The organism is Amycolatopsis ponsaeliensis (assembly GCF_030182635.1).
Lineage (GTDB): Bacteria > Actinomycetota > Actinomycetes > Mycobacteriales > Pseudonocardiaceae > Amycolatopsis > Amycolatopsis ponsaeliensis.
On sequence record NZ_JAPZLD010000043.1, the window covers coordinates 1 to 55,250 of the forward strand.

59 protein-coding genes and 2 pseudogenes (1 of these 61 running past the window's edge) are annotated in these 55,250 nt (G+C 70.1%); 29 read left to right on the forward strand and 32 right to left on the reverse strand.

What is annotated here, in order from left to right; genetic code table 11:
• Positions 1–131: 131 nt before the first annotated feature.
• Positions 132–791: a fasciclin domain-containing protein gene (locus tag QQ657_RS43215; protein ID WP_284748179.1), complete on the reverse strand. Its 660-nt coding sequence runs from the start codon at positions 789–791 to the stop codon at positions 132–134.
• Positions 792–996: 205 nt separating this feature from the next.
• Between QQ657_RS43215 and QQ657_RS43220 the strand changes: the two genes are divergently transcribed.
• Positions 997–1,431, forward strand: a complete 435-nt coding sequence (locus QQ657_RS43220; RefSeq protein WP_284748180.1) for an ATP-binding protein — start codon at positions 997–999, stop codon at positions 1,429–1,431.
• A 261-nt stretch (positions 1,432–1,692) separates the two neighbouring features.
• On the opposite strand, the gene QQ657_RS43225 is transcribed toward QQ657_RS43220, so the two are convergent.
• Both QQ657_RS43225 and QQ657_RS43230 read right to left on the reverse strand, forming a co-directional pair.
• On the reverse strand, positions 1,693–2,364 hold the full coding sequence (locus QQ657_RS43225) for a fasciclin domain-containing protein (protein ID WP_284748181.1): 672 nt from the start codon (positions 2,362–2,364) through the stop codon (positions 1,693–1,695).
• A gap of 19 nt (positions 2,365–2,383) precedes the next feature.
• Positions 2,384–2,566 (reverse strand): hypothetical protein, encoded by a 183-nt coding sequence (locus tag QQ657_RS43230; protein ID WP_284748266.1) that lies wholly within the window; start codon positions 2,564–2,566, stop codon positions 2,384–2,386.
• A gap of 112 nt (positions 2,567–2,678) precedes the next feature.
• On the opposite strand from QQ657_RS43230, the gene sigK reads away from it, so the two are divergent.
• Both sigK and QQ657_RS56850 read left to right on the forward strand, forming a co-directional pair.
• On the forward strand, positions 2,679–3,224 hold the full coding sequence (gene sigK / locus QQ657_RS43235) for an ECF RNA polymerase sigma factor SigK (protein WP_284748182.1): 546 nt from the start codon (positions 2,679–2,681) through the stop codon (positions 3,222–3,224).
• Positions 3,221–3,319: pseudogene (locus tag QQ657_RS56850) on the forward strand (zf-HC2 domain-containing protein); the annotation flags it as partial. The gene sigK and the pseudogene QQ657_RS56850, both read left to right, overlap by 4 nt.
• Before the next feature lie 45 nt (positions 3,320–3,364).
• On the opposite strand, the gene QQ657_RS43240 reads toward QQ657_RS56850, so the two are convergent.
• Both QQ657_RS43240 and QQ657_RS43245 read right to left on the reverse strand, forming a co-directional pair.
• The gene (locus QQ657_RS43240) at positions 3,365–3,673 is read right to left on the reverse strand and encodes a sigma-70 family RNA polymerase sigma factor (RefSeq protein ID WP_284748183.1); all 309 of its coding nucleotides are present in this window, start codon (positions 3,671–3,673) and stop codon (positions 3,365–3,367) included.
• Positions 3,674–3,888: 215 nt separating this feature from the next.
• On the reverse strand, positions 3,889–4,056 hold the full coding sequence (locus tag QQ657_RS43245) for a hypothetical protein (RefSeq protein ID WP_284748184.1): 168 nt from the start codon (positions 4,054–4,056) through the stop codon (positions 3,889–3,891).
• Between the two features lie 92 nt (positions 4,057–4,148).
• On the opposite strand from QQ657_RS43245, the gene QQ657_RS43250 reads away from it, so the two are divergent.
• The 7 genes from QQ657_RS43250 (at position 4,149) to QQ657_RS43280 (ending at position 9,103) form a co-directional block, all read left to right on the forward strand.
• Positions 4,149–4,577 (forward strand): hypothetical protein, encoded by a 429-nt coding sequence (locus tag QQ657_RS43250; protein WP_284748185.1) that lies wholly within the window; start codon positions 4,149–4,151, stop codon positions 4,575–4,577.
• Positions 4,574–4,840: a hypothetical protein gene (locus tag QQ657_RS43255; protein ID WP_284748186.1), complete on the forward strand. Its 267-nt coding sequence runs from the start codon at positions 4,574–4,576 to the stop codon at positions 4,838–4,840. Before QQ657_RS43250 ends, QQ657_RS43255 begins: the two co-directional genes overlap by 4 nt.
• A gap of 162 nt (positions 4,841–5,002) precedes the next feature.
• Positions 5,003–5,326, forward strand: a complete 324-nt coding sequence (locus QQ657_RS43260; protein WP_284748187.1) for a hypothetical protein — start codon at positions 5,003–5,005, stop codon at positions 5,324–5,326.
• A 1,136-nt stretch (positions 5,327–6,462) separates the two neighbouring features.
• Positions 6,463–6,888, forward strand: coding sequence for a MarR family winged helix-turn-helix transcriptional regulator (locus QQ657_RS43265; RefSeq protein WP_284748188.1), 426 nt, complete (start codon positions 6,463–6,465; stop codon positions 6,886–6,888).
• A gap of 97 nt (positions 6,889–6,985) precedes the next feature.
• Positions 6,986–7,876, forward strand: a complete 891-nt coding sequence (locus QQ657_RS43270) for an NmrA/HSCARG family protein (RefSeq protein WP_284748189.1) — start codon at positions 6,986–6,988, stop codon at positions 7,874–7,876.
• A gap of 506 nt (positions 7,877–8,382) precedes the next feature.
• Positions 8,383–8,901: a hypothetical protein gene (locus QQ657_RS43275; RefSeq protein WP_284748190.1), complete on the forward strand. Its 519-nt coding sequence runs from the start codon at positions 8,383–8,385 to the stop codon at positions 8,899–8,901.
• A 13-nt stretch (positions 8,902–8,914) separates the two neighbouring features.
• Positions 8,915–9,103 carry a hypothetical protein gene (locus QQ657_RS43280; RefSeq protein WP_284748191.1) on the forward strand — a complete coding sequence of 63 codons (189 nt, stop codon included), beginning with the start codon at positions 8,915–8,917 and terminating at the stop codon, positions 9,101–9,103.
• 98 nt (positions 9,104–9,201) lie between these two features.
• Here the strand turns inward: QQ657_RS43280 and QQ657_RS43285 are convergent, their stop codons facing one another.
• Both QQ657_RS43285 and QQ657_RS43290 read right to left on the reverse strand, forming a co-directional pair.
• Entirely contained in the window at positions 9,202–9,618 is a 417-nt protein-coding gene (locus QQ657_RS43285; RefSeq protein WP_284748192.1) for a hypothetical protein, read from the reverse strand.
• A 261-nt stretch (positions 9,619–9,879) separates the two neighbouring features.
• Entirely contained in the window at positions 9,880–10,395 is a 516-nt protein-coding gene (locus QQ657_RS43290) for an NUDIX domain-containing protein (RefSeq protein ID WP_284748193.1), read from the reverse strand.
• 219 nt (positions 10,396–10,614) lie between these two features.
• Between QQ657_RS43290 and QQ657_RS43295 the strand changes: the two genes are divergently transcribed.
• Together QQ657_RS43295 and QQ657_RS43300 are read left to right on the forward strand one after the other, a co-directional pair.
• Positions 10,615–14,334, forward strand: a complete 3,720-nt coding sequence (locus QQ657_RS43295; protein WP_284748194.1) for a S8 family peptidase — start codon at positions 10,615–10,617, stop codon at positions 14,332–14,334.
• Between the two features lie 450 nt (positions 14,335–14,784).
• Entirely contained in the window at positions 14,785–15,270 is a 486-nt protein-coding gene (locus tag QQ657_RS43300; RefSeq protein ID WP_284748195.1) for an RICIN domain-containing protein, read from the forward strand.
• A 42-nt stretch (positions 15,271–15,312) separates the two neighbouring features.
• Here the strand turns inward: QQ657_RS43300 and QQ657_RS43305 are convergent, their stop codons facing one another.
• From QQ657_RS43305 to QQ657_RS43345, 9 genes and pseudogenes are all read right to left on the reverse strand, one after another.
• Positions 15,313–15,438, reverse strand: coding sequence for an MFS transporter small subunit (locus QQ657_RS43305; RefSeq protein ID WP_284748196.1), 126 nt, complete (start codon positions 15,436–15,438; stop codon positions 15,313–15,315).
• A gap of 82 nt (positions 15,439–15,520) precedes the next feature.
• Positions 15,521–16,265, reverse strand: a pseudogene (locus tag QQ657_RS43310) (helix-turn-helix domain-containing GNAT family N-acetyltransferase); the annotation flags it as partial.
• 25 nt (positions 16,266–16,290) lie between these two features.
• Complete coding sequence (locus tag QQ657_RS43315; RefSeq protein WP_284748197.1) at positions 16,291–17,091, reverse strand: IclR family transcriptional regulator; 801 nt, start codon at positions 17,089–17,091, stop codon at positions 16,291–16,293.
• Between the two features lie 62 nt (positions 17,092–17,153).
• Positions 17,154–18,065, reverse strand: a complete 912-nt coding sequence (locus QQ657_RS43320; protein ID WP_284748198.1) for a quinone oxidoreductase family protein — start codon at positions 18,063–18,065, stop codon at positions 17,154–17,156.
• Positions 18,066–18,103: 38 nt separating this feature from the next.
• Positions 18,104–18,961 (reverse strand): alpha/beta fold hydrolase, encoded by an 858-nt coding sequence (locus QQ657_RS43325; RefSeq protein WP_284748199.1) that lies wholly within the window; start codon positions 18,959–18,961, stop codon positions 18,104–18,106.
• 106 nt (positions 18,962–19,067) lie between these two features.
• Positions 19,068–19,934 (reverse strand): alpha/beta fold hydrolase, encoded by an 867-nt coding sequence (locus QQ657_RS43330; protein WP_284748200.1) that lies wholly within the window; start codon positions 19,932–19,934, stop codon positions 19,068–19,070.
• Positions 19,931–21,211: a M20 family metallopeptidase gene (locus QQ657_RS43335; protein WP_284748201.1), complete on the reverse strand. Its 1,281-nt coding sequence runs from the start codon at positions 21,209–21,211 to the stop codon at positions 19,931–19,933. Before QQ657_RS43335 ends, QQ657_RS43330 begins: the two co-directional genes overlap by 4 nt.
• On the reverse strand, positions 21,208–22,140 hold the full coding sequence (locus QQ657_RS43340; RefSeq protein ID WP_284748202.1) for a DODA-type extradiol aromatic ring-opening family dioxygenase: 933 nt from the start codon (positions 22,138–22,140) through the stop codon (positions 21,208–21,210). Before QQ657_RS43340 ends, QQ657_RS43335 begins: the two co-directional genes overlap by 4 nt.
• Entirely contained in the window at positions 22,140–23,363 is a 1,224-nt protein-coding gene (locus tag QQ657_RS43345) for an aromatic ring-hydroxylating oxygenase subunit alpha (protein ID WP_284748203.1), read from the reverse strand. Before QQ657_RS43345 ends, QQ657_RS43340 begins: the two co-directional genes overlap by 1 nt.
• Before the next feature lie 219 nt (positions 23,364–23,582).
• On the opposite strand from QQ657_RS43345, the gene QQ657_RS43350 reads away from it, so the two are divergent.
• A complete protein-coding gene (locus QQ657_RS43350; RefSeq protein WP_284748204.1) occupies positions 23,583–24,560 on the forward strand; it encodes an NAD(P)/FAD-dependent oxidoreductase in 978 nt (325 codons plus the stop codon).
• A 16-nt stretch (positions 24,561–24,576) separates the two neighbouring features.
• Complete coding sequence (locus QQ657_RS43355) at positions 24,577–24,912, forward strand: ferredoxin family protein (RefSeq protein WP_284748205.1); 336 nt, start codon at positions 24,577–24,579, stop codon at positions 24,910–24,912.
• Between the two features lie 20 nt (positions 24,913–24,932).
• On the opposite strand, the gene QQ657_RS43360 is transcribed toward QQ657_RS43355, so the two are convergent.
• From QQ657_RS43360 to QQ657_RS43375, 4 genes are all read right to left on the reverse strand, one after another.
• Positions 24,933–25,700, reverse strand: a complete 768-nt coding sequence (locus tag QQ657_RS43360; RefSeq protein WP_284748206.1) for an enoyl-CoA hydratase/isomerase family protein — start codon at positions 25,698–25,700, stop codon at positions 24,933–24,935.
• An 11-nt stretch (positions 25,701–25,711) separates the two neighbouring features.
• Entirely contained in the window at positions 25,712–27,916 is a 2,205-nt protein-coding gene (locus QQ657_RS43365) for a CaiB/BaiF CoA-transferase family protein (RefSeq protein WP_284748207.1), read from the reverse strand.
• A gap of 74 nt (positions 27,917–27,990) precedes the next feature.
• Entirely contained in the window at positions 27,991–29,535 is a 1,545-nt protein-coding gene (locus tag QQ657_RS43370; protein WP_284748208.1) for an AMP-binding protein, read from the reverse strand.
• 62 nt (positions 29,536–29,597) lie between these two features.
• Complete coding sequence (locus QQ657_RS43375; RefSeq protein ID WP_284748209.1) at positions 29,598–30,431, reverse strand: IclR family transcriptional regulator; 834 nt, start codon at positions 30,429–30,431, stop codon at positions 29,598–29,600.
• A gap of 296 nt (positions 30,432–30,727) precedes the next feature.
• Here QQ657_RS43375 and QQ657_RS43380 point away from each other — a divergent pair, with 296 nt between their 5' ends.
• The 8 genes from QQ657_RS43380 (at position 30,728) to QQ657_RS43415 (ending at position 40,343) form a co-directional block, all read left to right on the forward strand.
• A complete protein-coding gene (locus tag QQ657_RS43380) occupies positions 30,728–31,537 on the forward strand; it encodes an alpha/beta fold hydrolase (RefSeq protein ID WP_284748210.1) in 810 nt (269 codons plus the stop codon).
• A 106-nt stretch (positions 31,538–31,643) separates the two neighbouring features.
• Positions 31,644–33,200: an ABC transporter substrate-binding protein gene (locus tag QQ657_RS43385; protein WP_284748211.1), complete on the forward strand. Its 1,557-nt coding sequence runs from the start codon at positions 31,644–31,646 to the stop codon at positions 33,198–33,200.
• The gene (locus tag QQ657_RS43390; RefSeq protein WP_284748212.1) at positions 33,197–34,222 is read left to right on the forward strand and encodes an ABC transporter permease; all 1,026 of its coding nucleotides are present in this window, start codon (positions 33,197–33,199) and stop codon (positions 34,220–34,222) included. The genes QQ657_RS43385 and QQ657_RS43390 overlap by 4 nt, the downstream gene beginning before the upstream one ends.
• Entirely contained in the window at positions 34,209–35,876 is a 1,668-nt protein-coding gene (locus QQ657_RS43395) for a dipeptide/oligopeptide/nickel ABC transporter permease/ATP-binding protein (protein ID WP_284748213.1), read from the forward strand. The genes QQ657_RS43390 and QQ657_RS43395 overlap by 14 nt, the downstream gene beginning before the upstream one ends.
• Positions 35,869–36,708, forward strand: a complete 840-nt coding sequence (locus tag QQ657_RS43400; protein ID WP_284748214.1) for an ABC transporter ATP-binding protein — start codon at positions 35,869–35,871, stop codon at positions 36,706–36,708. Before QQ657_RS43395 ends, QQ657_RS43400 begins: the two co-directional genes overlap by 8 nt.
• Positions 36,705–37,955: a metal-dependent hydrolase family protein gene (locus tag QQ657_RS43405; protein WP_284748215.1), complete on the forward strand. Its 1,251-nt coding sequence runs from the start codon at positions 36,705–36,707 to the stop codon at positions 37,953–37,955. The genes QQ657_RS43400 and QQ657_RS43405 overlap by 4 nt, the downstream gene beginning before the upstream one ends.
• A gap of 76 nt (positions 37,956–38,031) precedes the next feature.
• Complete coding sequence (locus tag QQ657_RS43410; RefSeq protein WP_284748216.1) at positions 38,032–39,348, forward strand: MFS transporter; 1,317 nt, start codon at positions 38,032–38,034, stop codon at positions 39,346–39,348.
• Between the two features lie 32 nt (positions 39,349–39,380).
• Entirely contained in the window at positions 39,381–40,343 is a 963-nt protein-coding gene (locus QQ657_RS43415; RefSeq protein WP_284748217.1) for an LLM class flavin-dependent oxidoreductase, read from the forward strand.
• A 301-nt stretch (positions 40,344–40,644) separates the two neighbouring features.
• Here QQ657_RS43415 and QQ657_RS57015 read toward each other — a convergent pair whose 3' ends face one another.
• The 3 genes from QQ657_RS57015 to QQ657_RS43430 all read right to left on the reverse strand — a co-directional run bounded on the left by QQ657_RS57015 (position 40,645) and on the right by QQ657_RS43430 (position 41,918).
• Complete coding sequence (locus QQ657_RS57015) at positions 40,645–40,953, reverse strand: hypothetical protein (protein ID WP_434056837.1); 309 nt, start codon at positions 40,951–40,953, stop codon at positions 40,645–40,647.
• A 2-nt stretch (positions 40,954–40,955) separates the two neighbouring features.
• Positions 40,956–41,186, reverse strand: coding sequence for a hypothetical protein (locus tag QQ657_RS43425; protein ID WP_284748218.1), 231 nt, complete (start codon positions 41,184–41,186; stop codon positions 40,956–40,958).
• Between the two features lie 300 nt (positions 41,187–41,486).
• Positions 41,487–41,918, reverse strand: coding sequence for an Lrp/AsnC family transcriptional regulator (locus QQ657_RS43430; RefSeq protein ID WP_284748219.1), 432 nt, complete (start codon positions 41,916–41,918; stop codon positions 41,487–41,489).
• Between the two features lie 149 nt (positions 41,919–42,067).
• On the opposite strand from QQ657_RS43430, the gene QQ657_RS43435 reads away from it, so the two are divergent.
• The 6 genes from QQ657_RS43435 (at position 42,068) to QQ657_RS43460 (ending at position 47,879) form a co-directional block, all read left to right on the forward strand.
• Positions 42,068–43,249: a trans-sulfuration enzyme family protein gene (locus tag QQ657_RS43435; protein ID WP_284748220.1), complete on the forward strand. Its 1,182-nt coding sequence runs from the start codon at positions 42,068–42,070 to the stop codon at positions 43,247–43,249.
• Between the two features lie 33 nt (positions 43,250–43,282).
• Positions 43,283–44,578 carry an amidohydrolase family protein gene (locus QQ657_RS43440; RefSeq protein ID WP_284748221.1) on the forward strand — a complete coding sequence of 432 codons (1,296 nt, stop codon included), beginning with the start codon at positions 43,283–43,285 and terminating at the stop codon, positions 44,576–44,578.
• Between the two features lie 29 nt (positions 44,579–44,607).
• Positions 44,608–45,447, forward strand: a complete 840-nt coding sequence (locus QQ657_RS43445; protein ID WP_284748222.1) for a fumarylacetoacetate hydrolase family protein — start codon at positions 44,608–44,610, stop codon at positions 45,445–45,447.
• 129 nt (positions 45,448–45,576) lie between these two features.
• Complete coding sequence (locus QQ657_RS43450) at positions 45,577–46,266, forward strand: MBL fold metallo-hydrolase (protein ID WP_284748223.1); 690 nt, start codon at positions 45,577–45,579, stop codon at positions 46,264–46,266.
• On the forward strand, positions 46,254–46,901 hold the full coding sequence (locus QQ657_RS43455; protein ID WP_284748224.1) for a PhzF family phenazine biosynthesis protein: 648 nt from the start codon (positions 46,254–46,256) through the stop codon (positions 46,899–46,901). The genes QQ657_RS43450 and QQ657_RS43455 overlap by 13 nt, the downstream gene beginning before the upstream one ends.
• A 648-nt stretch (positions 46,902–47,549) precedes the next feature.
• Positions 47,550–47,879 (forward strand): hypothetical protein, encoded by a 330-nt coding sequence (locus QQ657_RS43460; RefSeq protein ID WP_284748225.1) that lies wholly within the window; start codon positions 47,550–47,552, stop codon positions 47,877–47,879.
• 12 nt (positions 47,880–47,891) lie between these two features.
• On the opposite strand, the gene QQ657_RS43465 is transcribed toward QQ657_RS43460, so the two are convergent.
• Complete coding sequence (locus tag QQ657_RS43465; protein ID WP_284748226.1) at positions 47,892–48,131, reverse strand: three-helix bundle dimerization domain-containing protein; 240 nt, start codon at positions 48,129–48,131, stop codon at positions 47,892–47,894.
• Positions 48,132–48,249: 118 nt separating this feature from the next.
• On the reverse strand, positions 48,250–48,678 hold the full coding sequence (locus QQ657_RS43470) for a hypothetical protein (RefSeq protein WP_284748227.1): 429 nt from the start codon (positions 48,676–48,678) through the stop codon (positions 48,250–48,252).
• A 107-nt stretch (positions 48,679–48,785) separates the two neighbouring features.
• Here QQ657_RS43470 and QQ657_RS43475 point away from each other — a divergent pair, with 107 nt between their 5' ends.
• Positions 48,786–49,064 carry a substrate-binding domain-containing protein gene (locus tag QQ657_RS43475; RefSeq protein WP_284748228.1) on the forward strand — a complete coding sequence of 93 codons (279 nt, stop codon included), beginning with the start codon at positions 48,786–48,788 and terminating at the stop codon, positions 49,062–49,064.
• A gap of 23 nt (positions 49,065–49,087) precedes the next feature.
• Here QQ657_RS43475 and QQ657_RS43480 read toward each other — a convergent pair whose 3' ends face one another.
• The 7 genes in view from QQ657_RS43480 to QQ657_RS43510 are tightly spaced (at most 44 nt apart) and all read right to left on the reverse strand, a layout consistent with a single transcriptional unit that may run on beyond the window.
• A complete protein-coding gene (locus QQ657_RS43480) occupies positions 49,088–49,675 on the reverse strand; it encodes a TetR family transcriptional regulator (protein WP_284748229.1) in 588 nt (195 codons plus the stop codon).
• Between the two features lie 36 nt (positions 49,676–49,711).
• Complete coding sequence (locus tag QQ657_RS43485; protein ID WP_284748230.1) at positions 49,712–50,872, reverse strand: pyridoxal phosphate-dependent aminotransferase; 1,161 nt, start codon at positions 50,870–50,872, stop codon at positions 49,712–49,714.
• A 20-nt stretch (positions 50,873–50,892) separates the two neighbouring features.
• Positions 50,893–51,681: an SDR family oxidoreductase gene (locus tag QQ657_RS43490; RefSeq protein ID WP_284748231.1), complete on the reverse strand. Its 789-nt coding sequence runs from the start codon at positions 51,679–51,681 to the stop codon at positions 50,893–50,895.
• Positions 51,682–51,725: 44 nt separating this feature from the next.
• The gene (locus QQ657_RS43495; protein ID WP_284748232.1) at positions 51,726–52,691 is read right to left on the reverse strand and encodes a 5-oxoprolinase subunit C family protein; all 966 of its coding nucleotides are present in this window, start codon (positions 52,689–52,691) and stop codon (positions 51,726–51,728) included.
• Positions 52,688–53,419: a 5-oxoprolinase subunit B family protein gene (locus QQ657_RS43500; protein ID WP_284748233.1), complete on the reverse strand. Its 732-nt coding sequence runs from the start codon at positions 53,417–53,419 to the stop codon at positions 52,688–52,690. Before QQ657_RS43500 ends, QQ657_RS43495 begins: the two co-directional genes overlap by 4 nt.
• A gap of 5 nt (positions 53,420–53,424) precedes the next feature.
• Positions 53,425–54,231, reverse strand: a complete 807-nt coding sequence (locus QQ657_RS43505; RefSeq protein ID WP_284748234.1) for a LamB/YcsF family protein — start codon at positions 54,229–54,231, stop codon at positions 53,425–53,427.
• A 26-nt stretch (positions 54,232–54,257) separates the two neighbouring features.
• A protein-coding gene (locus tag QQ657_RS43510; protein WP_284748235.1) for an MFS transporter crosses the window boundary here: on the reverse strand, positions 54,258–55,250 show its 3' portion. Its footprint extends 345 nt past the window's final position; only the last 993 of its 1,338 coding nucleotides appear in the window; its start codon lies off the right edge, out of view — the gene reads right to left on this strand; its stop codon occupies positions 54,258–54,260.

Sequence of the window (55,250 nt, forward strand, 5' to 3'; positions counted from 1 at the left end):
CAACCACGCCCCCCGCGGGGGGGGGGTTCTCCCCCCGGGGGGCACCGGGCGGGGCCACCCCCGCCCCCCCCGGGCCCCGGGCGGGGGGGGCGGGCCCGCCGGGGGGGGGGCCCGCCACCCACTCTCGTCGATCAGCGGACGCCCGGCGTGAGCACCTGGTCGATGACGAAGACGGTGGCGTTCCCGGTGGGGATGTTGCCGCAGAGGATCTTCGCGCCGTTGACGGTCATGTTCTCGCCGACGCCTTCGATCTTCAGCGGGCCGCCGGTGGCGTCGAGAGTGTCGGCCGTGCCCGCGGTCGCCAGGCCCTTGGCGTCGTAGCGCCGGCCGATGACGTGGTACTGCAGGATCGTCGCCAGCTCGGCGGGCCGGCCCGCCAGTTCGGTGAACTTCGCGTCGCCCAGCGCGGCGAACGCCGAGTCGGCGGGGGCGAACACCGTGATGGCGGGCCGGCTGTCCAGCGTGTCGACCAGGTTCGCCGCCTTCACTGCCGCCACCAGCTTCGTCAGCAGCGGGTTCGTCGACGCGGCCGAGGCGACCGGCAGCGGCCCCATCGAGTCCAGCGACCCCGGTGCCGAGCCCCGCGGCAGCTGGGAACAGGCCGGGCCGAAGACGTCGGCGTCGGTGGTCACCCCGTCGGGAGTGCCGGTCGCACCGGCGATGCTCGGCGCCGGCGCCGCCACCGGCCGGCCCGGACCGGCGGAGGAGACGGTGGCCCCGCTGCCGCACGCGCTCAGCGTGAGCGCGATGACGGCGGCCGGAACGATGTGGGCCGGGCGAACCTCGGGCACGGAAGACTCCTGGGTAAGCGTACGGAAAGTCCATTGTGGATTCGCGATCGGTGCCACGCCGGATGGGCCGGACCGCACCTTCGGCCCGATCGGGTGAACGACGGCCGGGACGTGACCCCACCACGGTGGCAAGGCCGACCAATCCGGGTGAACCGCGGGACCGAACCACGAAACGGGCTGGTGTCGAGGGAAGGCCGGAGCAACGATGGATTTCGACGAGGAGCTGGCGCGGCTCACCCGCAAGCTCGCCGGAGCGGCCGAAGTCCGGGTCGCGTTGGGCGGTCTTCCGGATCTGCGCGAGGTCCGGTCTCAGGTGGCCGAATCGCTGACCTTCGGCGCGTGCCCGGACGACCGGTTCGGCGGAGTCCTCCTCGTGATCGACGAACTGGTCGGCAACGCCTACCGGCACGCCACGGCGGTCCGCGAACTGCACGTCGCCCGCACCGGCGAGAACCTGCTTGTCGAAGTCGGCGATCGCGATCCGGACGTCACGTCGGTGCGCGCCGGCCACCCGGGGTCCGGCCGGTACGGACTCCGGCTGGTGGGCCAGCTGTCCCTCGAGTGGGGCGTGCGGGCCGAAGGTGGCGGCAAAGTGGTCTGGGCGCTGGTGCCGATGCGGATCTTCCCCGCAGCGCCGTGACACACGCCCTCGTCTTCGCGGAAGGACCGGCCGCCGCCACGGCCTTGGAGTGACCGAGCGTGGCGGCGGCCGGCGGGACGCCGCCGCTTGTGGCGTCCCCCGTCGGCGGACCTCCTGTGACCCGCCGACAGACCACGGTCGTTGCCCGCTACCGGAATCCGGTGCGGGCAACGAAGAAAGGCCGCTCCGGCTCCAGGAGGCAAGTGGAGCCGGAGCGGCCGTGCGGTGCTGGGCCGCCCGTCGGCGGCCCGGGAGCCGGTGTTACTTGTTGGTGCCCGGCGTCAGGACCTTGTCGATCACGAAGACGGTGGCGTTCTTGGTGGGGATGTTGCCGCACAGGATCTTCGCGCCGTTGACGGTCATGTTCTCGCCCGAGCCCTCGATCTTCAGCGGGCCGCCGGCGGTGTTCAGCGATTCCAGCGTGCCGGCCGACTCGAGGCCCTTGGCGTCGTAACGCTTGCCGACGACGTGGTACTGCAGGATCGGCGCCAGCTCGGCCGGCTTGCCCGCAAGCTCGGCGAACTTCGCGTCGCCCAGCGCGGCGAACGCCGGGTCGGCCGGCGCGAACACCGTGATGGCCTGCTGGCTGTTGAGGGTGTCGACCAGGTTGGTGGCCTTGACCGCGGCGACCAGCTTGGTCAGCAGCGGGTTGGTCGACGCGGCCGAGGCGACCGGCTGCGGGCCCATCGAGTCGAGCGAGCCGGGCGCGGAACCCTGCGGCAGCTGGCTGCACGCGGGACCGAAGACGTCGGCGTTGGTGGTCACGCCGTCGGCGGAACCGGAGGCCGCGCTCGAGGACGGCGCGGCCATCGACGACGAGGGCGCGGGGGTGCTGGAGCTGCTCGAGGAAGCGGAATCGCTGCTACCGCAGGCAGTGAGGGTGAGCGCGGCGGCCGCGGTCAGACCGATACCGGCAATACGAAGGTTACGCACGAGAATTCACTCCAATTGATTACGCGGCTGAGGTCACCCCGTCGGTGAGAACCTCTTGTTGCCGGTTGTTCGGGGCTCGGCGGGAACCGGATTGGTGGAGCGGGAAGAATTTCTGGGCAGCCGTGAACGTGACGTTGTGCCAGCCGGTCGCGCCGTCGGGCACGGCGCCCGCGCGCATGTCGGTCTGGGTGTAGCCGGACACCAATCCGCGTTCGCGTGCGGACCGAACGACTTGGTGACCAGTCCTTCCCAGGAACTTGTGCGCCAAGTCGTCCGCCACGGGCGCCGGTGCGCCGAGGCTGGAGTTTCGCCGCATGACCCCCGAAGAACTCATCGGTCGTGCCGCGGCAGGGGACGAGCGGGCCTTCGCGCAGCTCTACGACCACCTGGCCGGGCCGATCCACGGAACTGTGCAGGCCGTGCTGCGCGCACCGGCGTTGGCGGAAGAGGTGACCCAGGAGGTGCTGCTGGAGATTTGGCGCAAAGCAGCGCAGTTCGACCCGGAGCGCACGCCGAAAGTGCGGACCTGGGCATTGACGATCGCCCACCGGCGCGCCATCGACCGCGTCCGGTCCGAGCAGGCCGGCCGCGACCGGCAGGACCGCGCCGCTCGGCTCGACGTGCAGCGGCCCTACGACGAGGCTGCCGAGGAAATGCTGTCCACAATGGACGAGGAGCGGGTGCGGCGGGCGCTCGGCGAGCTGACCCCGCTGCAGCGTGAAGCCGTCGAACTGGCTTACTACCACGGGCTGACCTATCGCGAAGTCGCCGAGAAGCTCGCGGTGGCGGAAGGCAGTGTCAAGACTCGCATCCGCGACGGGCTCGTCCGGCTGCGGGCAGCACTGGGAACATATCGATGACTACGCCCGACATCCACACCCTCGTCGGGGCCTACGTCCTCGACGCCGTCGACGACACCGAGCGCACCGCCTTCGAGGCGCACCTCCCGGCGTGCCCGGCCTGTCGTGCTGCCGTCCGGGAGTTCCGTGCGACCGCCGCGCTACTCGGTACCGCGCGCGCCCGCGAACCGGGCAGGCGTTTCGCGCGCACCTGCTCGACCAGCTGGGCCGGACTCCGCAGCTGCCGGCCGAGGCTCACTGCCGTCGGCCTCGCGGTAGCGGGACGCGGTGCGCCAGAGCTCGACCAGCACCCGGCGGGTCAGCTCCTCGGCTTGGCCGCGGTCGGAGACCACGTGTCCGACCACGGGCAGGATCGGACCGGTCAGCTCGTCGGCCAGCCGCTCGAAGGCAGGTCCGTTCCCCCGGGCGGCGAGGGCGATCAGCCGCTCCGGTGCGAGGTTCGGCGACATCCGCGGCGACCGGGCGCGAAAGCGTGCCGGCTCACGGGGATGTGGGGCAGAACCGCTTGGACCACGTCAGACCGCCTTCGGGAGCAATCGTGGTACCTGCGGCCGCAGGAACCCGGAACGTGCTTTCCCCGTAGGCGGGGAAAGCAAACCTCGGCTCACACACAAAGTCGAAGCCTTCGGGTGAACTCGATCGCGAGCACGGAAGCACCGCCCCGTCAGGCGACGCGGGCGCCTGCCGCGGTGGTGAAGCGCAGCTCGACGCGGGTGGACAGCGAGTCCAGGTCGAGGGCCTGGCACAGCCGGGGCACCCCGTCGTCCCGGATGCGCTCGCGGATCTCGGCGGGATCGCCGTCCTGTTCGACCGACACCACCGCGAACAGCACCGGGTGATCGCGCGGGCCGGTCAGGGACGCGGTCGCGGTGCGGACTGACCTGCCGGGTCGACCCGACCGTCGAGGGCAGCTTCAAGCAGGCCGTGCAGGAAACCACCCCGACCGCGGCGAAGCTGCTGGCCCAGGCGTGGTACCACGCCTATCGACCGGATCCCGATCCGACGACGGCCTACCGGGAAGCGGTCCGCGCGGTCGAAGAGGTCGCTTGCCCGCTCGTGCTACCCAATAACCACAAAGCCACGCTCGGTACCGTCATCGCCCACCTGCGCGACGCTGTCGCGAAGTGGGAGACCGTCCTCTTCGGAACTGGCGCCGCGCCGGGCGGCCCGGAACCGGTACAGGAGCTGATGTCGCGGTTGTGGACCGGGCAGGTGTCCCGCCACGGCGGTAGCAAGAACTCCTGCGACCAGGACCAGGCCGAAGCCGAGGCCGCGGTCCACGCAGCCGTTCTGCTCGTGCAGTGGCTCAGCACCGACGTCCTGAGCAGGAAATCCGAAGGGACCGGCACGTGACCGACGATGGCCAGGGCGATGCCGAGCTCGACGCATGGCTGGCGACTGCGGCGGCGAACACCGCGAGCCCCGCTGACGAGTTCACCCCCCGGCGGTGGCTGAAGACGACGCTGGCCGGCTACCGGGACCTGCTCGCCGATCCGGAGCGGCTCGCGGCCGCCGACGCGGAGATGGACGCCGTCGAGGCGGGCGAGAAGGCGCTGGAGAACTGGGTTGCCGCCTGCAGCGGGAAGCACTGCAGGCGGCGGGGCGGCAGCTGCTGATCGCCTCCAGCGCCGGCTTCGACGCCGCTGCTCCGCACTTCGCCGCCCTCTACCGCCATCAGGAACGCACTCAGCTCGCGCAGTCCTGGGACGCCCTCGCCGAGTACGAGGGGCTGCCGACCTACGAGCTCGTCCTCCCCGCGGCCGGAGCGGAGAGCCGTCATGGTTGAGCCCGGCGACATCGCCACCTGGGCGGCCGCGGGCGTTGCCGTCGTGGCTGCCGGCGTCGCCGGGTGGCAGACCCGCGAGGCCCGCAAGTCCCGGATCGCCGCGCAGACCCAGGCGACCGAGGCGGCCAAGTCCCGTGAGGCCGCCGAAACACAGGCCCGCGCGGCCGAAGAGCAGGTTGCACTGATGCGCGCCGATCGCGACGAGCGCGACGCGCCGGAATTCTCCGTGTCAGCGGTCGACGCCTTCACCGACGACACGAACTCCTTCGTGGCCAAGGTCGTGCTGCGCATGGAACGAGGCCGGGCGCTGCGTTAGCTCACCTTCGAGGACATCCGGCACGGACGCGAGCTCGTCTTCTACACCACCATCAAGGACGGCTACATCGGCACCACCATCGACCTCGAGTTGACCTGCCACGAACGCGACGGCGACGAACGCACCTGGCAACGCCACTACGCCTGCACTATCGACCCACGCCCCGAGACGCCCCGCACCTGGCCAACCTGGACGCCACTGCACCCCGACCGCGGCCGATAGGGCTCAGAAAAGCAGGTGAGTGCAGCCGCGGTGCTGGCGGGCGCCGAGCAGGTACTCGCCGGGGTAGTCCGCATGGATCCGGTCCCAGAACGGCCGCGAGCTCGTCTTCTCCGGGGTGATGAACCAGCCGGTAGCCGGGCAGGTCCAAGCGCAGCTGGGCCAGGACCCGGGTACCGATGCCGCGGCGCTGCTCGATGCCCGCCGATGTCGAGGTCGCCGCGGTAGATGCGGTGCACGTACGAGGACGTCGTGGACGTGTCGTCGTGGCGGTGGGGCGGTGCGAGCCGCACGCCGCCCCGAGGTCGACACCGCCGGGATCGACCTCGCGCTGCCGGAACTGCAGTACAACCCGCCTGACGAGCCTGCTCAAGCGCAGTCGCGCCGGGCAGGGCACCGGTCCGAGCACACGCCTGCGGTAACCAGGAGCACTCCGTCGAACCGGCGGACTGGCACCTTTGGCGCTTCCCGCAGCCCTGCCGGCCCGCCGGGATCGGGTTCGCGACGTGACCCGCGACCGTTTTGCCCGTGCACGCGGCCGGGCGCAGCCAGCGGGCAAGCTACGGCGAGGGCGCGGAGGCGAGCATTGCCCGTACCACCTTCCCGCCTGGCCAGCGGTGACAACTGCCCCACATCGGCGGGGGTTTCGACGACGATCTGCAGGACCGTCCAACCGGATCGATGGCCCTTGATCAAGCTCCCCGCGGCGTCGTGGGCCCAGTACTCCAGCCGTAGATCGTTATGGCTAGTAGAGTACTTCTTCTTGGCGTTGGTAGTGGCTGGTGCGGGCTCGGTGTTGGTGGCGGCGGCACCAGATCGACCAGGCAGAAGGCAGATCTCACTGGCAGTTGGGCGGTCGGGCGAGCCGGTCGGCGACGGTAGACTAGGCGTTCGGCACCAGACGAGGGGCGGCGGGCGTGGACTACGGCGACAAGCTCTTCTGGCTCTCGGTCCTGATCCAGCGGAGGTACGCGCAGATCTGCGCCGAGTACGATCTGACCTCCCTGCAGGCCACCCTGCTATGCGCGGTCAAGGACGAGCCGCGGCAGATGGCGTACCTCGCCGCCTCGCTCGGCATGACCAAGAACGCGCTGAGTCAGCTCGTCGATCGCACCGAGCGGCGCGACCTGGTCAGCCGAGCGAGTTCAGAGCAGGACCGGCGGGTCATCATGCTCAGCGTGACGCCCACGGGGAAGGTGCTCGCCGAGGCGGTGTTCGCCGAGACCACCAAGCGCCTGCCCGACGTCGCGGAGAACCTCGACGCCGACGGCCAGCGCGACCTCGAACGCCTAGCCACCGCCATTGTGGACGCGTCTGGCGTCCCAGCGTCCACCTCGTCCTGAAATACCGCGCAGTCCTCCTTGGCACCCCATTGCCTTGCATTGGTTCATGGCATGAACTAGCATGGTTCACGACATGAACCAATGAGAGGTGGGCGACATGGTCACGCGGGAAAACGGCACGATCGCGGTCTTCGGTGCGACGGGGCAGCAGGGCGGGGCGATCGTCGACGCGCTCCTGGCCCGAGGAGCGCGGGTACGGGCCCTCGTCCGCACCCCCGAGTCCGATCGGGCGCAGGCGCTGGTCGCCCGGGGCGTCGAGCTGGTGACCGTCCGGATCGACGACCCGGCGTCAACGGTCGCCGCGCTGGAGGCGGTCGCCGCGTTCTCCTTCATGACCCCGGAGGCGAACAGCCTCGAGGAGGTCGAGGAGGAGGTCCGAGTGGGCACCGCCCTCGTCGATGCGGCGGCCGCGGCGCGCGTGCCGCACGTCGTGTTCAACTCGGTCTTCGGGGCGGATCACGAAACGGGCGTGCCGCACCACGACTCGAAGCACCGGATCGAGGAATACCTGAAGCTTTCCGGCCTAAGGGCCACGATGGTTCGCCCGACCGCCTTCATGGAGGACTTCGCGACCGTGATGGCGCCGAGCCTGGAGGACGGAACGATCGTGCTGAGGCTGCCGCTGGCGGACGACGTCGCCCTGAAGATGATCTCGATCAAGGACATCGGCCAGGTCGCCGCCGCGATCCTGCTCGGCACCGCGGACGTGCCCGGCGGAGCCATCGAGGTCATCGGCGACGAGTCAACGGGCCCCCAGATCGCCGCCGCGTTCGGCGCGCGCGCCGGGCTGCCGTCACGCTACGAAGCCTTGCCGCTGAGCGTTCTCGGCAACGACCTCGACAAGGCGATGTTCCGCCAGTTCGCCAAGGCGTCCGAATACCCGTCAGACCTCGCAGCAGTGAAGGCGATCGAGCCGACCACCTGCGACCTGGCCGAGTGGATCCGCTCCACCGGCTGGACCGCGCCCGCGGACCAGGTCCGTTCCTAGGCGCTGCACGCGGGCCGCCTCGCCTGTCTGCCCACGTTGCTCAAGATGGTCGAACGACCACGGACCCTGTGCAGCAGGTGCGGCGGACCCCGCAGTGCGAGACCTCGTCCCGATGGCTGGTTTCGTGGCCGCAGCGGACGCGTGGAACTCACGCGGGCGCGACCGGGTGGAGCGATGGCAGCAAACCGCTTTGCAAGGCGTTTACCGCTGCTAAAGCCCAGAACCGGTGCCCTTGCGCGAGTTGGTCCGCGTCGCCGGCCGCCGCAGGTGAGCGATCACACAGGGCGACGATAACGCTGGGGCTAAGGTCGTCGAAAGATCACTTGGGGACCGAGAGGGGGATCCGGGTGCGTGGCGTACTGGTGTGTGTCGTCGTGGCCGTGGCGGCGTTGAGTTCGGCCTGCACGTACGAGGACAGCGGTCACGGGGTGATCGTGGCGGCGGGTCCTTCGCCTTCGGCGCCTGCGCCGCCCTCTCCGCCTTTGGTGCCGTCGGCCCCGCGAGAGGTGCCGACGGAGACGCACACGGGCACGGACTACGACGAGTTCGCGACCAGCTGGCCGGCGGACCAGCTGGGTTTCCTCACGTTCGACTGCCCGAAGTGCACGGACAACGTGGCCCTCGACGGCGACGGCGGTGAACATGGCCTGGTCAACGCGATCGGCGCGTACCGGGGCACCACGTGGCTGAACCGGTACCCCGACCAGCCGGTGAGGCGGGTGATGGTCCACGCGAACGGGCCCTGGACGGCGACGATCGCCGACTACCGAAGCGTCCCGGCGGCGGAGAGTGGCAAGCTGTCGACGGGCAAGGGTGACGCGGTGCTTCGCCTGCCGGACGGGGTGACGCACGTCCAGTTCACGGCGAAGACCAGCGGGAACATTGCGCTGTGGGTGGAATCGCCGGCGAGGCGCGACCTGCTGCTCAATCAGATCGGCGACGTTCAGGTGGAGCGCGATGTCCGTGGCCCGGGGTTCCTGAGAGTGGACGGCTACGAGGCGAGCTGGACGCTGACGTCGTCCTGAGCGGAGGCATTCGTTGGTGGATATCAGCTTCCTGACCGAATCCGACCGCGCCCATTGGGAGGTCCTGGCCCGCGGCAAAGACGCGCACTTCGAGGTGGAACGCGCCGATGACGTCTACGAACGAACGTGGCGGCGTCCGCTGGACGACGACCGGATCCGCGGAATCGTCGCCCGTCTGGATGGCGAGATGCCCGTCGGGTAGAGCTCAGCTCCCACGTCGCCGTCAGGGCGGCGATACGCACCGAGGTCACCGTGCCCCACGCCGCTGTTCTCCGGCGATGGACACGATGACCTTTTCTTTCACACCAGGGGATCGGGCAGCGTGAGGCGGAAGTCCGCCGAATCCCCGTTGCCACGGTTGGCGAGTAGGCCGTCGTCGACCGTCATTTCGATCATGCAGTCGATGATGGTCAACGCGGTGAACTGGTCGTACACCAGCGGCGTGACGTCCTCGTCGTCCTCCTCGCCTCGGCCAAGGACGCCAGCAACGTGGGTCCGGAAGAACTCGGGCGGGCTGAAATTCAGGATCACACCGTCTTCGTCGGCAGCGGCAGCCAGCGCCTCCGCGATCGTGCTCTTGACCATCCTGCGGCCCACATCGACCGGGAGCCCGGCCAGGTACTCCTGCGGCGTGACGAACCGAACGCCGGGCCGGGCGTGCTGGGCGGCGTCCCACGGCACGCGCGGCGGCCGCAGATCACGCACGTTGTCGACCATACGAGAACTCCCTCGGAATCGAGTCAAGGCCGACGAGCCGCCGGCCTCGCCGAACAGGCTGCCCCAGCGCGGCGTGCGAACGTCATCCGGGGCGCGGCGCGGACGACGCGGACTCCTCCGGAACACCCGCGCAGCCATCCGGACGATCGTCGATGCGCTACTGGGGCAGAACCGGGCAGCTGTGCCAGGAATCCGCGATCTCGCCACTCGCGTGTACGTCCCGGACTGAGGAGGGCCGGGCGCCCGTTGTTGCGGTGTGCTTCATGGCACCCCGGCTACCTGCCCTGCCGCGAGGCGACGCACGTACGAGCGGATGCGCTCGCGGTCTTCGGGAAACACGCTGTCCCAGACCTCGTCGAGGTGAATCCACTTCGATGGCTGGCCGCTCTCCCCGCCGAGCGGCAGATCACGGTCGATGACGGCGCCGTAAGAAAGGCTCAACGTCGGCGCCCAGTCGGTGCGAAAGGACCGAACAGCGACCGCGGCGGGGGGAGGCAGAAGGTCACCGGCGACGCCTGTCTCCTCGACGAGTTCGCGAGCTGCGGCGGCCCGGGGTGTCTCGCCTCGCTCGAGAGTGCCACCGGGCGGTACCCACCCGCGTACGCGATGCCGAACAAGCAGGACGGGAGTATATGCAGAGTTGGTAACCCAGAGCTCGGCGGAGAGTGGCGCCGTCAGCGTGGGATGGGCACGAAGCCACGCCAGAGCGTCATCGAACTTCTCGCCGGCGCAGCGAGCGTCGGCGGCCGCGGCATCGACGGTCATCTGGTCAATCACTGGCCCACCTTATGCTCGGTTGGCGGGCTCAACCCGGTTGTCGCCGTGGTGGCCGTACAAGCGGCTCACTCGTCGATCAAAGTCACGACGACGGTGTGGTTTGCCAGGACGACGGCGAAAGTCCCGTGCTCACAACGCATTCGCTGCGGGGGCGGACCGCGTCGATCTCCCTGACGGCGGACCTCACGCCGTACCTGGTCGACGCCCGCCGGGACGGCCGTGATCGAGGCCGTGGCCGACCACCAGCACGGCATCGGCCCCCTCGTCCGGTACGCCGACGGCACCTCGTTGCTGCTGACCCGCCCGCTGGGTCCGCTGCGGACCCGCGACGCGCGGGCGGCCGGGCTCGTCGCCAAGCTGGTGACGAAGGCGGTGGTCACCCGGGAGCAGGCGATGCTGAGCGTCCGGCAGCTCTCGGTGTGCGACGGTGGGCGGGTCACGCTGGTCACCGTGGTCCCCCGCACCGCGATCCCGGCGGACGCCGAGCTGCGTTTCCTTGCCGGGTTGCCGTACGCCCGGGCCGCCGGCGCCCGGCAGGACAAGATCCTTGAAGTGGCGGAGCCCGGGGGCGCGCCGTTCGACCTGGCGGTGCCGGAGGCGGTGCTGGAAACCGGTGGCTCGCTGTCCGCGGCCGGCCTACTGATCACGTCGGGCGCGGGCCTGCGGGTGGTCAACTCGGCCGCGGGCCGGCCGGCGGGGGCGCCACGTAACTCGGCGAAAATTTCATGCAACCAAACATCGGATCTTGGCACTGTCTACCGCGAAGGAATCCGACTGGGAGGTTGTATGAGCTGGAGACATCCTGTCGCCGCCGTCCTTGCCGTTGTGCTGGCGACGAGCGGCACCATCACGTGGACCGAGGCCGAAGCCGAGGCCGCCGCATCAGGACCCGTCCTCACCCGGACGATCACGCTCATCACCGGCGACCGGGTGGTGCTCGGCGGGTCACGCGTGGTCTCCGTCCAGCGTGGCGCGGGCCGCTCGAAGATGGCGTTCGAGCAGCACACCGACGTGACCGGGGACGTGTACGTCACGCCGGAGGACGCCCTGCCCGCCGTTCGCTCCGGGCAGCTCGACCCACACTTGTTCGATGTCACCAAACTGATCGAGTACGGCTTCGACGACCAGACTCGCGACGACCTCCCGTTGATCGTCAGCAGCGGCCTGGCCGTGGCACGCGAGAGCGGCCTGCAAGCGGTGCGAGAGCTGAAGAGCCTCGGCGCGACCGCGGTGCGCGCGGTCAAGGGGAGCGGTCTGTGGGCCCGGACCCAGCGGGCCGCCGCGCCGCGAATCTGGCTGGACAGTCCGGTCCAGGGCACCCTGGACAAGAGCGTGCCGCAGATCGGCGCGCCCACCGCGTGGCAGGCCGGGCTGACGGGCAGCGGCGTCAAGGTCGCCGTGCTCGACAGCGGAATCGACACGACGAACCCCGACCTGAGCGATGTGGTTGCCGACGCGAAGGACTTCACCGGTAGCGCCAGCGGCACCACCGACCGATGGGGACACGGCACGCACGTCGCGTCCATCGTCACCGGCCGCGACGCGAAGTACCAAGGTGTCGCCCCGGGTGTCCGGCTGCTCAACGGAAAGGTTCTCGGCGACACCGGCTTCGGTCCGCAGTCGAGCGTCATCGCCGGGATGGAGTGGGCGGCCGCCGACGGCGCCAAGGTGGTGAACCTGAGCCTGGGGACCGGCTTCCCCAGCGATGGCACGGACGCGATGTCGCAGGCGGTCAACCGGATCACCGAGCAGGCCGGCACGTTGTTCGTCACCGCCGCCGGCAACGACAGCTCCCTCGTGAGCAGCCCCGGCGCGGCGACCGACGCGCTGACCGTCGGCGCCGTGGACCGCGACGAGACGCTCGCGCCGTTCTCCAACCACGGTCCCCGCCTCGGCGACGGGGCGATCAAGCCGGACCTCACCGCGCCGGGTGTCGGGATCGCGGCCGCCAAAGCGCACGACAGTGTGCTGGGGGCGAGCGAGCCCTCCGTCGACGAGTACCACATGCGGTTGTCCGGCACCTCGATGGCGGCCCCGCACGTGGCGGGTGCGGCGGCGATCCTCGCCCAGCAGCACCCGGACTGGAAAGCGCCCGAGTTGAAGGCCGCGTTGATGGGGAGCGCCAAGCCGGGCACCGGAATGTCGGTGTTCCAGCAGGGCGCGGGCCGGGTGGACGTGGCGAAGGCCGTCGCACAGCAGGTACTGGCCGGCCCGGCCGGCATCAGCTTGGGGACCGCGCGGTGGCCGCACGACGACGACCAGCCGATGGTCACCACGATGACGTACCGCAACGCGGGCACCGCTCCGGTCACGGTGAACCTCGCGGCCGACGTGCGTGGCCCGGACGGCGCGGCCGCCCCGGCCGGGATGTTCACGGTCACGCCCGGCTCGATGATGATCCCGGCGGGCGGGACCGCGCAAGCGACGGTCACGGCGGACACCAAGGTGACCGGGCCGGACGGCGTCTACCAAGGTGTGGTGCTCGCCGGGGACGTGCGGACCCCGATCGCGGTCACCCGCGAAGCGGAAAGCTACGACGTCAGGCTGAACTTCCTCGACGAAAAGGGGAACCCGACGCAGAACTTCTCCTACGACTTCACCGACATCGACCACCCCCGCGACTTCGGGGGCGGCGGCGATACCGTGACCGCCCGCCTGCCGAAGGGACGGTTCTACTTCCAGTCCACCACGTGGAGCGACGACCGGCGTTACGTGTTCGCCGTCGAGCCGGAACTCGTCGTGAACGGCTCCACCCAGTTGACCGTCGACGCGCGTACCGGTGCTGCCGCTGACGTGCGGTTCGCCGACCGGCCGTCGGCGAAGATCGGCCGGGCCGCCTACGGTTTCGAGCGGGACGCGAACTGGGGACGAATCAGTACGTGGATGTACATCCCCGATTTCACCGACTTCCGTGTCCGCCCGTCGACGACGTCCGCGAGCAGTTTCGACCTCGCCATCGAGGCCCAGGCGGCGGAGCCGGACGGCGAGGGCGGATTCAGCACCAGCAGCTACCTGTACAACGTGCGAAAGCATGTTTCCGGATCAGTTCCCGCAACCCCCGGATTCACCGTGCGGGACAAGGAAACGGCCCGGGTGCGGTCGGAGGAAGCGGTCACGAAACCCGGTTCGACCGGAACTCGGGAAGGAATTGTCACGCGTCCCCTCCCGTACGGTTTGGACGAGTTCTACACCCCGGGCGAGCAGTGGTACCCGCTGTTCTCCGAGGACGGTGTCAACCTGCTGCTGGACGCCGTGCCGAGGAGCTACCGGCTCGGGCGACCGGTGCTGGAACGCTGGAACGCGGCCGTTTTCGGTCCCGCGTTCCCGGCCGGTCCACGGAGCCGGGCCAGCCGGCAAGGGGAAACGATCGCGGTGAACGTGCCGATGTTCGCGGACCAGCACGCCGGCCGGATCGCCGATGGTCCGGCCGCCTCCGCGCACACCACATTGTCCCGGGACGGCAAGGAAATCGGCACTTCGGGGATCGCCGGGCAGGGCACGTTCGTGGTGCCGCCGGACCCCGGCGTGTATGTCCTCCACGCCGACGCGACGCGGGACAACGCCTTGTCGTCGGAGGTTGTCGCGGACTGGACGTTCACATCGGCCACGGTGACCGGTGCAACCCCCGCGGCGCTGCCGTTGTTGGCGGTCAGATACGCGCCGGACGTCGACGCCTGGAACCAGGTCCCCGGGCGGCTTCCGACCTATGTACCGATCACGGTGGACAACAATGCCGGCGGCACGGGAAGGCTGACGGCCTTGAGCGTTTCCTACGACAAAGGCGTAACTTGGCGCGCGGTGCCTTTCACGGACAAGGGCGCACTACTGGTGCACCCTGTCGACGCCAAGACGGTGTCCCTGAAAGCGAGCGCAACCGACCAGGCTGGCAACAAGGTGGATCAGACCATTGTTGACGCTTTCCTGATATCGATCCGATAGCCTGATCGACGCACTTGGTAGTGCTCATGGCCCGAGCGGTGTCGGGCTGACCAAGTTGGAAATCGCACGAAATCTTCGGTCAGTCCGACGCTCGGGGCACCACGGGATACGTCCGCCTTCTTCGATCCGAGCACCCGACGGCCGAGGGCTGCTGTGCTCGCTGCATCATGCGGGCCCGCGCTCCATCCTGGCCTGGCTACGCAAAGGCCCGCCGCAACCCTGATCACCACGCTCGCTGCCGACCAGGCGCGGGCACGCTTCTGCCGCACAGTTGAGGCAGGTCACGGCGACGACCGGCGCAACCCGCTGGCCGGAGCGGAGCAACATCCGCCACAGCAGCGTGACCAACGGGTGAACGCCAGGCGAATTCGATCTTGGCGGCCGCGCTGGGCCGCCCGCCGTGCCTACACTCGCCGAGGCCGGATTCCGTTACAGCACTGGGGGTTTCTCATGATTCGGTTCGCCATGGCCGCGCTCGCCGTCGTCGCCGCGTCCGTCACGGTCGCGGGCACCGCCGAAGCGGCGACCTACTACGACATCCGGAATTACCAGACCAGACAATGCCTGTCGATCGAAGGCGGCGGCAGCACGAGCAACGGCGCCAACGCCATCCAGTGGCTCTGCAACAACGGGCCCGAACAGGCCTGGGGCTGGTCCGGTCACCGGCTGGTCAACTTCAAGAGCGGTAAATGCCTCTCGGTCGCCGGTGGCGGCAGCACGGCCACCGGCGCCGAACTCATCCAGTGGACCTGCGACGGCGGAGCCGAGCAGGACTGGTACTTCACCGGCCGCCACCTGGTCAACGGCAAGAGCGACAAGTTCGCGTCGATCGCGAACGGTGGCAGCTACGAAGAGGGCACGAAGGTGATCCAGTGGTTCGACAACGGCGGTGACGAGCAGTACTGGTTCTTCGAGGCCGTGATCATCGACGCCTGACCCCGGTGGCGCCCGGTGCCCCCGCACCGGGCGCCACCAGGACTATCCGAAGAGCTGCACCAGCTTCAGCAACAGCTGGTACACGCCGTAGGCGAAGGGCAGCACGACCCACGCCCGGGCCGGCACGATCAGCGGGACCCGGTTCGGCTTCGTCGACGGCTCGCTCATCACGGGCAGAAGGCCGCGATGGCCGGGATCGGGCTGCTGGCACCTCGGCGCGGCTTGCCTTTCGAGCCGGCTGAACGCGGCTACCGCGGGGTCGCGCCACACGAGCTGCCCGGCCGGCATGGCCAGCCGCGCGGTGCAGCGCGATAGAGGCTCGGTTCTCGTTGAGAATCGAGGTTTGCTCCGTCCAGTGCCTGGCGGCGTCGGCTTCGGTGACCTGCGTGCGGATGAGGGCCTTGCCGACACCACGACCACGGTGGTCTTCGGAAACGTAGATCGAAGTCTCGGCGACCCCGGAGTAGCACTCCCGAGTGGACACCGGGGCGGCGGTGGCCCAGCCGACGTTCCCCTCGATCTCGGCGACCCAGCGGTGCCCGGGCAGCCACTTTTCGTGCAGCTCGTCACGGCTGGGGACTGCGGTTTCGAACGTTGCGATGCCTTCGGCGTAGGTACGCCGGACGCACCCCAGTCACCTCGGCGAAGAGGCCGCACGGCAACGTCGTCCGGGACATCCTCGCGGCAGCAGGGGTATGACGCGAGAAAGCCCATGACCGCGTCGGCCGCGTGCGGGAGGCCGACGCAGCAGGTTTTGTTGACCGTGACGACGGTGGCGGTGCCTCGTTACCTGCAAGAGCAGGAAGCCGACGTCGGCGAGCTTACGGACGTGATGGGACACGTTGCCCTGACTGATCCCCATGATCTCGGTTAGCTCGCCGATGGTGAGTTCGCGGTGCGCGGTGGCCACGACGTGGAGGACCTTGACCCGCGTCGGTTCGGCCAGGCATGACAAACCACTCCGCGTAGGTAGCGGCCACGACGTCAGGCAGCACCGGCGGCGCGACCGCAGGGTCGTCGTCATGTCCTCAAGTATTGACCGCGGTCGATGGCCGAGGTGGTTCGGTCACCGGACCGCAGGGCGCTGACCGTTCTGGTGATCCGGCGGCCCACCATCGTGAGCAGCCCGGCGTACTTGTCGACGTCGGCGCGGAACAGCGGCGCGGTGACCGACAGCGCGCCAGTCGTCAGGCCGGTCGCGCCCATCAGCGGGATGGCCACGCTCACGAAGCCGACGCGGGTCTGCTCGTATTCGACCGCGTAGCCGTTCGCGCGAGCCCGGGTCAGTTCCCGCAGCAGAAGTCCGGGTGCGTTCACCGTGTGCGGGGTGAACCGCTCGAGCGGGGATGCCAGCACCTCGTCGACCAGCGCGCGGGGGCCGAAGGCGAGCAGGACCTTGCCCGTGGCGGTGCAGTGCATCGGCATCCGGCCGGCCACCCGAGACGGTTTGGTCACCTGGCCGTGGCCGGACACCTTCTCCAGGTACAGGACTTCGCGGCCATCGGGGACGGCGAGGTGGATCGTCTCGTTCGTGGCCTGGTAGAGGTCTTCCATGTACGGGCGGGCGGCGTCACGCAGGATGCGCTGACGGGGGACGCGCTGGCCGATCTCGAACAGGCGGATGCCGAGCCAGTAGTCGCTGCCGCGCCGCTCCAGCACACCCCAGCTCAGCAGTTCCTGCGCGAGGCGGTGCACCGATGCCTTCGCGACGCCGGAGCGCCGGGCCAGCTCGGTGAGGCTCAGGTGCTCGTCGTCGGGACCGAAGGCTTCCAGGATGAGCTGGACCTTGCCGAGGACGCTGTTCGCCGTCATGTCGGGCATGGGACCAGGTTCGGTCAGCGGAACCGGTCCGGCCAACGGACCGGTCCGCTGACCGGACCCGGCTACGGAACGAGCACCGCGCGGCCGCGGACCCGGCCCGCCCGCAGGTCTTCGAGGGCGAGGGCCGCGTCGGCGAACGCGTACTTCTGCACCGCCACCTCGAGCTCGCCCGCGGACAGCCGCTTCACCAGGTCTCCGGCCACCTGACGGGCGCGGCGCTCCTGCCGGATCATGTTGACCGGCAGCAGCGCGACGTCGTCGAGCAGCCAGGACGGCAGGTCGACGCGGACTTCGGTGCCGGTCACGTACCCGATCACCGCCGCGCGCCCGCCCGGCCGGACCCAGCGGGTGCGGGCGACCAGCCCGTCGCCGCCGAGGGTGTCGACCAGCAGGGACGCTGAGCGGTCCGCCGCAAGCCGTTCGACGCCCTCGGTCGAGTCGAGGCAGACGCCGGTCACGCCGTCAGGGACGTCGGTGAGCTGGTCTTCGCGCCCGACGATCCCGGTCACCTTCGCCCCGGCCAGCCGGGCCTGCTGCGCGACCATCGACCCGACCGCGCCGGCGGCGCCGACCACGATCACCTCCTCGTCCTCGGCGAGCCGGGCCACGTCGTGCAGGACCACGAACGCGGTCGTCGCCGGGACGAAGAACGTCGCCGCGATCTCCGGGGACAGGGGGGCGTCCAGGCGGGTCGTGGCCTTGGCCGGGACGCTCACCCGCTCGGTCCAGGTCCCGTCGCGCAGCAGGCCCAGACCGGCGCCGCGCAGCATCACCTGGTCACCCGGTTCGAGGCCGGCGCCCGCGTCGCACTCGACGACGATCCCCGCGCCCTCTACGCCGCCGGCGTAGGGCAGGGGAGGCTTCAGATCGAAGGTGCCGCTCGCGACGGTGGCGTCCAAGTGGGCGACCGCCGCCGCCTGGACGTTGACGAGCACCTCACCCTCCGCCCGCGTCGGTTCGGCGACCTCATCCACGACGGGAGCCGAGCCCCAGCTGTGGAAACGCGCGGCCCTCATGCGGCGGCGGCCTTGCGGAGGAACTCCAGGCTCAGCGGGTTGTAGCGGTCGGCCTGCTCGTGCTGCGGCCAGTGCCCGCACTCCTCGAACAGCTCCAGCTGCGAACCGGGGATGTTCTCGTGCATCCTCGCGGCCTCCGGCACCTCGCCGAACGGGTTCTGCCGCCCCCACACGATCAGCGTCGGCTGCGTGATGCGGGCCAGGTGCTCCGGGCGCAGCAGGTTGCGCTGCCGCCGTTCCATGTTCTGCAGCGAAAGCAGGTTGTCCACATTGGCCACGAACTCGGGCGTGTGGTAGATCGCGTGCCGGACTTCGACCAGCTCTTCGGTGGCGTTCTCCTCGCTCGCCATGAGCAGGCGCAAGCGCTTGCGGGTCAGCTCGACGTCGTCGGTGGCGACGGCGTTCTTCGTGCTGGTACGGATGCGGTCCATGACCTCGGGATTGGCCACGGTCCCGCCGGCGCACAGCAGCTGCAGGCTCAGCACCCGCTCCGGGTGGTCGATCGCGGCGCGCGCCCCGACCCAGCCGCCCAGGGACTCGCCGACGATGTGCGCCGCCTGGATGCCCACGGCGTCGAAGTAGTCCAGCAGGTGCTGGACGTAGTCGGCGATCTCGTACGGCTGGGCGGGCTTGCCGGTGTAGCCGTGGCCGAGCATGTCGATGGCGTGCACGTCGAATTCGCTGTGTGCCAAAATGTTGCGCGCGAACGCCTCCAGGTGCCCGCTAGTGCCGTGCAGGAACACGACGGCTTCGGCGTCCGGGTCGCCGGCGCGCAGCGTGCGGGTGGGGACACCGGCGGCGTCGACGTACTCGACGCGGTGGCCGATCGGGCTCAGTTCGGTCCAGATGCTCATGCTGGTTCCTTGGTGTTGATGCGGAGGACTTGGGTGTTGCTGTGGGCCGCGAGCTTGCGCAGGGCGGCCAGCGTCGCGGCCGTGGCGGTCAGGGCGAGCAGGACCTTCATCCGGGGACTCCTTCCGGGACGAGGGAACGGAAGAACCCGTCGACCACGGCGTGGTAGGCGTGCGGGCGTTCTTCCTGCAGGTGGTGCGAGACGTGGTCCATGACGTGCAGGTTGCCGTTCGGCACCATGCGCGCGAGCATCAGCGGGTAGTCGGGCGTGAGGAACGCGTCCTGCATGCCCCAGATGAACAGCACCGGGGCCTGGATGAGGCCGAGCTCGCCGGTCAGGTCCTGCCAGTCGCCGCGGGGCGAGTCCGACATCGCGGCCAGTTCCCGTTCGCCGGGGTCGAGGCTTTGCTCGTAGCGCAGGTCGAGGGTCTCTTCGGGGAGCTGGTCGCCGTCGTACCACTCGAGGCTGGTGATGAGCCGGCGCATCTTCGCGCGCGTCGGGCCTTCGCCGCCGTAGTAGGCGTCGCGGGCGTTGCGGCCACGGCGGCCGCCCTCGGGCAGCGGGGCGAGGGGCCCGTGGAAGACCGGCATGCTGCCGGTGACGACCAGCGAGCGTACCCGGTCCGGGTACTTCGCCGCGAGGTTGAGGGCGATGGTGCCGCCCCAGGAGTTGCAGACGAAGTCGGCGCGCTCGACGCCCAGGGTGTCGAGCAGGGCGACGGTTTTGGCCGCGTGGTGGTCCCACATCGGTCCGGTGATCGGTGTTTTCGCCGAGCGGCCGTACTGGTGGATGTCGACAAGCAGGCATCGCCGGTCTTCGGCGAACAGCGGCGCGACCGGCCCGAAGTCGCTCCACCCGGTGCAGCCGGGGCCGCCGCCGTGGAGGAACACGGTGTCCGGGCCGTACCCGAGGTCGTGGTAGTGGTAGGTGACGCCGCCGCCGTCGGCGTAGTGGCTCTCGGGTGGTGGGGTCATGCTGCTTCCTTCCCGGTGGTGGACAGGGTCGTGCGGGCGAGCACCTCGCACAGGCGGCGCATCGCGCGGACGTCGACGGTGTTCATGCCGCGGCTGAAGTCGACGTCGAACGCGTCGGAGGTGACCTTCGGCATGCCGACGCGGGCGGTGGGGATGCCGCGGGCGCGCAGGATGTTCGCGTCCGTGGCGCCGCTGTTGTCCGGCACGGGTTCGTGGGGCTTACCGGACGTGTGTTCCCACGCCTCGATCGCGGTGCGCACGATCGGCGCGTCGGGCGCGGTGTGTGTGCCGGGAATGGCCAGCACCATCTCCAGTTCGAGACCGGCGTCGAGCCGGTCCAGGAACGCGGCCAGTTCGCGTTTGACGGACAACGGTTTCGTGCCTGGCGCGGTCCGGACGTCCAGGCGGATCCGGCAGGCTGCCGGGGTGACGGCGAGTATCCGTTCCCAGCCGGCGGCGATCGACCCGATGACGCCCTGGGGTGCTGCGGTGGCCGTGCGGTGGCGGGCCGGGTAGTCGGCGAGCCACTGCTCCAGGCGCGTCACCACGTCGGCGGCGGTGACGATCGGGTTGCGGTAGGGCAATCGGTGGCGGCTGCCGGCGTAGGTGTGGATGCCGGGCACGGTGATCTCGAACCAGCACAGCCCGACCTCGTCATGGGCGACGAAGTCCCCGGGTTTCGCGATCACCGCGTGATCGGTGTGCCAGCCGCGTTCCAGCAGGAATGAACAGCCCACGCCGTGGCCGGTGTTGGCCCGGGCCGGGAAGCCCGGCGCCTCGACGGCGTTGGTGGGCATTCCACCGGCACCGAAGGCCACGACGACGTCCCCGGCCAGTTCGGGCCGGACCGCACCCAGGGCCTCGGCGAGCACGAGGATGCACGCCGCGTGGCCCTTCGGGTTGCTCGCCCCGAGGCCTGAGACGAACGGGCCTTCGTCGCGTGCCTCCGCTCGCATGTCCGGCCGCAGCTCCGGGCCGATCCACGGAACGTCCACTTCGGACTGCCCGGTGGTGAGCGTGTCGATCGGCGCGTAGAGCATCAGGTCCTCGCCGCCGCCACCGCCGCCGGATCCGCGCAGGCGGCCGACGGCGTTGGCCTGGAACTCGTCGAGGTGCTGGGTCTGGGCGGCGAAACCGGCCGCGGACAACCGCGAAGCCAGCGCGCGGGCGAGCGGTGCTTCGCGGCCGGTGGGGCTCGGGATGGCCGTGACCGCGCGCGCGGCTTCCCGCAGCCGGTCTTCGGTGATCCGGTCGAGGATCGCGTCGAGGACCGTCACGGCCGGATCACCGCGACCCCCATCCCAGTCAGCCACTCGGGCATGGGGGAGTAGGCCAGCGCGCGGCCCGGCGCGAAGCCCAGCGCGGCGGCCATGACGAGCCAGGTGCGCAGTTCCTGACCGCCGTTGCCGGCCGCCTTCCCGATCTCCTCGGTGGTCAGGGAGGTGTACTTCGCGAGCTCGCCGCGTTCGAGGTCGGCCAGGAAGGCCTCGTCGAACTCGGGGAACAGCACCGGCCGGGCCGCGGTGATGATCTCGCGGCGGCGGCCGTCGTAGCTTTCCCAGTCGCCGCGGCCGTTGAGCCACGCCTCCACGAGGAACTCTTCGTCTTCGCCTTCGGGAGCACGCCAGTCGTCGGGCCAGGGCAGCTGGTGCGAAAGGCCGCCGGACGCGATCACGACCACCCGCAGGTCTTCGGGCAAGGCGGCGATCGCGGCGGCGAGGTTGCGGCCCAGCTCGGCGCAGCGGCCGGTGCGGGGGAGCGGGGCCGCGAACACGTTGACCACCAACGGAACCACGGGAACCGCGATGCCGTCGAGGAGGTACTGGATCGCGTGGGTCTGGCCGTGGTCGATCTGCAGACGCGCCGAGATCGCCACCTCGGTGCCGCGCTCGACGAGGTCCTCGGCGAGCCGCTGGGCGAACTCCGGCGCGGTCTTCTGCGGCCCGGACGGCGTCTTCGCTTCGCCGGAGCCGAGCACCTCGCCGACGCCGAGGGTGAACGGCGGGATCATGTCCAGCCAGAACCCACGGAAGTGGTTGGACCCCACGATGATCGCTACGTCGGGCTCCGCCGCGGCGATCTCGTCCCGCGCTTCGCGTAGTGCGTCGCGGAACCGCTCGGCGCGGTCGGTGTGCACGACCTTGTCCCAGTGGGTGTTCATCAACGTCGAGTGGGACGCCCCGACGCCGAGCACCACACGCGCCATCAGTCCGCCTCCGGAACCGGGACGGTGACACCCTGGGCGCCGAGCCGGTCGACCCGTTCCTCGCAGGTGTCCTCGGCGAGCTTGCGCCACTTGAGCAGCGAGTCGTCGGGCCGGTAGAGCTTCTCCGGTGGGGCGTCGGTCACCTCGACCATCCACCTGTCCTGCCCGGAGAACTGGCCGTGGAACAGCCACCGGACGAAGCCGAGGTACTTGGCGTAGAACGGCAGTGCCTTCACCCCGCGCTGGAAGCTCGCCAGCACGCCGACGTAGAGGTGGTTGTCGGCGTCGACCGGGACGTAGAACTCGTAGTGGATGAACGTCGGGTAGACGATGCGCAGCACGCCGGGCATGCTCACCGAGGCGAAACCCGGGAACTCCTGCGCCGCGATCACCGGATGTGTTTCACGGTGGGTGCTGGTGTTGCCGACGTTGCCGACGTCCTTCGGCGGCTTCAGCTTGAACCACGCCTGGTTGTCCCACTTGCCGAGGCCGGGGAAGTCGGCAGTCCAGTACTGCTTGTCCTGGACGCGGTAGATCCACCGGCCGCGCTGCACGATCCGCGTCTCGTTCCAGACCGGCATCGCCTTGAACAGCCGCCACAACGCGGTGCGGTGCAGGTACTTCGCGTGCCCCTCGTCGTAGCCGTTCTCGCAGGCGAAGCGCCAGTTGCCTTCGCGGGGCTGGATCCGGGAGCCGACGATCGCCTCGTTGTGCACCAGTTCCTCGGGCAGCTGCTCGTCGATCGGTGGCGCCTCTTCGCTGTCGCCGACGAAGACCCACACCATGCCGAGGCGCTCTTCGACCGCGTAGGTGGGCTGGGTGACCTTGCCGCAGATCGGCGAGGCGGGGCCGTCGGTGATCGCGGCCTTGAGGTCGCCGGTCTTCAGGTCGAACGTCCAGCCGTGGTAGGGGCACGAGATCGTGCCGGGGAACTGCTGGTTGCCCTCCGACAGCGGCACACCGCGGTGCGGGCACCGGTCCTTGAGCGCGTACACCTTGCCGCCGTCGCGCACCAGCACGATCTTCTGGCCCAGCACGGTGATCTGCCGCGGCTTGCCGGTGAACCGCGACGCGTAGCCCACCGGGTACCAGTAGCCGCGGAACCCGGCCGCCGCGGCCTGGTAGTGCGGCCAGCTCGACCAGTCCTGCCGGCCCGGCAGCCGCGCCGGTCGCCGGTTCCGCCGGGCCGGGGTGGTGGCCCTCTCCCCGTTCTGCACGCTCATGACCGCTCCAAGTTCGTTGTGCCGAAGCTGACGGCGAGTCCACCACCGTGACCGCCGCCGGCCAACGCCTCTGGTCCGCTCACCGAACCCGGTCCGAAATCGGGCGTGTGGTCCGCTCAGCGGTCCGCGATCCGCTCGCGCGCTGCGGCACCCGCCTAGGGTCCGAGAGATCTGCGGACGCTGTCCGTCCACTCTCGACACATTCACGGAGGCTGGCCCATGCCCCTCGACACCGACATCCTTTTGGTCGGCGCCGGACCGACCGGGCTCTATGGCGCCTACTGCGCGGGCTTCCGCGGGCTGAGCACCGTCGTGGTCGACGGGCTGCCCCAGCCTGGCGGGCAGATCGCCGCCCTGTACCCGGAAAAGGAGATCCTCGACGTCGCCGGACTGCCGCGGGTGCGCGGCCGCGACTTCGTCTCCGCACTGCTCGACCAGGCTGACCGGTACCGCCCGGAGTACCTGCTGGGCCGTCAGGCCGTGACGCTGACCCGCGACGACGAGGGCTGCCCCGAGGTCACTCTGTCCGATGGACAGGTGATCCGCGCCGGCGCGGTGATCCTCACGGCCGGGATCGGCACGTTCACCCCGCGCAGGCTGCCCGCGGGCGAGGACTTCCTCGGCCGGGGCCTGAGCTACTTCGTCACCGACCCGGACGTGCACACCGGTCAGAACGTGCTCGTCGTGGGCGGTGGCGACAGCGCGGTCGACTGGGCCCTGGCCCTGGAGCCGATCGCGAAGTCCGTCACCCTCGTGCACCGCCGGTCGGCGTTCCGCGCGCACGCGGCGAGCGTCACGGCCGTTACCGAAGGCGGCACGCGGATCGTCACCGACGCGGAAGTCGAAGCGCTCGCCGGAGAAAGCATGCTGCGGCTGGCACACGTCCGCGTGCGCGGCGAAGAGCTGCCGCGAGTGTTCGAAGTGGACGCTGTGATCGCCGCGCTGGGATTCGTGAGCAACCTCGGGCCCGTCGCCGGCTGGGGCCTGCGGCTGCGTGGCCGGTCGATCCTGGTCGACTCGCGGATGCGCACCAGCCTGGACCGGGTCTACGCCGCCGGGGACGTGACCGAGTACGAGGGCAAGGTCCGCCTGATGTCCGTCGGCTTCGGCGAAGTCGCGACGGCGGTGAACAACGCCGCCGTCACGCTCGACCCGGAACTGTCCCTCTTCCCCGGCCACTCGACCGAGAACTCCTGACCCCGGAAGGAAAACCATGGCCTACGTCATCGGCGCCAACTGCATCGACGTCACCGACCGCGCCTGCCTGGACGTCTGCCCCGTCGACTGCATCTACGTCGGCGAGCGCAAGAGCTACATCAACACCAACGAATGCATCGAATGCGGTGCCTGCGAACCAGAGTGCCCGGTGGACGCGATCTTCGTCGACCGCAAGGCCCGCGGAGACGAGAGCAAGGCGGTGTTCGTCACCGACTCGATCGCGTTCTTCGAACAGCCCCTCCCGGGCCGGGACGCACCGCTGGGGGACCCCGGCGGCGCGGGCACGGTCGGCGACCTCGGCGTGGACACCCCTATGGTCGCGCAGTACTGAGGAAAGGGCGGCGCCGCCCTTCAGCGTCCGGTGAACTCCGGTGGACGCTTGTCCAGAAAGGCCTGCAGCCCCTCGGCGGCGTCCGAGGTGCGGGTCAGCTCCAGGACGCCCTTCTCCTCGCGCAGCAGCGCTTCCTCGATCGGCAGGCCGTGGCCCTCGTCGACGATCCGCTTGAGCAGGCCGATCGCCGCGGTCGGCTTGGCGGCGAGCAGGTGGGCCTCTTCGGCGACCGCGGCGTCGAAGAGGCCGGACTCGGCCACGCGGTCCACCAGCCCGAACTCCAGGGCCTGATGCGCGGTGAGCCGGGTGCCCTCGATCATCAGCCGCTTGGCGCGGTGCGGCCCGACGAGCCGGGGAAGGCGCTGACTGCCGCCCGCCCCGGGGAACAGGCCGAGGGCGATCTCGGGAAAGCCGAAGCTCGCCGCGGCCGAGAGGATTCGCAGGTCGCAGGCGAGCGATAGCTCCGCACCGCCGCCCAGCGCGTGTCCGTTCATGGCGGCGATCACCGGTTTCGGAGCCCGCTCGAGGAGACGCTGCACGTCGATCCAGCCGCGCATCTTCGCCTGGTTGGCGTCGGACAGGTCTCGCATGACGTTGATGTCGGCGCCGGCGATGAAGAACTTCCCGGTGCCGGTGATGACGATGCAGCGCACCGCGGGGTCCTCGGCCAGCGGCGGCAGCACCTCGAGGAACTCCGCGATCACACCCGGGTCCACGGCATTAGCGGGGGGCCGGTCGATCCGGATCGTCGCGACTCCGGCGTCCCGGGTGGTGGTCAGGACCGGCATACGGGTTCCTCTCATTCGGTGATCCCAGCGGCACGCAGGGCCGCCAAGCGGTCGTCGTCGATGTCCAAGAGCTCGCGAAGGACGGCTTCGGTGTGCTCGCCCAGCAGGGGAGCGGGAGAGGTGAGCGCGCCCGGGGTCGCCGTCAGGCGCGCGACGATGCCCTCGTGCAGCACGTCGCCCGCGATCGGATGGGTGAGCTTCTGGTAGAAGCCGCGTTCGGTCAGGTGCTCGTCTTCGACGATGTCCCGGCCGGTGGCGACGACGGCGGCCGCCACCCTGGCGGCCTGGAGCCGTGCGGCGACTTCGGTGGCGTCCTGTCCGCGTGTCCAGCCGGCGAGGGCGGCGTCGATCTCGTCTTCGGCCGCTCGACGGTCGCGGTATTCGGGCAGGCCCGCCAGGTCACGCAGCGCCGCCCACTGCGCCTCGTCCTGGGCGGTGATGGCGACCCACCGGTCCTCTCCGGCGGCGGGGTAGACGCCGTGCGGCACCGCGTGCCGCGACCGGTTCGGGTGCGCGGCGGTGCGAGGATCGTCGTCCCCATCATCGAGGACTGCCGGACCCATCGTGGCTGCCATCGCCTCCAGCTGGGACAGATCGACGTGCCCGCCGTACCCGCGGACGAGCAGGTCCAGCGCGCCCAGCACCGCCGCGTTGGCGGCGACCATATCTCCCAGGCCGAACACCAGGCCCTGCGGTGGCTCGCCCGGATCGGCCGTCTCAGCGGACAGGCCGGACATCGCGGCGAGCGTGTCGGCGAAGGTGACAGCCTTGCGCCACGGCCCGGTATGCCCGACGCCGGACATCGACACCAGAATCGCGCGCGGGTTGATCTCGCGCAGTGATGCGTAGTCCAGGCCCCACTTCGCCAGCACGCCGGGACTGAAGTTCTCGACGATGACGTCGCAGCGCGCGGCCAGCTCCCGCAGCACGGCCTGCCCCTCCGGCGTGCGGAGATTGAGGGCGACGCTGCGCTTGCCGCGGTTGAAGTTGAGGAAGTAGCCCGAGTCGTCCGGGCCGGCGTCCGGCCGCAGCCGCATGGACGGCGAGAACCGGGTCGGGTCGTGCCGGTGCCGCGACTCGACCTTGACGACGTCGGCGCCGTGCTCAGCGAGGATCTTGGTCGCGTACGGCCCGGCCAGCACCCAGGTCAGGTCCAGCACCCGGACGCCGTCGAGCGGGCCTCGGCCCATCGCGGCCCGTGGGCGTGGCTCGCTGGTCCATGTGCCTTCCACGAGCGGGGAGAGCGTCACAGGCCGGGGCAGTCCGGGCGCGTCCCAGGGGAAGCCGGCGTTCTCGGTGCCGTCGACCGAGACGAAGAACCGCCGGTCTCGTAGCTGGGGATTGTCGGTCAGCTCCGCCGGCGGTGTCACTTCGGCCCACGGCAGAGCGCGGCTGCGCCCCTGCTCGGCGACCTCTCGCGCGGTGCGCTTCGCTACGAACCGGGCGATCACCTCGTCGACGTGCGGGCGCTCCGCCCAGCGCACCACCTGGTCGGCGAACCGCTCCTCCAGCAGGTCGCCCGCGTCCCCTTCCCCTTCCTCGGCCAGCCAGGTCTGCAGGCCGGTCCACATGCGTTCGCTCCCGGAGTAGCCGCCAGCGACGTACCCGTTGGCGGCCTCGAAGATCCGGTGCGCGACGTGCTCGTAGACGCCGCCGTTGCGGACCGGGAACCGGCCGGCGTGGATCCACGAGATCGCGCCGGTTTCCAGTGTCGCGGCGACCGCTTCCTGGGCCGAGACGTCGATCAGCTGCCCGCCGCCGGCGAGGACGCCCAGCAGGGCCGCGATCGCGCCGTGCGCCCCGGCGAGCTGGCAGGCCTGCTCCCGTGGCGGGGGTTTGGGCTGCTCACCGGGTTTTCCGCCGAGCCAGGTCATCCCGCCGGCGGAGGCGAGCACGAGGTCGCCGCCGACCCAGCCACGGCGCGGGCCGGTGAGCCCGAACGGTGTCACGACCACGTGGACGGCGTGCGGCCAGCGCGAGGTGCCGTCGGCGTGCAAGCCTCGCAGCTTCGCGACCGGACCACTCTCCAGGACGACGTCCGTTTCCCCGGCGAGTGCGTCGAGGTCAGCCGCCGCGGCAAGCTTCTTCCCGGCGTGCCAATGGGTCCGCTCATGCCCGGTCAGGTCGTCATCGACGCGGACGACGTCGGCGCCGAGCCCGACCAGCAGCCGCGCGCCTTGCCTGGCCAGTTCGTCGGTGAGGTCGAGTACGCGCAACGCTGTCCTCCAGGTGGCACGGGAAAGGTCTTCCGACCGTAGGGAGCGGCGGCGTCCCGGCGGTCGCCCGCGGTTCACTGGGCGGACCGGGCTTCGGCGTCCCAGGTGGACTCGTCCGGGGTAGTCGGCAGCAGGGACTTGACGACCTTGCCGCTGCCGTTGCGCGGCAGCTCGCGGGTGATGCGCACGTACCGCGGCTGGGCATGCCGGGGCAGCCGGGTCCGGCACCAGTCCCGCACCGCCGGCCCGTCGAGCGCGTGGTCGGCGGTGGCGAGCACGACGAGGAGCTCCTGTTCGGTGAGGTCGGACTCGACCCCGACCGCGGCGGCGTCGACCACGCCGGGCAGGGCGCGCAGCACCTGCTCGACGTCCCAGGTCGCAATGTTCTCCCCGCGCCGCCGGACGACGTCCCCGCGCCGCCCGGCGAAGGTCAGGTAGCCGTCGGCGTCGAGTCGGCCGCGGTCGCCGGTGCGGAACCAGCCGTCCCGCAGCACCGCGGCGGTGGCGCCGGGGTCGCCGGCGTAGCCGCGGAACCGCATGTCCGGCAGCCTGGCCCGGGCGGTGATCTGCCCGGTACGTCCCGATGGCAAAGCCTGTCCGGTCTCGTCGAGGATCGCGACCTCGTATTCGGGGACCACCCGGCCGGCCGTGCCCGGCCGCCAGTCGTCCGGGGTGTTGGCGGCGACGTCACCGAGTTCGGTGCTCGCGTAGGCCTCGAGGGCCCGCACGCCGAAGCGGTCGAGGAACCGGGCCGCCAGTTCGGTGGGTGCCGGTGCGCCGTAGGCCAGGCGGACGGCGTGGTCGTGGTCGTCGCCCGGTCGGCGATCCAGGATGGCCAGCATGGCGCCCATGAAATTGAACGCCGTGATCCCCTCGGCGCGGCAGATGTCCCAGAACCGGGACGCCGAGAAACGGCGGTGGGCGACCAGCCGTGCGCCGGTGAGCAGCGCGGGCAGCAGAGCGGTGTGCCGGACGTTGACGTGGTGCAACGGGAAGACGTTGAGCAGCACGTCGCCGGGTCCGTACCCCATCGTCGCCGCCACCCGGCGCGCGTGGCGAAGGGCCGTGAAGTGCGGCAGCTCGGCCGCCTTGGCCCGGCCGGTGGTGCCCGACGTCGACAGCACGACGAGCAGGTCCCCGGCCGCGGGCAGGTGCTCCCGCACCGCGGCCGGCGGCAGCTCGTCCAGGAACGGATGACCGGCTGGGCCGGGGTCGTCCTCGAGGACCAGCACGACCCGCTCCACCCGGTTCAGCATGGCGTGCAGGGCAGGGTTTCCTGCCAGCGCGGACGTGCCCGCGACCAGCACCGTGGAACCGGTGGACCGCCGGATCGACTCGGCGCCCGAGATCGCGACGTCGAGCGCCAGCGGCACCTCCACCGCGCCTTGCCGGGCGAGCCCGAAGAGCAGGTTCACGGCCGCGCGTCCCGGCCGCACGCAGGTCAGCACGCGAGTGCCGGGCGGGACACGGAGCCGGGCGGCGAGTGCGCGCGAGCCCTCGTCGACGTCACCGATCCGCAGGCGCGTGCCGTCGTCGAAGCGGACGAGTTCGCGGTCCGGATCCTGTCGTGACCGGCTGTTCAGGAGATCGACCGGAGTGCTTGCCAGATCTTCGCTCACCCGGGTGATCGTCGGGCCCGGTTCGAACCCCGCCCAAGTGGCCGGACCGCTCAGCGGACCGGTCAGCCGGCCGCGCGTTTCACCGGGGCCGGCGCGATGGTGAAGGGCTCGTTGCGCACCACGGAGGCGGTCAACAGCGCGCGGTCGAGCGCCCGCTCGATGGTGGCTGCGGCCGAGCGCAGCTCGGGCAGCAGGCGTCGGGGCGCGAGGTGGGCGACCGGCGCGGTCGTCGACACCGCTGCGTGGACCGTGCCGTCGGCGCCGGTCACGGGCACGGCGAGGCTGCCGACGCCGGGCATCGTCTCTTCGATCTCCAGGGCGAACCCCTTCGCCCGGACCACCGTCAGCTGCTTGCGCAGGTCGTCCACCGAGGACACCGTGCGGGAGGTCAGGTGGGTCAGTCCGGCCGCGCGGAAACGGGCCAGGTGCTCGTCGAGATCGGGGGCGGCGGCCAGCAGGACCTTGCCCGTCGCCGTGCCCGGCGCGGGCAGCCGTCCGCCGATGCGCGAGTGTGAGTGGATGTTGGCTTCGCCCGCGACCTTTTCCAGGAACAGCACGTGTGCGCCGTCGAGCACGGCCAGGTGGATCGTGGCGCGGGTGGCGGCGAACAGGTCGGTCAGTGCCGGCCGGGCGACCGCGCGCAGCACCGCGGTGGCCGGGACCCGCTGGCCGAGCTCGAACAACCGCAACCCGAGCTGGTAGCAGTCGCCGCGGCGCTCCAGCAGCCCCCACTCGACGAGCTCCTGCGCCAGGCGGTAGGCGGACGCCTTCGGCACTCCGGACCGGCGGCTCAGGTCGGTGAGCCCCAGCTGGTAGGCGCCGGATTCGAAGGCGCCGAGCAAGAGCTGGGCCTTGCCGAGGACAGAGCTCGGACGACCCGCGTCGTCTGGTGACATGGCGCCTCCTCCGCGGCCCGGCAACAAGCCGTGATTATCACCATCCGGCAAGATCCAAGTCCAGCGGACGTCACCGTCCGTTACGAGCGTGTTTCCGACGGCAGCCGTCGTGGAACGATCCGGCGGCCCGGTCCGGTGGGCGGACCGCGGAGGTAGGTCGACCGGCCGTGACGGCGTTCACTCCCGGGACCGTCTCGCGGCGTCGCGAGCACGATCGAAGGTAACTCTCGGTGGAGGTCGATGGTGGCGAAAACGATTCCGGCCAGGGCTGCCGTCGTCCGAATCGGACAGACCGCATGACCACTGTCGAGTACGGCTACGTCACGGTCCCCGGCGGCCAGGTGCACTACGCGGAGCAGGGGAGCGGACCGGCCGTTCTCCTGCTCCACCAGACCCCGCGCTCGCTCGACGAGTACCGGGAACTGCAGCCACTCCTGGCCACCGGCCACCGGGTGATCGCGCTCGACATGCCGGGATTCGGCAACAGCGCAGCGCTACCCGCTCCCCAGCGCATCGAGGACTACGCCCAGGGCACCCTTGCGGCGTTGGATGCACTCGGGGTGGGCCGCACAGCGGTGCTCGGTCACCACACCGGCGGTGTGGTAGCGGTCGAGCTGGCCGCCGCGGCGCCCGACCGGATCACGGCCGTGGTGCTGTCCTCCACACCGTGGACCGACGCGGGTTACCGGGCGTCGCATGTGGATGGTCCCGGAGTGGACGGTGCCGTCCGGGAACCCGGCGGCGGCCACCTGCTCGCGTGGTGGGAGCAGCGACGCCCCTACTACCCGGCCGGGGCGACCGGCTTGCTGGACCGATTCGTCCGGGACGCGCTGGCCCCCGGCGTGGATCCGCGCGAAGGCCACCTGGCCTGCGCACGGTACCGGATGGAGCGGCGGATCGGGCTTGTCCGGGCTCCGGTTCTGCTCCTCGGCGGGGCCGACGACCCGTTCGCGTTGCCCGCGGTGGAGCCTTTGGCCCGGCACCTGACCGCGGCGGCGGTCGTGCACCGGGCGGTGATCGACGGCGGCACGGTCGCGCTCATGGAGGACAAGGCCGACGACGTCGCGGCCGTGGTGCTGCCGTTCCTGCACCGGTTCGTCCCGTGACCCCACCACGGTCCACCTGGCGGACCGGCCGCGGCCGAGCCGCCGATCAGGCTTGCACCATGGGCGTTTGATCGAGTCGCCCTTTCGTTCTCGTGATGGAGGATCAGTGCCCCGTCGATCTGCGGTGACCGCGGCCGCTGCCCTGCTGTGCGTTGCCGCGGCCGGGTGCGGGGTGGCCGCCGGCTCCCCGGACACGCTCTACATGTCCCTGAACACCGATCCCGCGACCTTCGACCCGGCCCTGGCCAAGGGCGGCGACGACTACACCGTGGCGCGCATGATGTTCGACACCCTGGTGCGCAAGGACCAAGGAAACACCCTGGCGCCCGGCATAGCGTCCCACTGGTCGGTCGAAGACGCGGCGCACTACACCTTCACCATCCGAAACGGACTGACCTGTTCGGACGGCAGCCCGATCACCCCCTCGGTGGTCGCCGCGTCGCTGAATCGGTTCGTCTCCCCGAAGACCGGCTCGACCGCCCGGACGCTCGCGCTCGGCACGGCGAAAGCGACGTTCACGGCCGACGACACCACGCACACGGTCCGCGCGGCCCTGACCAAACCGTGGGCCGACTTCCTCACCGGGCTTTCCCTGCCCCAGGCGGGAATCGTCTGCCCGGCCGGGCTGGCCGACCTCCCCGGCCTCACCGCGGGTACGGTCGTCGGGGCCTTCTCCGGCCCGTACTCGCTGACATCGTCCCAGCCCGCCGTGACCTACGATCTGACGCTGCGCGCGGGCTACACCGCCTGGCCGGCCTTCAAGACCCCGCTGGCCGGGCACCCCGCCCAGCACGTCAACTTCACCCCGATCGGGGACTACTCGACGATCGCCACCCAGCTGCTGGCCGGTGGCCTCGACGTGGGCACGATCGGCGACGAGAACGCCAACCGGTTCAACGGCAACACCGCCTTCGCCGCGTCCACGGCCGACAACATCACCACCTACCTGACCTTCAACGAGCGGCCGGGCACGGTGTTCGCCGGGCGCCAGGACCTGCGCGTCGCGGTCGGGCAGGTGCTCGACGCCCAGATCTTCAGCGACGTCATCAGCGGCCGGCGCGGCAGCACGACGATGTCCGTCGGTTCCGCAAAAGTATTGTGCGCCAACAAGAATTCGTCGCTACTGATCGAGCCGGACCTCGTCGCGGCCCGCCGGAAGCTCAGTGGGCTGAAGATCGCCGTCGCGGGCACGAACCTGCTCCAGGGTGGCAACGACTACGTCGCGGAAGCGCTGCGCAACGCCGGCGCCACCGTCACGCTCGCGTCGCTCGACAACGCCACCTGGAGCACGGTGACCTCCGGGGGCACCAGCTGGGACATCAACATCCAGGGCGACAACAACCTGATGGGCACGCTGACGTCGTCGCTGCTGCGCGTGATGGGCCCGCCGACCGAAAAGGGCGGGCGCAACAAGACCGGCGAGGTCAACGACGGGGGCTACCGGGATCTCACGGACGCGATGAGCCAGGTCGACCGCGGCGCGCAGTGCAGCAGGCTGCAGGCCGCCCAGGAGTCGTTCCTGCGGCGCGTCGACGCGATCCCGCTGGCGACCCTGCCCTCCACCACCTTCGCCGTCCAGGGCGTCAGCGTTCGCCAGTTCGACGACTACCTCGACCCCGCCACCCTCCGCATCACTGCCCAGCCGGAAGGCAGCTCGTCATGACCACCACCCTCGACCGGCCGCTCCGCGCGGCCGGGCCACGGCCGGGAGCCGCCTCGGTCTGGCTGAAGTTCGCATTCCGGCGCCTGGCCGGCCTCGTCGCCATCTTCCTCGCCCTGCTCGTCGTCTCGTTCCTGATCGTGCAGCTCATCCCGGGCGACCCGGCGACGGCGCTGGCAGGCGCCGACGCGGGTCCGCAGGAAATCGCGCTGGTGCGCGGCCAGCTCGGGCTGGACCGGCCGCTGTGGGAGCAGTTCGCCGGCTACACCGGGAACGTCCTTTCCGGACACCTCGGGACGTCGTTCATGTATCGGCAGCCGGTGGAGACGATCATCTTCAACCGCCTGCCGTTCACCGCGACGATCGCGCTGGCCGGGATCACCGTGGTCCTGCTGGCCGCAATCCCGCTCGGCATGCTGATCGGAGTGCTCACCCGCGGAGGCAGGCGCCGGGGGCTGGACACCACCTTCGGGATGACCACCGGGTTCCTCGACTCGGTCCCGGGCTACATCATGGCATCGTTGCTGGTCGTGGTCTTCGCGCGGGGGATCGGGCTGTTCCAGCTGTTCCCGCCCGCGTACACACCGCGCTACGGCGCGAGTTCGTTCGTGCTGCCCATCGCGGCGATCGTGATCGGTCCCATCTGCACGGTCGCCCGCGTGGTGCGCCGGGAGACGGCCGTCGTCCTCGAAACCGACTACATGCGCACCGCGCGCGGGTGGCGGCTGCCCGCGGTGCGACGACACGTCCGCTGGGCGCTGCCAAACCTGCTCACCACCACGCTCACCCTGAGCGGCCTGGTGCTGACCGGCATGATCGGCGGCGCGATCATCATCGAAGCCGTGTTCGCGCTGCCGGGGCTCGGTAGCGGCATCATCAAGGCGATCCTCGACCGCGACTACCCGGTCATCCAGGGCATGGTGCTGGTCATCGGCATGATCACCGCCCTCGTCAACCTCCTGGTCGACATCCTGCTCGGCCTGATCGACCGCCGCACCCTCGGAGGCTCCCATGTTTCGGCGTGACCGCCACCGGAACGCCGGACCGGGTCTGCTGATCGGCCTGGTCCTGCTCGCCGTCGTCATCGTGATCGCCGTGGCCGCGCCGATCCTGTTCGCAGACCGGGCCGACGTCCTCGGTCCCCGGTTCGCTTCGCCGTCCGGCGAGCACTGGCTCGGGACGGACGCGGCCGGGCACGACGTGTTGCTGCGCAGCCTGGTCGCCACCCGACTCACCCTGCTCATGACCGCCGCGGCCACGGCCGTCGCGGTCGTGCTCGGGGTGTTCGCGGGCACCGGCGTCTGGCTGTTGCGCCCCCGCGGCCGGGAGCTGAGCCTGCGCGTGATCGACGCGATGGTCGCATTCCCCGGCCTGCTGCTGGCCCTGGTCGTGGCCGCGGTGCTGGGCGCGGGCGCCGGCTCGGCGGTGGTGGCGATCGGGGTCGCCGGGATCCCGTACTTCGCCCGCCTGACGGCGAACCTCGCCGCCCGCATCTCCCAGCAGGAGTACGTGTCCACCGCCCGCCTGCTGGGTGTCGGCCCGCTACGCGTCGCCGTGCGGCACATGCTGCCCAACATGGCCGAGCCCCTGCTGGTGTTGTCCGCGTCAACGTTCGCCACGACACTGACCGCCATCTCGGCGCTGTCCTTCGTCGGCCTGGGTGTCCAGGCGCCGGCGTACGACTGGGGAAAGCTGCTCAACGAGGCGCTTCCGTCGCTGCTGGCGGGCCGTCCGTCCCAGATGGCCGGTGCGGCCGTGCTCATCGTGCTGACCGGGCTGGGTGCGGTCCTGATCGGCGACGGGCTGGCGGCCAGGGCCAACCCGCGGTCCGCGGCGGCGCGGACGCGCGGAACCGCCCCGGCCGAAGCCGGCGCTACGGCGGGTGACTCGCTCGTCGACGTCCGTGACCTGCGGATCAGCTCGGGTGATGAGGACCTGGTGAAGGGGATCTCCTTCGGGGTCCGGGACGGCGAGGTCGTCGGCATCGTCGGGCAGAGCGGGTCGGGTAAGACGCTGACCGCGATGGCGCTGGCCCAGCTGCTGCCCGACGGGCTCTCGGCAAAGGCCGCGCAGCTGTCCCTCGGTGACCTCGACCTATCTGCGCCGGTCGCTCCGGCACTCATGGCCGAAACGGTGAGCCTCGTCTACCAGGACCCGGGTTCGACGTTCAACCCCGCGCTGCGGATGGGCACCCAGCTGACCGAGGTGCTGCGGGTGCACCGCCGAACGGGCGCACGCGTCGCTCGCGAGCGCATCCTCGACGCTCTTCGTGCGGTTCACCTCACCGAGCCGGAACGTCGGTTGCGGCAGCACCCGCACGAGCTCTCGGGCGGGATGCGGCAGCGGGCGATGATCGCGACCTCCCTGGCCACCCGTCCTCGGCTGCTGATCGCGGATGAGCCCACGACCGCGCTGGACGTCACCGTCCAGGCGGAGATCCTCCGAGAGCTGCGTCGCCTGAACCGCCGTCAGGGGATGGCGATCCTCGTGATCTCCCACGACATCGGCGTCGTCCGCGCGCTGTGCGACCGCGTCCTGGTGATGTACCACGGCGAAATCGTGGAAGAGGTCGCGGCGGCCGGCCTCACGGTGGACGGGGTCGAGCACCCGTACACGAAGGCCCTGCTGGAAGCGACTCCGGAGCTCGACGTCCCGGTGAAGGAGCCAGTCCATGACTGAAGAGCCCATCACTGACGAGCAGAGCGCGGTGCGGATCCGCGACCTCGAAGTGAGCTACGGGACGGCCCGCGTCCTGCACGGTGTCTCGATCGACGTCGCACCGGGCCGCACCGTCGGCGTCGTCGGCGAGTCCGGCTCGGGCAAGTCGACCTTGGCCCGGACGTTGGTGGGCTCGCTGCGCCCGGCGGCGGGCAGCGTGCGCATCGCCGGTGTCGACGTGCACGCCGTGCGCGGTGCCCGGCGGAAGGTGCTGCGCCGCACGGTGCAGCTGATCCCGCAGGATCCGTACTCCTCGCTGGACCCGCGCCGCACGATCGGCGACGCGCTCGCCGAGGCGCTCGACCCGCGCCGGGCGAACGTCAAGCGGCATCGCGACGAGATCGTGCACTGGCTGGAAACCGTGCGCCTGCCCGCGGAGACGATGGCCAAGTACCCGCACGAGTGCTCGGGTGGGCAGCGGCAGCGCGTGGCGATCGCCCGAGGGCTGATGCTTCGGCCCGCAGTGGTGATCGCCGACGAGATCACGAGTGCCCTCGACGTCTCCGTCCAGGCCGAGATCCTGGACCTGATCGCCCGGCTGCGTGCCGAGCTCGGGCTGACCATGCTGTTCATCTCGCACAACCTCGCCGTAGTAAGGCAGGTGAGTGACGAGGTCGTCGTGCTCTACCACGGCGACATCGTGGAAAAGGGCCCGGCGGAGCGGATCTACACCCGGCCGGAGCACGCCTACACGCGCAAGCTCCTGGATTCCGTGCCGGGCGCTCCCGGCTTCGACATCGAACCGCTTGACGACGACGCGAGGACCGAACTCGCGGATTGGAGTGCGCGATGACCCCGAAACGGATCGTCCTCACTGGTGCCACCCTCATCGACGGAGTGTCGGACGTTGCACTGCCGGGAGCGGCCGTCGTGATCGAAGACGGCGTGTTCGCCTACGTCGGCCCAGCCGCGGCTCGACAGTCCACTTCGGACGAGATCGTGGTCGACCTTGGCGGCCGTACCATCCTGCCGGGGTTCTTCGACTGCCACGTGCACTTCCTGATGGACAGCAACGCCGACTTCACCGGCAAGATGCTCACCAACCGGCCGGTCGTCAATGTCTTCCAGCGGGCCCGGCGCATGCGCGACACCCTCCACACGGGCGTCACGACCGTCCGTGACCTCGGCGGGACCGACGCCGGCTACCGGGACGCGGTCGAGCTGGGCCTCATCGACGGCCCCCGGCTGCACGTCGCGCTGCGGCTGATGAGCCATACGGGCGGACACGCCGACTTCCGCCTGCGGAGCGGGTTCGACCCTTCCGCATTGCTCGGGCCGTTCAGCGAAATCGTCGACAGCTCGGACGAGGTGCGCGCCGCGACCCGGCGGCTGCTGCGGGAAGGCGCCGACGTGATCAAGGTGTGCGCGACCGGCGGTGTCAACAGTCCCAGTGACCAACCCGAGGATGAAGGCCTGACCACCGAGGAGATCGTCGCGATCGCCGACGAGGTCCGCCGGCACCGGGGGCGGCCGATCGCCGCTCACGCCCAAGGCGCCCAGGGGATCAAGAACGCCCTCCGCGGTGGTGTGACGAGCATCGAACACGGCTACCTGATCGACGACGAGGGCATCGACCTGATGCTGGAGAAGAACGCATATCTCGTGCCGACGCTTTCGACCTTCGACATCGACCCGGCGAACTACCAGCCGGACGCGTACGCGAAGAAACAGCGCATGGCCGAGTCGGCGATGACCCGCCTGAGCGAGGCCGTGCGCCGCGGCGTCAAGGTGGCGTTGGGCACGGACTCGGGGGTCGGACCGCACGGCCGGAACCTCCGGGAGCTCGCACACATGGTGAAGCTCGGGATGTCGCCCTTGGACGCGATTCGCGCCGGCACGGTCACCGCGGCCCGGCTGCTCGGCGTCGAGGACCGGCTCGGCAGCATCTCCGCCGGGAAAACCGCGGATCTCGTGGTGTGCGAAGGAGACCCGCTCGCGGACATCGGCGTCCTAGGGGACCCGCGCGCCATTTCTCTGGTCCTGCAGGACGGCGAAGTGAAGAAGGGATCCTTGGCGGGGTTCGGTGCTCCGGTCCGCTGACCGAACCTCGACATTGCTGTTCCCACGGCCCGGAACGGACAGTACTCCCACCTGAACGGCTCATCCGGAGGCAGCCATGTCCGTTGGTACACAACCGCATCGACAACCGGCCAGGGCCGCACTTGCGGGGTGGTTCGGCACCGCCATCGAATTCTACGACTTCGCCGTCTACGGCCTGGCGGCGTCGCTGCTGTTCCCGAAGATCTTCTTCCCCGCCGCCGATCCGGTCGTGGGTACGCTGATTTCGCTGTCCAGCTTCGGTGTCGGGTATGTCGCACGGCCTTTCGGTGCCCTCCTGTTCGGGCACCTCGGTGACCGGATGGGCCGCAAGTCCATCCTGGTCACCACGCTGATGATGATGGGTGTCGCGACCACCGCGATCGGGCTGCTTCCGTCGTACGGCACCCTGGGCATCGCCGCGCCGGTCCTGCTGGTCGTGCTCCGGATCGTGCAGGGCGTGTCGCTCGGCGGCGAATCCAGCGGTGCCGTGCTGCTCACCGTCGAGCATGCCGAGAAGCACCGTCGTGGCTTCTTCGGCGGAATCCTCAACACCGGCACGGCCGTCGGCACCATCTTGGCGAACGGGATGTTCCTGCTGGTGTCGCAGCTGCCCGAGGACGACCTGCTGGCGTGGGGCTGGCGGATCCCGTTCCTGGTGAGCGTGCTGCTCGTGGTGGCAGGGCTGGTGATCCGGCTGGGATTGCGGGAGAGCCCGGAGTTCGCGGACGTCAAGGGCACCGGCTCTGTCCACAAGCTGCCGCTGGTGGACGTCCTGCGCAGGTGCGGTGGCACGGTGGTCCTGGTGACGCTGGCGACCGTCGGCGCAGGGATCATGATCACCGTGACGTCGGTCTACGTGCTCACGTACGGCAAGACCGCGCTGGGCCTCAGCACGTCCGCGATGCTCGACGTGCTGCTGCCCGGTTTGTTCGTCGTCGTGATCGCCGCGCCGCTGTACGGCCGGCTGGCCGACCGGATCGGGCCGCGGACCGTCTTCGCGGTTTCCGCCGCATCGATGGTCGTGCTTCCGTTCGTCTGGTTCCCCCTGCTGAACACGAGGAATCCGGGGTTGATGCTGCTCGGGTTCGTCCTGCTGTTCGCTGGGTACTCGGCCAACTACGCGATGTTCCCGGTGTACTTCTCCCAGGCGTTCCCGGTTTCGCTGCGCTTCAGCGGGATGGCGATCGGGTTCACCCTCGGCACGATCGCCGGGAACGCCTTCGCACCCGCGATCAGCGCGTTGCTGCTGGAGGCAACCGGCACCTGGGTGTCGATCGCCGGGTACATGGCGGTGGCGTCGGCGGTCAGTCTCGTCGCCGGGCTCTTGCTGCGGGAAGCGCCTTCCGGGCAGCCGGAGGTGCTCCGCCAGGAGTTCGGAGCCTCGGCGGCATGAGGATCGGGATCCGGGTTCCACCGTGTGCACCCGTGCCCGAACTGGTCGCTTTCGTCCAGGAGGTGGAATGCCGGAAATTCGATGATGTGTGGTTCCCGGATTCGCAGCTGCTGTGGCGAGACGTCTTCGTCACCGCGGCCGCGGCCGCGGTGGGCACGTCGCGGATAGGCTTGGGCACGGCGGTGACGAACGTGGTGACCCGGCATCCGTCGGTGGTGGCCGGCGCGGCGCGGACCGTGGCCGAGCTTGCGCCTGGACGGTTCGTGCTCGGCGTCGGTGTGGGCAACAGCTCGGTCGTCCCGGCCGGGCTCGCCCCGTCGGCGCGAGCCGAGCTGCGCTCCGGCGTCGAAGTGATCCGGCGTCTGCTGGCCGGAGAGGAGGTCGGCTTCGGCGGTGTGCGGTCCCGATTGCGCGATCCGGTGGCCCTGCCGGTCCACCTGGCGGCGAGCGGGCCCCGGAACCTGCGGCTGGCCGGTGAGATCGCGGACGGCGCGATCCTGCTGTCCGGGGTTGCTCCGGAACCACTGGCGGCCGCGATGCGGCAGGTGGCGGCCGGTGCCGCCGGGCGGACGCCGGTCCCGATCACCGTGTCGGCGTTCTGCCGCGTCACCGGCTCGGTGCGGCGTGACGCCCGGGAGCTGAAGCCGGTATGCCTGACCATCGCGGCGAACGGCGGGGCGGCCTTCCTCGAGAGGGCGGGAGTCCGGGTACGCGTACCCGCCCAGTTGCCGGATGCAGCCCCGGATCTGCTGCACGCGGAGTCGTGGGAGGCCGCGGTCCGTGCGTCCGAGTCCTTCGTGGACGATGATGCGGCGGAGGTATTCGCCCGGAAGTTCTGCCTGTTCGGCACGGCCGAGGAGATCGCCGCCCGACTGGCGGAGTTGCGGCGGTCCGGCGTGGCGGCGATCCTCCTGCAGCATGTGGGCTCCTACGACCTGCCGCGGCGGTTGGTCGCCGACTTCGCCCGCGAGGTGCTGCCGGTCCTGAGACCCTAGGGGGCGACCCACCAGGTCCGTATCTGAGCGAGTGCTGTCGCCGACGGCAGCCGAGTGCACCTGCAGGGTCGGCTCGCCGCGCACGAACCGCTCGGCGAGGACGGGAGGATTTCACGCTGCTGGCCATGGCGAGCCCGCCGACCTGGTGCGCTGGTGCGCTGCTGCAGACCCGGTGGCGCTCAGCAGGGAGACGGTCGCGACCAGGTCGCACCGGACCATCCTGTACCCGCGTCACCGACTCGACGGGCACTACCACCCGGTCGCCTCCAGGCCCGGAATCGGTGGAGCAGCACCGCTCGCATCAGCGCGCTGCGGCGAGGTCGAGGGCGATGTCGGTGATCATGTCCTCCTGGCCGCGGACCATGCCGCGCCGGCCGACCTCGACCAGGATCGCGCGGGTATCGAGGCCGTAGCGCGTCGCGGCGGCTTCGGCGTGGCGGCGGCGGTTGACCAACACGCCCATCCTGATCAGCTCAGGGGCGGTTTGGAGACGGACCAGATTCGGGGTCCGCAGCGCGACCAGAGCCACCGAGTGCGCGTCGACCGGGTCGGTCTTGCGGCCATTGCCGGTCGCGAAAACCCGCACCTGCGCGGACAACTTCGCCAGCACGTTCAGGATGGTCTCGCCGTCGTGAACCAAGCGGTGGCGATGTGCCGGCCGACACCATCGCAGCCCTCAATCGCCCCCACCCGGTCGCTGAACCGGCGCCCGACGGCCAGCATCTCGGCATAGCCGAGCTGATCCGTGCCGAACTTCCCGGTCATGATGATGTCACCGATTTCGTTGATCACTTCGATCGTGGCCGACCGCTTATGCGGATCCATCCCGATGATCACCGGCATCCGGTTCTCCCTTGCCTCGACGCGTCGATGTCAGCAAGGGAGGGCACCGCTACTCGAGCAGGACTGACCACTGTCCAGCCACTCCTCGCGCAGTGCTTCGGCGCGACTCATGCCACGAGAGAGCCACACCAATGACGGCAGGTAGCCGCTGTAAACGAGCGACTCACCGAGCACCTGGACCCGAGTCTGGCCGGACCCCGCCTTGCCGCTCAGTCTCAAGTAGCCGCTGAGATGTCCCGGCGGAATGGCGACACCTGATGCGCAACATGGTCCGGGGTGTGCCGTCCGGCCGGGATCGGCTCAGGTGAGGGTCTTCATCGTGATGTAGCTGGTGACGGTGGCCACGGCTGGCAGGTCAGCCAGCCGGTTGGCGTGAAAATCCTCGTAGGCGGCCAGGTCGGCGACCTCTACGTGCAGGAGGTAGTCGTAATTGCCGGTGATGTGGTGACAGAACACCACCTCGGGCAGAGCGACGACTGCGCGCTCGAACGCGACGACGTCGGTTCGGGCATGCCGGAGTAGCCGGACGCCGGCGAACACCCGCAGTCCTCGGCCGACAGCGCCGGGATCGACGAGCGCCTGGTACCCACGGATCACCCCGATCTCTTCAAGCCTTCGCACGCGCCGCAGGCACGGCGAGGGCGACAACCCGACCCGCTCGGCCAGGTCGGCGTTGCTGATCCGCCCGTCCTTCTCCAGTACGGCCAGAATCGCACGGTCCACCTCATCCATATTGGCAGATTATTGCGCTGCGAGAGCTCCTAGCACAACCGTGCACGCGTGTCCGCGCGCAACTTGCTGCCAAAATTGCGCAGACACACCCGTGCCTGCGTCCCCGTCGATCACACTGGTGATCGAATACACCCCACGGAAGGAGCGCCATGGCAGGTAACAGCACGGTCGCCATCCACGCGGACCGAGACGTCCATCCCAGCCGCGCCGTGGCCCCGCCGATCTACCAGACGGCGACCTTCTGGGCCGAGGACGCAAACCAGTTCGCCCAGGCGGCCGTCGATCCACGGGGCAAGGACTTCTACACCCGCTACGGCAACCCCAACCACGCGCAGGTCGCCGCCGTGGTCGCCGAACTGGAGGGCACCGAAGCCGCGATGGTCACCGCGTCCGGGATGGCCGCGCTCACCACCGCCGTGCTGGCCCTCGTCTCCGCCGGTGACCACGTGATCGGGCAGAAGTCGACCTACGGCGGCACCGCATCGGTCCTGCAGAACCTGCTGCCGAGACTCGGAGTCTCGACCACAGTCGTCGACCAGCGCGACCCCCAGGCGTTCGAGCGGGCGCTGACACCCAAGACCCGGCTGATCCTGGTGGAGTCGCCGAGCAACCCGCTCCTGCAGATCACCAACCTGGCCGCGGTCGCGGACCTGGCCCGAGCGCACAACGTGATCACTCTGGCGGACAACACCTTCGCCACGCCCTTGAACACACGCCCCGCCGAACTTGGCATCGACGTGGTGTGGCACAGCGCGACCAAGTACCTCAACGGGCACACCGACGTCTCCGCCGGCGTACTCGCCGGGCCGGCGGAACTTCTCAACCGGGTCTGGGACACCGCGGTGCTCACCGGCGCGACACTGGGACCGTTCGACGCCTGGTTGTTGTTGCGAGGCATACGAACCCTGCCGCTGCGAGTGAAGCAGCACAACATCAACGGACAGGCACTGGCGGAGGCGCTGGAGGGGCATCCGGCGGTGGCGCGAGTCCACTATCCGGGCTTGCCGTCCCATCCGCAGCAGGCATTGGCGAACAAGCAGATGACCGGCTTCGGCGGGGTACTGGCCCTGGAGCTGAACGGTGGTTTCGACGCGGCTGACGCGTTCCTCGGGAAGCTGAAGTACCCACGACGCTCGGCGAGCCTCGGTGGCGTGGAGTCGCTCACCGTGCATCCGGCGGCCATGTGGCGCGGAATGCTCAGCGAGGAGCAGATCGCCGAGTCCGGGGTGCCGCTCGGCCTGGTCCGGCTGGCCGCTGGCACCGAAGACACCGCAGACCTGGTCGACGACGTGCTCGTGGCGGCCGGCCAGGTCGCTAAAGCAACCACATGAGAATTCGGACAATTTGACGGAGGAGTTCACCCGATGAGGACCCTGATCACCGGCGGCACCGTGGTCAGCATGGACCCGGCGGTCGGCACCCTCGCCCGCGCCGATCTGCTGATCACCGACGGTGTGATCACCGAGATCGCCGAACGGATCGACGCCCCGGACGCCGAGGTGATCGAAGCGAGTGGCCGGATCGTCATGCCCGGCTTCGTCGACACCCACCGGCACACCTGGCAGACCGCCTTCCGCGGTGTCGGCGTGGACTGGACGTTCATGCAGTACCTGGTGGCGATGCACGACACCGTGAAACCGCACTACCGGCCGGAGGACGTCTATCTGGGGAACCTGTTGGGCAGGCTGGAGGCCCTGAGCTCCGGCGTCACGACGATGCTGGACTGGTTCCACTGCGCGCAGACCCCCGAGCACACCGACGCCGCAGTCACGGCCCTGCGGGACACCGCGGGACGGTCGGTCTTCGGCTTCGGCGCCGGGTTCCGCACCTCCGACCCGATCGAGACCGAAGTTCGCCGGATCCGCTCCGGTCTCCTCTCCGACGATGGTCTGGTGACCATGGCGCTGGCCCTGCGCGGTCCGGAAATGACCACGATGGACATCGTCGCCGAGGACCTGAAACTAGCCGCCGAACTCGGGCTGCGCACCACAGTCCACATCGAGACCGGAGGGACCGGCGGCCGTCCGATCGCCGAACTCTTCGAGCACGGGCTCCTGCGAGACACCACGACTTTCGTCCACGCCAATGGCATCAGCGACGACCAGCTGCGCATGCTCGCCGACGCCGGCAGCTCGGTATCGATCAGCCCGGACGTCGAGCTGAAGATGGGCATCGGCTTGCCGGAAACCGGCCGGATGCTGGCCGCCGGCCTGCGCCCGACACTGTCCACCGACGACTCCCCGGCAGCAGGTGGTGACATGTTCTCCACCATGCGCACCGCCTTCGCCGCCCAGCGCGGACTCGACGGCACTCTCGGCGTGCGCGACGTCCTGGAGTTCGCCACGCTCGACGGTGCCGACGCATGTGGGCTCGGTACCCGTACGGGCAGCCTCACGCCCGGCAAGGACGCGGATCTGATCCTGCTGCGCGCCGATGACCTGACCGTGTTCCCGTTCAACAACCCGGTCGGCACGATCGTGGCCGCCGGACATCCCGGCCTGGTCGACACCGTGCTCGTCGCCGGTCGCGTGGTCAAACGCGACGGCGCCCTCGTGGACGTGGACCTACACGCGCTGCAGGCCCGGCTGCTGGAATCGCGAAACAGGATCGCCGCGGCCGCCGGCGTCGCGCTCGACGGCACCTGGCAGCCGCCCGCATAGCCACCACCGCTGGAAGGCAGGTACAGCGCATGAAGTTGGTGACCTTCACCACCGGCACCGATGAGCGGGTCGGCGTGGCCGAACTCGACCGCGAGATCGTCCGCGACGTGACCGACCTGCTGCCCGACGGTGGCGGGCTGCTCGCCGCTATCGAGTCCTGGGATACCGTCCGGCCGGCGCTGGAAAGCTCGGCCGGACCTGAACTGCCGCTGAAACAGCTGCGGTTGCTGGCCCCGATTCCCCGGCCGCGACGGAACATCTTCTGCGTCGGCTTGAACTACCACAGCCACGTGACAGAATACGGGAGCAGCGCCTATGGCGACGGGAGCGGACAGCCCAAGCAGCCGGTCTTCTTCTCCAAGGCCACCACATCGGTCATCGGCACCGAGGCCGAGATCGACCCGCATCCCGGCGTGACGTCCGAAGTGGACTACGAGGGCGAGCTCGCCGTCATCGTCGGCGTCGGCGGGCAGGTGTGGGGCTACACGATCGTCAACGACGTGACCGCGCGCGACCTGCAGCACGCGCATCGGCAGTGGTTGCTGGGCAAGTCGCTGGACACGTTCTGCCCGATGGGTCCCTACGCAGTGACCGCGGACGAAGTCCCGGACATCGCCGCGTTGGAAGTCGAGACGAAAGTCAACGGCGAGCGCAGGCAGCATGCGAGCCTCAAGGACCTGATCTTCGCCGTGCCCGAGCTGATCGCGACCCTGTCGGCGGGGATCTCGTTCCTGCCCGGTGACGTGCTCGCGACCGGCACTCCGGCCGGTGTCGGGCTCAGCTTCGACCCGCCGGCGTTCCTGCGCAGCGGCGACCTCATCGAAGTGTCGATCACCGGTCTCGGCACACTGCGCAACCGCCTCCGCTGAAGGAATTCAATGCTTATCGGCGACATCGACATTCACCCGCTCACCGACGGCGTCTTCCGGGCCTCGCCCGCCTACTTCGGCGACCACGCCCGCCCCGATGGCCACGAGGACCTCTTCACCCGCCACGGTATGGCCTGGCTGCCCATTGGCTGCTTTCTCATCCGCAGCCAGGACCGAATCATCCTCGTCGATGCCGGTATGGGACCCGACCTCGACGACGCCGGCCCCCGCCGCTTCCTCATCGGCGGTCAGCTGCCGCTCGGGCTGCGCGCCCTCGGCGTCGCGCCGGCCGAGATCACTGACGTGATCTGCACCCACTTGCACTCCGACCACTGTGGCTGGCTGTTCGACCTCGACGCCGTCCCGGTGTTCCCCCACGCCACCATCTGGTTCGGCACGGGCGACTGGCACCACTTCGTCGACGGACCATCGGAGAGGCTGCTCGACCACATCCGGCACGGCCTGCGCGTCACCGCCGAACACGGCGACCGGCTGCGGCTCGTCGACCAGGACACGACTGTGGCCTCGGGCGTCACCCTGACCATGACACCGGGGCACACCCCCGGGCATCTGTGCGTCATCGTTTCTTCCGCACAGCAGCGCGCGATCCTGCTCGGAGACTCGATCGTCTGTCCGGTCCAGCTCGACGAGTCCACCTGGAGCTCCATGGGCGACGTCGACCCCGCACTCGCGCGGCGTATCCGCGAGCGGCTGTTCCGCGAACTCGAAGACGGCCGAACCCTCGGCTCCGGCGCACATTTCCCGGAGCTCCAGTTCGGTCGGGTGCTTGCCGGAGAGGGACGACGATGGCTCGCCTGACGCGTTTCCGCACTCGCCCGTTCGCCCAGGTCGACGTGTTTTCTCCCACTCCCTATCTCGGTAACCCGGTCGCCGTGGTCCTCGACGCCGACGCCGACGACCTCGACGGCGACACGATGCAGCGGGTGGCCCGGTGGGCGAACCTGTCCGAGACCACGTTCGTGCTGGCGCCCACCACACCCGACGCGGATTACCGGGTGCGGATCTTCACACCCGGCGGCGAACTACCGTTCGCAGGCCACCCCACGCTCGGTACTGTGCACGCCTGGCTCCACCACAACGGTTCCCCCAAGGACCAGGTCGTGCAGGAATGCGCGGCGGGCCTGATCGAAGTGCGCCGACACCGGGAGACGCTGTCCTTCGCCGCGCCGCCCACCCTTCGCAGCGGCGCAATCGATGAGGAGTACCTCAAGCGGATCGTCACTGCACTCGGCGTCGACCGCCGTCAGGTGATTGACCATCAATGGGTGGACAACGGACCCGGCTGGGCCGTTGTCAGGCTGGCGACCGCACGGGAAGTGCTCCGGCTGGAACCGGACTTCTCCCAGCTGCCGAACGCGATGATCGGCGCGATCGGCACCCAGCCGGACGGCTCGCCGTACCCGGTGGTGCAGCCGGTGACGAGCGGGCTCTAGCCCGTGCTCGCGCCGCTGACCCGTCCGGTGCTGACTGCGGCGGAGCCGGTGTTGTCGGCTTTGCGGCCGGCTACGGAGCCCGTGCTGCACGCGGTCTCTCCGGTGACGTCGACCCGTGCTGCGCTCGACTGCTCCGGTAGTGCGGGCGATCGGGGCCGAGCACGTGATCCCGGCGCTGACTGACTGGACGCCCGGCGGCCGGGCAACCGGCCAAGCCCACGCCACGCGAAGACACCACTGCCCCGTGGGCGGTGGCTGCGCCGCTGGAGCAGGTCGCACCGGCCTACCGGATCGCTCCGGTCGTCGGGCTGGGTGATACCCAGCGTCGTCACGACGCTCAGGTCGGTTCCCGGCGCGTCGCCGGGGATGCGGTTTCGGATGCGGCCGGTGTTGCTCGGCCTGTTTCGGATTCGTCAACGGGGCTCGGTGAGCGCGAGGGGATGGTAGGCCCTGGTAAAAGTCCGCGGCGGAGGTCATAGGGGGCGAGTGCCACGACAGCGAGGGCGGAACAGAGCGTGCTCGGGTTCGATCACGTCCACGTGGCATGACGCCGCCGCGGCGAGCAGGGTCAGTTTGTCCGCGACTTGGCGGTGGGGTCGTCGTCCGATCAGAAGATTCTGACGGTCAGGGTGTGCGAAAGTCAGTCAGGTGAACGGCGAACGTCAGCGGAACGAGATCATCGGCGAGGCCCCAGTGGCCTTGGTGCGCGACTTTGCGACACTGCCGGGCTGGTCGGTGACCATGACCTCGAAAGGGCAATGGACGACCGCGGAGCGGGTGCTCAAGGTGGGCGGGCGCCAGTGGGTCGTCGGCCTGACACCCACCACAGGTGATGCCACGGCCTTGATGTTGTGGGCTGACGAGATCTTGGTGACCCGCGTGCGTGGTGATGAGAGGGCTCTGTGCCGCACGGCGTGCCAGTGGGTGGGAAATCTGCTCGCCGGGCGAGCGTGGGACGCCGGGACCGCGGACGGTTGACTTCGCGCTGGTTCAGTCGCGACGGCGTTTGGCTGGCGAGGTGGCCAAGGTGGTGCGGACCGCGCGTTCGATGAGGATGGGGACGAAGGCGTGGATGCGGGCTTCGGCGAAGCGTGTGCGTCCGTTGTTGACCAGGTCGTGGACCCGGGCGGGAGCGAGGCCGGCGAAGTCGTGGGTCAGCCGATCCTTGAGCTGGGTCAGCTGGGTGTCCAGCTGCTCGGATGCCATCGTGTCCAGGGTCGGCGTGCTCATAGGTCTCCGTCTTGTACGTCGTGCTCGCGCGGTTGACGTGTTCCATCAGACGTCAAGAAAGTGAACAGAACGTGAATGGCTCTCGTTGAGGCAGTGCGTGCCTGACCGTGGCACCGGCTCATTTCCCGAGGTGGGCGGTCAACCGGATCCGCAGATCCCGCATGTCGGTCAAGGCGATGGTGAAGGTGTAGACCGGGCGGTAGCCGACGGTGTCGTCAAGGCGGCCGCAGGGGCCGGCGACGTAGACGAACCCGTCGTCGGGGTCCGGCCTGGGTGCTGACCAGACCGGGGCGTCAGCGACGGGTTGCCGCGACCGCCAGTAAAGGGGCGTCTTCATCACTTCGCCGAGTGCAGCGACGAGGCCCGGCAGGTCCTGGGCCGGCACGCCCAGGCCGCGTCCTGCCCACACCCGCGGCAACGCGCGGGCGGCGGTGTGGTCCTCGACGAGCGGCGCACAGCTGAAGATCGCCTCTGCGCCGCCGACTCGGGCGGTCCATCGCTCCATCCTGCGGGTGGGCTCGATGACGAGCGCGGCCGCCTCTCCCATCCTCCCCAGGTGGCGTTGTCGTGTGTGATCGGAGAATAGCCGCATGTCCGCAGGCGTCGATAGCGGGCTGTGACCGTGCCCCGAGATGGGCTCAAGTAGCCCGGATCTTGCGCACCAGACCGCGGACGAGCAAGGGCGCGGCAATCGCCGCGATCCGCGGCATCGACGTGCCGGGCGACGTTTCGGTGGTCGGCTACGACGACACCCGCCTGGCGACCCTGCGCAATGTCGAGCTGACGTCGGTGAGTCAGGACCCCGCTGAACAAGCCGCGACCGCGGTGCAGCGGGCCATCGCCCGCGCGGAAGGGCAGGCGGCGCCGGCGGGCGAATTCGTCACTCCGCCGCGGCTTGTCGTGCGGCAGAGCTCAGGTCGCGCTCCTCGCTGAACAAGCTCGGCCCCGGGCCGGGGCTAGTGATCGACCGCTCCTTCGAGTGTCCAGCCGCGGAGGCTCCCGCAGTACGCCGCCACGAGGCGATGGCTGATCTGGTCCTCCGTGAGGCCGACGGTGTCCTTGAGGTCGAAGATTTCTCGGGGGTCGAACAGGATGTTCCAGAGGAAGTGGCCTTCGTCGCCGGGGGCGGGGAGGCCGAGTTCCTCCGCGGCTTCGGAGATCGGGCGGGCGAGAGCGTCCGCCTGGACCGTGAGGTAGTGCGCGCCGGAGCGGAGGCGGGCCAGATAGCCTTCGTCGGAGCGGGTGTGGACCATCGCGCGGCCGTGCTTGACGACCAGGCGTACCCACTCGGCGCTCACCTCGGAGAGCAGGGTGACGCCGTGGCTCTGGGTCTTCTGGCTGAACGTGAGCAGCCGCAGGCCGACGTCGAACCGGTACTCCGCGAGGATTTCCTCGACCGAGCCGAAGTGGCGGTACGCGGTCGCGGCCGCCACCTCGGCGCGTTCGGCGACCTCGGCCATCTTCACCTCGGTCCGGCTCCGGCTCGCCAGGAACGCGGCCGCCTTGACCAGCCGCCGCCGGTTTCGTTCCGTGTCACTGCGCACGACCCGGTCCGCCCCTCCCTCGATGGTGAAACGATCCTACGAGCGGCGCAAAGCCGCCAAGCCCTCGCCCAGCCGGACGACACCGGTTTCGATCGCTTCCTCACTCGCCGCGTACGACAGACGCAGGTGGTGCTCGCCGTGCGCACCGAACTCCGCGCCCGGCCGCACCGCGACACCGAACTCGACGAGCTTCGCGACGAGGTCCGCCGACGGGATGTCCAGGTCGTACCGGGGGAACTGGTAGAACGCGCCTTCGGGCGCGCTCAGCGTCAGGCCGGGGATCGCGGCGAGCCCGGTCCGCATGATTTCCCGGCGCCGCTCGTACGCGGCCCGCATCCGGGCGATGTCGGCGTCACCGTGGCGCACCGCGGCGAGCGCGGCGTCCTGGGCGACCGTGTTCACCGAGCCGTTGAAGGTGTTGTGGATCCGCGCGGCCGACGTGATGAGCGGCCGCGGGCCCCACAGGTAGCCGACGCGCCAGCCCGTCATCGCGTAGCTCTTGGAGAAGGTCTGGCAGTAGATCGTCCGGTCGCGCAGGCCGTCGACCGCGATCGCCGAGGTGAACGGCCGGCCCGTGTAGTCGAGATCGGAGTAGGCCTCGTCGGAGATCACCAGGGTCGGCGTGCCCTCGAGCATCCGGGCGAGCGCCTCCAGTTCCTCGCGGCTGTGCACGATCCCGGTCGGGTTGACCGGGTTGCAGAACACGAACAGCTTCGCGCCGGCCAGGGCGGCTCCCAGCCGGTCCAGGTCCCAGTGCAGGTCGTCGGCCAGCGGCACGGGATCGACGACGCCGCCGGCCATGCTGACCAGGTCGGCGTAGAGAGAGTAGGTGGGGTCCGGGATCACCACCCGGTCGCCGGGGTTCACGATGGCGAGGATCGACGCGGCGAGACCGGCCGTGCCGCCCTGGGTGACGAGGATGTCGGCGGGCGAAGCGGGGGTGATCCCGGAGAGCTTTTCGGCAAGCGCTTCCCGGAGCGCGAGTTCGCCGAGCAGTGGCGAGTAGTGGGTGCGTCCCGCGCGGAGTGAGGCGTTCGCCGCCTCGGTCACGTGCGCGGGCGTGTCGAAGTCCGGTTCGCCCATGGCGAGCGAGACGAGGTCGCCGGAGGACTGCGGTTGCTGCTTGCGGCGCGACGCCGCGGCGATCCGGGCGACGGCTTCGGCGGGGGCGAACTCGGGCTGCAGGGTGAGAGTCACGCGGTTCTCCTGGGAGACGGTCAGGGGCGGGGTGTCGGAGCGCCGGTCCACCGGCTGATTTCGAGGTCGGCCGACGTGTCGCGCTGCCGGGTCGGGGCGACGACGATCTCCTGGAGGACGACCCGCTGGGGCAGGCCGACGGCGAGGCGGATCGCCTCGGCGACGTCCACGGGCTGCACCATGTGGGCGCGTTCATCGGCGGCCGGCGGCCGGGCCCGGCTGTCGAGGATGGGAGTGTCGGCTTCGCCGGGCAGCACGGTGATGGCGCGCAGGCCCTGGTTGCGGAAGGTGGTGTGCAGGAACGTCATGAAGTTGCGGACGCCGGCCTTGGCCGCGCCGTAGGCGGCCCCGCCGAGCAGGTTCGGGGTGACGGCGGCGAGCGAGGAGACCGTGACGATCGTCCCGGCGCCGCGGTCCAGCATGCCGGGCAGTACCGCCTGGGTCAGCTGGAAGACGGCCGTCAGGTTCACCTCCAGGACCTGCCGCCATTCCTCGTGCGGCAGCCACTGGGGGTTGAGCACCGACGACGAGCTGCCCGCGTTGTTGACGAGAACGTCGACCGGGCCGAGCTCCGCGTGCACCCGGCCGAGGGCCCGGGTCAGGTCGTCCGCGCTGGTGATGTCCGCCGCGATCGGGAGGGCGGTTCCGCCGTCGGCGCGGATCTCCTTAGCGACACCGTCGAGCACGTCCTGCCGTCGGCCGAGCAGCGCGACGGCGGCGCCGTCCGCGGCGAGCAGCCGGGCGGTTTCCCGGCCCATGCCACTGCCGGCGCCGGTGATCAGCGCGGTCTTGCCGGCCAGGGTCGTCACCGTTCTCCTCCATCCACGAACTGAGTCCACGTTCTCATTTGAGACTACGTTCTCAGTTTGTTCCTGGCAAGCGCGCCGGCCGCGGCCCGTTCGAGCGTGCGCAGGTCCGCTTCCCGCTGGACGGCTTGGCGGACCGCGGTCTCGCGGTCGATCCAGCGGAACCGCAGTTCCCGTCCCGGACCGGCCTGGCCGAGCAAGGGGAGCGAGGTGCGTGCGGCGACGCCGACGATCGGGTAGCCGGCGGTCAGGCTCCGGTACCGGCCGAGGACGATGAGCTCGTCCGCGTGCGGGATTTCCAGGGCTCCGATCGGCACACCGTGCGAGACGATCTCGGTCTGGTCCGCCGGGTGGCGGACCGGTCCGGCGAGCCGGAGGCCGACGTGGTCGGAACGGCCGGTGACCACATAGGACGACTCCGCGATCAGCTCGCGGATGCCGGGAATCGCCGTGCTGCCGTGGTTTTCGACGACGTCGATGCGCCACGGTCCCTTGTCGAGTGCCAAGGTCGGGACCGGGAGCCGGAACACGGGCTGGGCGAAGCCGCGGAACTCCGTTTCGAGCAGCACCCGGGTGCCCGCGGTGAGGACTTGGCCGAAGCCCATCCGCGCGTCCGGGGCCGCACTGCCGAGGAACGTGTCCGCGCCGAGCACGCCGTGCACGGCCAGGTAGCTCCGGCAACCGAGCCGCACGTCGTCGACGCGCAGCTCCGTACCGGCCGGCACCACCACCGGCGACCAGCCGCCGACCGGTGCGCCCCCGACGGTGACGCGGGCCGGCGCGCCGGTGACGGCGACCAAAACGTCGTGATCGGGGACGAAAGCCAGACCGCCGAGGCTTTCCAGGAGCGTCGCGCCGCGCGGGTTGCCGGCGAGGACGTTCGCGACGACGGCGGAGTGCTGGTCGGCCGCGCCGCCGGTGGGGACGCCGAGGCGTTCGGTGTCGCGCCGGCCGAGGTCCTGGAACGTCGTGAGCCATCCGGTGCCGGTGATCTCGAGTGCCACGGTCGTCACGCCGGCACCTCCGCCGGGAGCAGGAAGCAGCCGTCCCAAGCCTTCGCTTCGGCCGGGCTGACGGGGACGAACCGCACGACGTCGCCGGTGCCGAACGACACCGGTTCGGGACGGGTGATGTCGACGATCGTATGCGGCGTCCGGCCGACCACCCGCCAGCCGGTCGGGCCGGGGAACGGCTGGATGATCGCGTTGGTGCCGGCGATCATGATCGCCCCGGGTGCGACGTCCGTGCGCGGTTCGGCGCGCCGGCGCACCGGCCGGGGCACCCGCAGGCCGTCCATCATCGGCGCCATCGCCGCCCCCAGCAGGGAAATCGTGAAGACGGACGCCGCGATCGCATCGACGACCTCGCCGGGTGCCAGGCCGATCTCCTCGGCCACGGAAGACAAATCGGGTCCCGTCTCGTCGTCGAACACGACCGGGATGGCGAATTCGCGGACCGCGCGATGCGGCGCCAGTACTTCGGCCGCCGAAGAATCCGCCAGCAGGCGCGCCGCGTATTCGACGTGCTGCGCCGAAGTTTCCAGCGGGTCGAACTCGACGAGCAGGGACTCGAGGCCCGAGACCACGTCGAGCACCCCGGGCGGCCGGCGCGCGAGGAACCGGTCGCGGAACACGACGATCGCGGCGCGGCGCACTGCCTGGTCGTCGTGCGGGATGGTGACCATCACCGCCGAGTCGCCGTACGGCTCGACGGTGATGGGGGAGGGCTGGTCGGTGGTCATCGTCTTCAGCGGGCGAGTGCCGCCTTCGCCTTCTCGGTCAGGACGTCGCGCAGGCCGGTGACCCGGATCCCCGCCGCGTCGAGCGCGGCCCGCAACGCCGTGCCGTTCTCGAGCACCGTGGGGTGGTCGCCGTGCAGGAGCAGGACGTCGGCGTCGTGGCCCAGCGGCACGACGTTTCCGTCGACCGAGCGGACGGTCCTGTCCCGCACGACCTGGGCGGAGCGTTCGCCGATGAGAGCGGGGTCGTGGATCAGGCCGCCGGGGTGCGACCGCGCGACCGGCATGCCGTCGTCGCCGTAGCCGCGGTCGGCGAGGAACACGTATCCGACTTCGAGGTCGCGTTTGCGGGCTTCTTCCGCGAGCAGCCCGCGCTGGCAGATGACGACGTAGTCCGGGTTGTACGCGGCGACGGCGTCGGTGATGGCGCGGGCGTGCTTGGCGTCGGTCTGGGCGATCGAGCCCATGCGGCCGTGTGGCGCGACGTGGGTGATCGTCCCGCCGTGCACCCTCGCGAAGGCGTCGAGCGCACCGAGCTGGTAGAGGACGTCCGTGCGGATCTCCTCCTCGGTCGCCTCGATGAGCCGGCGGCCGAATCCGACGAGGTCCGGGTACCCGGGGTGCGCGCCCAGTTCGATGCCGCGGGAGATGCAGTCGGCGACCGTCCGGTCCATGACGCGGGGGTCTCCCGCGTGGAAGCCGCAGGCGATGTTCGACGCGGTGACGAGGCCGAGCAGGGCGTCGTCGTCGCCGATCGTGTAGTTGCCGAAGCTTTCGCCGAGATCGGCGACGACGGCCACTGAGGTGGTTCCCATGGTGGTGTCTCCCGGGGTTGTGCGGTTCAGCGGGCGGCGAGTGGCCGGCCCTTGGTTTCGCGCAGGAACGCGATGGAGACCAGCGTGATCAGGGCGGTGAAGATGGAGGCGAAGGCCGGGACCAGGCTGGATCCCGTGGCCTTGATGAGCGCGGTCATCACCAGCGGGGCGCTGCCGCCGAAGATGACGGTCGAGACGTTGAACCCGATGCTGTAAGCCGAATACCGCACGGTGGTCGGGAACATCTCGGCGAGCACGGTGTGGACGACGGCGGCGTGCCCGGAGAAGGCGACCGCGAGCACGACGGTGGCGAGGGCGGCGAGCGCGAAGGTGCCGGAGGTGATGAGCAGGAACATCGGGTAGGACACGACGGCCATCGCGACCGCGGAGGCGGTGAGCACGGGCTTGCGGCCGATGCGGTCGGACAGCCGGGCCATGAACGGGATGCAGATGATGATGGCGACCAGGCTGAACGCGGTGACGGCGAGCGCCTGCAGCATCGAGAAGTTGTGCCCCTTGCCGAGCGAGGTCTTCAGGTAGGTCGGCATGTACACGAACAGCAGGTAGTACCCCGGTCCGTTGAGCGCGGGCAGGAAGATCGTGAGCGCGATCGCCTTCAGGTGCCGCTTGGAGGTGAACGTCGTCTTCAGCGGGTTGCGCGGGACGCTGTTCCGCTCGCGCAATGCCTGGAAGTGCGGGGTCTCCTCCAGCCGGCGGCGGATGTAGAACCCGACGTACCCGAGCGGGACCGCAAGCAGGAACGGGATCCGCCACGCCCACGAGGTCATGGTGTTGTCGCCGAGGACGGTGATGAGGGCGGCGGAGAGGGCGCTGCCGAACATCAGCGCGACGAACGAGCCGACGGCGATGAAGCTCATCGCGAAGTTGCGTCGCGAGGTCGGTGCGTACTCGCCGACGAAGGACATCGCGCCGGCGACTTCGCCTCCTGCGGAGAAGCCCTGAAGCACCCGGAGGGCGACCAGCAGCACGGGGGCGGCGACACCGATGGTCGCGTGGGA

What these genes read in the sequence shown, in the direction of transcription:
- QQ657_RS43220 (WP_284748180.1), top strand. Translation starts at nt 997, where the DNA reads ATGGATTTCGACGAGGAGCTGGCGCGGCTCACCCGCAAGCTCGCCGGA.
- sigK (WP_284748182.1), top strand. Translation starts at nt 2,679, where the DNA reads ATGACCCCCGAAGAACTCATCGGTCGTGCCGCGGCAGGGGACGAGCGG.
- QQ657_RS43240 (WP_284748183.1), bottom strand. Translation starts at nt 3,673, where the DNA reads ATGTCGCCGAACCTCGCACCGGAGCGGCTGATCGCCCTCGCCGCCCGG.
- QQ657_RS43260 (WP_284748187.1), top strand. Translation starts at nt 5,003, where the DNA reads ATGGTTGAGCCCGGCGACATCGCCACCTGGGCGGCCGCGGGCGTTGCC.
- QQ657_RS43270 (WP_284748189.1), top strand. Translation starts at nt 6,986, where the DNA reads ATGGTCACGCGGGAAAACGGCACGATCGCGGTCTTCGGTGCGACGGGG.
- QQ657_RS43285 (WP_284748192.1), bottom strand. Translation starts at nt 9,618, where the DNA reads ATGGTCGACAACGTGCGTGATCTGCGGCCGCCGCGCGTGCCGTGGGAC.
- QQ657_RS43300 (WP_284748195.1), top strand. Translation starts at nt 14,785, where the DNA reads ATGATTCGGTTCGCCATGGCCGCGCTCGCCGTCGTCGCCGCGTCCGTC.
- QQ657_RS43305 (WP_284748196.1), bottom strand. Translation starts at nt 15,438, where the DNA reads ATGAGCGAGCCGTCGACGAAGCCGAACCGGGTCCCGCTGATCGTGCCG.
- QQ657_RS43315 (WP_284748197.1), bottom strand. Translation starts at nt 17,091, where the DNA reads ATGCCCGACATGACGGCGAACAGCGTCCTCGGCAAGGTCCAGCTCATC.
- QQ657_RS43325 (WP_284748199.1), bottom strand. Translation starts at nt 18,961, where the DNA reads ATGAGCATCTGGACCGAACTGAGCCCGATCGGCCACCGCGTCGAGTAC.
- QQ657_RS43330 (WP_284748200.1), bottom strand. Translation starts at nt 19,934, where the DNA reads ATGACCCCACCACCCGAGAGCCACTACGCCGACGGCGGCGGCGTCACC.
- QQ657_RS43340 (WP_284748202.1), bottom strand. Translation starts at nt 22,140, where the DNA reads ATGGCGCGTGTGGTGCTCGGCGTCGGGGCGTCCCACTCGACGTTGATG.
- QQ657_RS43345 (WP_284748203.1), bottom strand. Translation starts at nt 23,363, where the DNA reads ATGAGCGTGCAGAACGGGGAGAGGGCCACCACCCCGGCCCGGCGGAAC.
- QQ657_RS43350 (WP_284748204.1), top strand. Translation starts at nt 23,583, where the DNA reads ATGCCCCTCGACACCGACATCCTTTTGGTCGGCGCCGGACCGACCGGG.
- QQ657_RS43355 (WP_284748205.1), top strand. Translation starts at nt 24,577, where the DNA reads ATGGCCTACGTCATCGGCGCCAACTGCATCGACGTCACCGACCGCGCC.
- QQ657_RS43360 (WP_284748206.1), bottom strand. Translation starts at nt 25,700, where the DNA reads ATGCCGGTCCTGACCACCACCCGGGACGCCGGAGTCGCGACGATCCGG.
- QQ657_RS43375 (WP_284748209.1), bottom strand. Translation starts at nt 30,431, where the DNA reads ATGTCACCAGACGACGCGGGTCGTCCGAGCTCTGTCCTCGGCAAGGCC.
- QQ657_RS43380 (WP_284748210.1), top strand. Translation starts at nt 30,728, where the DNA reads ATGACCACTGTCGAGTACGGCTACGTCACGGTCCCCGGCGGCCAGGTG.
- QQ657_RS43390 (WP_284748212.1), top strand. Translation starts at nt 33,197, where the DNA reads ATGACCACCACCCTCGACCGGCCGCTCCGCGCGGCCGGGCCACGGCCG.
- QQ657_RS43395 (WP_284748213.1), top strand. Translation starts at nt 34,209, where the DNA reads ATGTTTCGGCGTGACCGCCACCGGAACGCCGGACCGGGTCTGCTGATC.
- QQ657_RS43400 (WP_284748214.1), top strand. Translation starts at nt 35,869, where the DNA reads ATGACTGAAGAGCCCATCACTGACGAGCAGAGCGCGGTGCGGATCCGC.
- QQ657_RS43405 (WP_284748215.1), top strand. Translation starts at nt 36,705, where the DNA reads ATGACCCCGAAACGGATCGTCCTCACTGGTGCCACCCTCATCGACGGA.
- QQ657_RS43410 (WP_284748216.1), top strand. Translation starts at nt 38,032, where the DNA reads ATGTCCGTTGGTACACAACCGCATCGACAACCGGCCAGGGCCGCACTT.
- QQ657_RS43425 (WP_284748218.1), bottom strand. Translation starts at nt 41,186, where the DNA reads ATGCCGGTGATCATCGGGATGGATCCGCATAAGCGGTCGGCCACGATC.
- QQ657_RS43430 (WP_284748219.1), bottom strand. Translation starts at nt 41,918, where the DNA reads ATGGATGAGGTGGACCGTGCGATTCTGGCCGTACTGGAGAAGGACGGG.
- QQ657_RS43435 (WP_284748220.1), top strand. Translation starts at nt 42,068, where the DNA reads ATGGCAGGTAACAGCACGGTCGCCATCCACGCGGACCGAGACGTCCAT.
- QQ657_RS43440 (WP_284748221.1), top strand. Translation starts at nt 43,283, where the DNA reads ATGAGGACCCTGATCACCGGCGGCACCGTGGTCAGCATGGACCCGGCG.
- QQ657_RS43445 (WP_284748222.1), top strand. Translation starts at nt 44,608, where the DNA reads ATGAAGTTGGTGACCTTCACCACCGGCACCGATGAGCGGGTCGGCGTG.
- QQ657_RS43450 (WP_284748223.1), top strand. Translation starts at nt 45,577, where the DNA reads ATGGCCTGGCTGCCCATTGGCTGCTTTCTCATCCGCAGCCAGGACCGA.
- QQ657_RS43455 (WP_284748224.1), top strand. Translation starts at nt 46,254, where the DNA reads ATGGCTCGCCTGACGCGTTTCCGCACTCGCCCGTTCGCCCAGGTCGAC.
- QQ657_RS43465 (WP_284748226.1), bottom strand. Translation starts at nt 48,131, where the DNA reads ATGAGCACGCCGACCCTGGACACGATGGCATCCGAGCAGCTGGACACC.
- QQ657_RS43470 (WP_284748227.1), bottom strand. Translation starts at nt 48,678, where the DNA reads ATGGGAGAGGCGGCCGCGCTCGTCATCGAGCCCACCCGCAGGATGGAG.
- QQ657_RS43500 (WP_284748233.1), bottom strand. Translation starts at nt 53,419, where the DNA reads ATGACCACCGACCAGCCCTCCCCCATCACCGTCGAGCCGTACGGCGAC.
- QQ657_RS43505 (WP_284748234.1), bottom strand. Translation starts at nt 54,231, where the DNA reads ATGGGAACCACCTCAGTGGCCGTCGTCGCCGATCTCGGCGAAAGCTTC.